Below are 40618 nucleotides of genomic sequence, written 5' to 3'. Positions count from 1 at the left end.
CTTATTTAAATGATTAAAACTATTTTTAACAGCTTCTTTGAAATCAGGGACTTTTGCACCAAAATCGGAAAGTTTATATTGTATGCTTTTAATATTACTAATGTCGATAGTATTTGTTGTTTTCATAATATAAATATCTATCGACACTTCTATTTAACTTTTACTATTTAATTTTCGCTTAAAATCTCTGAAGTATGATTTCAAGTGCATAATACCTTAAAGGGCTATTTCAAGTGTAAAAAAGTCTCAGGAGGCAAAATAGTAATATAAAATTATAATGTTGTATTACTAAAAATCTCAGGAGGCAACTATTTTACAGAGCCGAGATTTTTTTAATTTGCAAGGTTTTTGTCTTTTTTTATTGGTTTTTTTGTCTTTTTTTAGTTAAATTTTCATAGCTATCGCTAATGGGTGGTATTTTGTTTTTTTATGGTGTGTAATTGTTGTAGGTTGTAAGAAAAACATGAGAACATATTTTTTACAGCTATTCTGGGTTGTGTTGTGACTTTTAAGTGTGCATTGTGGAATATGTTTTTGATTACGGCATATGGTCTTTCTCCTGGTGATCTTTTACGGGCTATTCTTTTGTTTCTTAGTTTTTGGCGGATGGATAGGGGGTTGTTTCTAGTTGCTTTGTCCATGGTGGCATCATAGCCTTTAGATTTTATTCCAAAGTATCCTTTATCTTTGTATCCTACTTCTCCTTTTTCTATTAAGTCTATTTGTGAGTCGTGGACATTTGCAGCTGTTGTTTCAATTTTTCGGATAAGTTGGTGTTCAATATCTATTTTTGTGTGTAGTTTAAATCCAAAAAATGATTTTTCACCTTTTTTTGTCCATTCACCATCTTTGCTTCTACGAGTTTTAGCTTGTTCTCCTCGTGGTTCATCTGCTTTTTGATGTCCAGGATCGGCTGTAATGAATGTTGCATCTTGAATTGTGCTTTTTTTGACTTTAAATCCTTTTTCGTCTAATTGTCTTTACAATTCTTCCCATATGGCATCGTCAATTTGATTTTCAATCATTTTTTCTCGAAATAGCCAAATTGTTGATTGATCAGGAACCTTGTCTGGAAATCCTAAAAACTTTAAAAAAGAAATTCTGTCATTTGCTTGCTTTTGGGCTTCAAAATCAGATAAACCATACGAAGTTTGTAAAACTAACATTTTTAACATAACAATTTCATCATTGTTAGGTCTACCACCTTTTTCAGACTGATTATCATACATACTTTTAATAATAGGTCTAAAAACTTCCCAATCAATAAGTGGATCAATGTCAGCCAAACGATCACCTAATTCTTCAACTTTTGCATACTGTTTATTTATAAAATAATTATTCAAATCATACATACTATTAAATATGTATAATATCATATATAAACCTTTTTATGCCAATTTAAAGAGCACACAAATAAAATAAATTTGCAAAAAAATACAAACAACTAAAAAAAATATTTATATTGGAGTTTATAGAAAATCTCAAAAGATAAAAAAAAGGATAAAAAAAGGATAAAAAAAATAAAAAAATATACAATAGATAAAAAAAAAGTAATAAAGAAAAAGTAAAAAAAATAGAAAATTATGGCATTGTCAAAATTATTAATTTTTAGAATACTGTGTATCATAAGCTGCTTTAACAAATGATACAAACAATGGATGAGGTCTGTCAGGTCTAGATTTAAATTCTGGGTGGAATTGACAGCCTAAAAACCATGGATGATCATCTAACTCAACAATCTCAATTAAAAAATCATCAGGTGAAGTTCCAGATAGCTTTAATCCGTGACTTGTAAGTTTTTCTTTATAATCATTGTTGAACTCATATCTATGCCTATGTCTCTCATAAACAGTGTCTTCTTTATAAGCTGCTTTAGCTAATGAATCTGGACTGATTTTACATTCATAGGCACCTAAACGCATGGTTCCACCCATATTCTTGATTTTCTTTTGCTCTTCCATCATATCAATAACTGGAGATTTAAGTTTTTCGCCAAATTCACTACTGTTGGCTTTTTCTAAGCCATTACGTCTTGCAAATTGAATAACCATCATATGCATTCCAAGACATATGCCAAAAATAGGAATATTGTTGACAATTGCATATTCAACTGCTTCAAGTTTTCCTTCAATTCCTCTCTCACCAAAACCACCAGGAATAAGAATACCATTAAGTTTAGAAAGTTTTTTTTCATCTAAACTATCAACATCAGAATTAATAAACTCTACATTGACTTTAATCCCATTTGCAGCAGCACCATGAATAAGTGCCTCTTTTATAGAAATATATGAATCTTCAAGTTCAATGTACTTACCAATAACTCCAATGGTAACTTCAGGAGAGTCTTTTTTAATTGATTCAACAGTTTTTTTCCAGTTATCTAAATTAGATGGATTTATAGTAAGGTTTAAGTTTAATCTTTTGTTCACATATTCTCCTACATTCTCTTTTTCCATTATTAGAGGCACTTCATAAATAGTTGTAGCATTAGGAGTATTTATTACTGCAAATTCAGGTACATCACAGAAATTAGCTATTTTTTCTTTTAAAGATTTAGTAATTGGTTTTTCACTTCTACAAACAATCATATCTGGAATAATACCAGTACTTCTAAGTTCTTTTGTTGAATGTTGTGTTGGTTTTGTTTTAAATTCTCCTGCAGCACCCAAATAAGGCACAAATGTTACATGAACAAACATTAGATTTTCATGACCTTCTTCGTTTCTTAGCTGCCTTAAAGCTTCTAAAAATGGCTGACTTTCAATATCACCAACTGTTCCACCTAATTCAACAAGAACAACATCGTAATCATCACTTTCAGGAATTTTTCTAATCATTTCCTTAATTTCATCAGTAATGTGAGGAATAATTTGAACACATGCCCCTAAAAAATCCCCTTTTCTCTCTTTATCTATAACCGATTGATAAACTTTTCCTGTGGTAATATTACTCATTCCAGGAAGTTCAACATCTAAGAAACGTTCATAATGCCCTAAATCAAGGTCTGTTTCCATACCATCATATGTTACAAATACCTCACCATGTTGATATGGGTTTAAAGTTCCTGAATCCCAATTTAAATAGGGATCAATTTTAATAGCCCCTACTTTCAATCCATAGGTTCTTAAAATTCTTCCAATAGATGCAGAGGTAATTCCTTTTCCTATAGAGCTTACCACTCCACCAGTAATGATTATATACTTTGTCATATTATCCTTGAATAAACTCAATTAAAATAAAAAAAACTAATTTATAAAAAAATCAATCCATAAAAAACCATTTCACCAATATATTTTATATAAATATGTTTTTAATAATATTTAAGTTTTATGAAAAAACACATTCGAAAATAAGATGACACTCCTTTTATTTAATGATATTTATATGATAGAAAATGCATAAATAATACAAATATAATTAGTTTTGTTTTTGGTGATTATTTATAGGTAAAAGAGACCCTAAATCTAAATTTAAAGAAGTTTTCTTGTCCAAATGAAAAATGCAGTGATTATGGAATATAAATAATCAAAATATTGTTGGAAATGAAACTTATATGAGAAAAAAATGGTAACATTCAACAACAAGTGTAAAAAAACTTACAATAAAAGTTTTATTTCTAATTTTAATACTATTTTTTATGATTTAAGAGCCTATAATAGCATTGTATTTTTAGTTTTAAAAATAATTCTCAAAGAAATGAGTTTAAGAGGAACTGCAGAAGCTTTAGAAGTTAAATTAGACACTACTGTGATAGTTGAAAATTGCAACAGAACATAGTGAAAAAGTTAACAAAGTTCTAATGAAAGATTTAAAATGTGGATAAAGTAGAGCTTGATGAATTATGGATTTTGTCAAAAAAAAAATGGTTAATTGTTATATAAAAAATTTAATTACTTTTTCTGATTCTTGAGGCAAATATTAGTAAAATTAATAAGATTATTAAAAGAACAACAGGGATACCAGTATGTTTCATACCTGCTTTTCCATCGTTATCATTATTATTATCTTTACCTTTAACAATTAGTAATCCAATAACCTTACAATGTTTAAAACCAGTTCTTCCTTGGAATTCCGCAGTTATAGTAAATTTACCACTACTAACTGGAATATAAGTAATAAATGCAAGACCTTTTACATTAGTATAGCTAGTACCAATATATTTGCCATTAATATAAAATTTAATAGGCATGCCTGCAATAGGTTTACCCTTATCATCAGTTAATGTAGCAGTTAAATTAAGTGGAACACCTACTTTATCAGTTTTATTGTCTACAACAACAATAGTTGTAGTATTAATATCTAATGGAGTTGGAACCTTGCTAGCATTTATAATAACTGTCCTATTAGTTGCATTAGACACATAAGAAGAATTTCTAATATTATCATCAGAACTTACATTAGCTACATTTATAATACGTCCTGGGGAAATAACTTTAGCAACAATAACTAAAGTAGCAGAAGCACCCATAGATAAATCACCAACAAACCAAATACCTGTAACAGGGTCATAATTAGAACTTGTCGCATAAACAAATGATAATTTAGATTCTAAGCGGTCATATACAGCTACATTATGAGCAACATCTGGGCCATGATTTACAACAACTAATGTGTATTTAACAAATCGACCAACAAAAGTCTTTGTAACATTAGCAGTTTTTTTAAGTTCCAAATCAACAGAAGAAAGAGCAGTAGTATTATTACTGTTAGTAGTATTATTACCAGCATTATTTTGATCAGGAGTAGACACAGTCACATTATTACCAATAACACCAGTACCATTAATCCTCACAACAAGAGTAAGAGTAACACTTTGACCTACAGTAATGGTTCCTATATTCCATACACTACCATCATAACTACCAGCACTAGTAATATTAGACACCAAAACAAGCCTAGAATCCAAAACCTCACTAACAGCAACATTAGTTGCATTATCCGGACCATTATTAGTCACAATAATAGTGTAAGTTAATAAACCACCATTTAAAGCAGAAGTTGCATTAACAGCCTTAACAACAGATAAATTAACACTAGGAAGAACAGTAGTACTATTACTACCAGTAGTATTATTACCCGCATTATTTTGATCAGGAGTAGACACAGTCACATTATTACCAGTAACACCAGTACCATTAATCCTCACAACAAGAGTAAGAGTAACACTTTGACCAACATTAATAGTTCCTACACTCCACACACTACCATCATAACTACCAGCACTAGTAATATTAGACACCAAAACAAGCCTAGAATCCAAAACCTCACTAACAGCAACATTAGTTGCATTATCCGGACCATTATTAGTCACAGTAATAATGTAAGTTAACAAATCCCCATTTAAAGCAGAAGTTGCATTAACAGTCTTAACAACAGTTAAATTAATAGCTGGAAGGACATTGATTGTTTCTATGTTACTTATATTATCTCCAATATTAGAAATATTTGTGTTGTTGATTGTTACGTTGTTTTCAATGTATCCAGTTCCAATGGCTTTTACTATTAAAGAAATAATATATGATTCTCCTGGAGCTAAATTAGTGATTGTCCAGCTAATAGCTTGAGAATTATTGGTGTAAGTTCCATTTGTCTGGTCAAATATTAGTTTGGAGTCTAGAGTGTCTGTAATGTTAATGTCTGTAGCATTGTTTCCATGGTTTGTGACATTTATTGTGTAATTTACATATTTGCCATTTAAAAGAGTTGTAATGTTAGCTGTTTTGCTGATAGAAATATTTGCAGAAGGTAGAACATTGATGCTTACTTCTGAGTAGTTGTTGCCAGAGTTGTTTTGGCTTGTATTTAGAGTAACATTATTGGTAATGGTTCCTGTTCCATTTACTAAAACGGTTATAATTAAGCTTGCAAATTGACCAATTGGAATCTCATCAATATGCCAAATACCTGTAACAGGATCAAATGTACTTTGAGGAGACTCTGTGTGTGATTGATAAATTAGCTGACTAGGTAAGGTTTCATTAACATAGACACCTACGGCATCATCAGTACCTGTGTTATTAACTATTATGGTGTAATTAATGGTTAATCCGTTAATAACATCTCCAGTAACATTAGCTGTTTTAGTTATGGTTAGATTAACATTTTCAAAGGAGGTAATTTCTATAAATGAGCTATTATCTCCAGTATTAATTTGGTCTATGGTTGTTAGACTAACTGTGTTATTAATTGTTATATTTGAGCCATTGACTTTAACTGTAATGTTTAAGACAACTGTGTATCCATTTGTAATATTATTTATAATCCAAACACCTGTATTGTTGTCATAGCTTGTTCCTGGAGTTGAAGAGTAATTTAAATAAATTAAATTATTTGGTAGGATATCTGTTAAGTTTACTCCTGTAGCATTGTCAGGACCATTATTGGTAACGGTTATAATATACTTTAAAACCTCACCATTAAATATGACCTGAGAAGCATTAACTGTTTTTGTAATAGTTAAGTTAACAGCTGGAAGGACATTGATTGTTTCTATGTTGCTTATATTATCTCCAATATTAGAAATATTTGTATTATTGACTGTTACATTGTTTTCAATGTATCCAGTTCCAATGGCTTTTACTATTAAAGAAATAATATATGATTCTCCTGGAGCTAAATTAATGATTGTCCAGCTAATAACTTGAGAATCATTGGTGTAAGTTCCATTAGTTTGATCAAATATTAGTTTGGAGTTTAGAATGTCTGTAATATTAATGTCTGTAGCATTATTTCCATGGTTTGTAACATTTATTATGTAGTTTACATATTGACCATTTAAAAGAGTTGTAATGTTAGCTGTTTTACTGATAGAAATATTTGCAGAGGGTGAAACATTGATGCTTACTTCTGAGTAGTTGTTGCCAGAGTTGTTTTGGCTTGTGTTTAGAGTAACATTATTGGTAATGGTTCCTGTTCCATTTACTAGAACAGTTATAATCAAGCTTGCAAATTGACCAATTGGAATCTCATCAATATGCCAAATACCTGTAACAGGATCAAATGTACTTTGAGGAGATTCTGTATGTGATTGATAAATTAGCTGACTAGGTAAGGTTTCATTAACATAGACACCTACGGCATCATCAGTACCTGTGTTATTAACTATTATGGTGTAATTAATGGTTAATCCGTTAATAACATCTCCAGTAACATTAGCTGTTTTAGTTATGGTTAGATTAACATTTTCAAAGGAGGTAAATTCTATAAATGAGCTATTATCTCCAGTATTAATTTGGTCTATGGTTGTTAGACTAACTGTGTTATTAATTGTTATATTTGAGCCATTGACTTTAACTGTAATGTTTAAGACAACTGTGTATCCATTTGTAATATTATTTATAATCCAAACACCTGTATTGTTGTCATAGCTTGTTCCTGGAGTTGAAGAGTAATTTAAATAAATTAAATTATTTGGTAGGATATCTGTTAAGTTTACTCCTGTAGCATTGTCAAGACCATTATTGGTAACGGTTATAATATACTTTAAAACCTCACCATTAAACATAACTTGAGAAGCATTAACCCTTTTTGTAATATTTAAATTAACAGCAGGCAATATAGTGATGTTTGCTTGTGATGAATTGTCACCTGTGTTGTTGTCAAGGGTTGTTACATTAGCATTGTTAATGACAAATCCTGAGCTATTTGCTCTAACTACAAGAGTTAAAAGGGCAGATTCACCAGCTGTAAGGTTTAGCTCCCAAACACCAGTAAGATTGTTGTATGTTCCGCTTGTAGCAATAGCTTCCAATAGTTCTAAATGGCTGTAATTAAGTAAATCTGTGATATTTAAATCATATGCACCTACAAAGCCATTGTTTGTTACATTTATGGTGTAGTTGAAAGTTTGATTGTTTAAAACAGTTCCATTTTTTGTGTTTAGTCCATTAATGTTTGCTGTTTTGTTTACAGTTAAATTGAATTCACTGTAGGCATTAAGGAAGTAGATAAGGTCTTCATTGTCTACACTAGATTTAATATATGCAGTGTAATTTAAATGAGTTAAAATAACATTAAATGAAACATTGCTAATTTTTGCATCACCATAGTATCCTTGCTCTTCTGTTCCATTAGGATGAGAAAAGGTAACATTAGCCACAAAGTAAGGTAAAAGTAAAGGATCATTACTTACATTTGAATCATTTAAAGTGAAGTTGTAAGATAAAATAGCAGTAGTGTAATATGGATAGCTCTGAGTAACATTGTAAATACTACCATTAACACCATTTAAATAATTCCTCATTACATAATAATTGCCTATTGTAACCCCTGAGTATAAACCACTTATATTATTCTGACCCCACCAATTCAAATTAACATCAACATAATTAGAACCCACAGCATCAAGAGAGTATAAAGAATTATTTACAAATCTATTGTAGTTAATAACCATATTTGAGACATTAGTTGCTTTAATACCATAAGTATTATTAATAAAAGTAGAACCACTTACACTAAAACCATCATCACCAGAACTAGCTATAGCACTATTATTATTACCAATAAAAAAAGAACCACTTACACTTGAACCAACACTATTCTGAGTATAAATAGCACCACCAGTAGCACTGGCAGAATTGTTCGTGAAATTTGAAGAATGGATAGTTAAAACTTTATTAGCAGATAAATAAATTACTCCACCAGAATTTGTTGCAGAATTATTAATAAAATTTGAAGAAGTAATATTTAAAGCACCATTACTATATATAGCTCCTCCACGAAGTCCAGTGTTGTTTATAAATTCTGAATTGATTATGTTAACTGTTGCCGACGAATCACTTCTTATTGCACCACCTTCTCGACCTCCATTATTGTAGAACTTACAATTTTCAACTGTTAAAGTTCCTCCTTGGTTGTTTATAGCTCCACCGAAATTAAAGTTTGTCCCATTTCCATTTATAAAAATTATATTTATAAAAGAAACAGTATATCCTGATTGAACATTAAATAACCAATCATTACGATTTCCCTGAATTTTAGTATTGCCTGATCCAATGAAAGTAACACTCTTGTTAAGTTGAATATTAAAATGTCTTTGCCATTGAGAATAAGTTCCATTAGCTAAATAAATAGTGTTGTTTGCAGAATAACCAGGATCTAAAACCTGTTCAACCTGAAATTTTAAATCAGTAGTTGTGTTCGCATAAATTACAGTAGCATTAACAGAAGATAAAGAAATAAAAAATAATACTGCAAATAAACTCACAATAAGGACTAATTTTCCACTTGTTGAAAATCTTTTTTCAGTATCCATTTTTATATATATATATATTATAGTATATAAATATTGTCCCTATATATTAAACTATACAGAGATGATACTCCTTTTATTTAATGATATATTTATATATAAAAATACATAAACAATAATGCAAATATAATTATTTTATGTTTTTAGTGATTATTTAAAGGTAAAAGAGACTCTAAACCTAAATTTGTAGATGTTCCTTGTCCAAATGAAGAATATGATGATTAGGGTAAGACAAATAATGAAAATATTATTGGAAATGGAACATACATGACAAAAAAATGGCAAAGTTCAACAATAAAGTGTAAAACTTGCAATAAAAGTTTTATTTCTAATTCTAATATTATTTTATATGATTTAAGAACCGATGATAACATTGTGTTTTTAGCTTCAAAAATGATTCTCAAAGGAATGAGCTTAAAAGGAACTGCAGAAACTTTAGAAATTAAATTAGATACTATTCGCCGATAGTTGAAAATTGTAGCAGAACATAGCAAAAAAGTTAACAAAGTTCTAATGAAAGATTTAAAGGTGAATAAAGTAGAACTTGATGAATTATGGACTTTTGTTAAAAAAAACTTTTTTTAAAAAAAATACACACAAGCAAAGAAAAACTAAAAGTTAAAACTAAAATTAGAATTGAGAATTAATATCCTCTTCATTTAATATACGGTCACAATAATGGCATCTTATAAGTACGGGGTCTTTTTTTAATAGATAAAATCTAGATTCCAATGGTTCATTAGTATTAGTAATACATTTAGGATTTGTACAATCAATAATAGATATTAATTCCTTAGGAAAAACTATTTTTTCTTTTAATACTAAATTATAACCTCTTATAATATTTATTGAAGCATTGGGAGCGATTAAAGCAACTTGATCCAATTCTTCGCTTTTAAGTTCTCGATTTTCTATCTTAAGAATATCTTTTCTCCCCATGACCTTTGAAGATACATTCATAGCTATTGTAACTGTAGCATCTTTATCTGGAAGATTTAAAACATTTAAAACATGAAGTGATTTGTTTGCAGTTATATGATCGATAACTGTTCCATTTTTAATTGGTTCAACTTTTAGTTCAGACTTCATACAATAATATTATACAAATAAATTATTTATATTTTTCCATGACCAAAATAGAAATAAAAATAAAAATAAAATATAAAAATAAAATATAAGATAAATTTATTTAAAGTTATATAAAATTAGATTAAATTAATATTAAAACTTAAAAAAATAAAAAAATATAATTAATATTTAATTTTGTATTTTATTTTTTATAACTATTGGTTCTTTTACCTATTTTTAATATTTCTACTACTTTTTCATCTTCAAGTATTGTAAATATTATTCTATACTTTACTTTCCTAATTTTATGTTCTTTATCCTGAATATTTTTTAAAATATCTGAGTTATGTGTATTAGTAGCTAATTCCTCAATCTCTTTTAAAATTAAATCCCCATCTGTTTTATTTTTTTAGGTAATTTAAGAAGATATTTTTTTTAAGGAGAAAAATAAACAGTCCAAAACTTAAGTGATTATTTTAAAAATATTTCTATAAATTTAGCGTATACTGGTCTAGTGATTAAAACACCTACTAATATCCCTAAAATAGTGGTAAATGCAAAGCCAGATAAAACACCTATACCACTTGCACCTCTTGAAAATCCGACATAAGTTAAAGGTAACATAGCAGCTATTAAAGTACCTGCAGAAGCAAAAATAATAAATAATGCGTTTTTAACACTTAAACGTGTACGTGTTAATCTTCTACGAAGTCTTGATTGTTTAGTTCCTTCTTCATCTTCAGTTTTGCTTAAAACCTCATCAGTAATAATAATCTGATCGTCAACACCAGTACCGATAGAAGCAATTAAACCAACAATAGCTGCAAGGTCAATATTCCAATGAATAATTGATGCTATGCCCATAACAATAATAATCTCAGATATGCTAGTTAAAATAATTGGTCCAACTAAAATAGCTTTTTTATACCTAATAAAAATTATTAAAGCAATTACTAAAATAGCTAAAAAACCAGCTATTAAAGTACCATTTAAAAATTGTTGACCTAATTCTGGAGAAATTGTAGAAGAACCTGCAACATGTAACTTTACTGGAAGTGAACCAGTTTTTAAAACCGTGTATACTTCATTAGCCTTTGTTTGAGCAGCTTCTCTTGTATCCTCTCCACCAGTAACTTCAAGTTCGCTTACAGCTACTCCATTGGCAAGTTCAGATGAAAGCTTAGGTGGTTCTTCATCAATTAACTTTCCATCTAAAAACATTCCAACATCTTCACCTTCCTTACCTTTAGCAAGTTCAGCAAATTTTTTAGCAGCACTAGGAGTTATATGGAAAGGAACATGCCAGGATGTGTCTTCCAAAGTGAACATTTCTACACTTTCAATATCTGATCCTGATAAAACAGTCACATTTCCAATTTTTGCCTCAAAACTTCCAGGGGATCCAATGAGGCGGGCAATTTCATCTGGCGTCACATCTGCCATTTCAACTATCACAAGTTGTTCTCCGCTTGATCTAACCTTTACATCTTTAACTCCATATAAATTAAGACGTTTATCAATAACAGTAGTTACAACATCCATAGTTGCCTTATCTACTGGTTGGTCTAATTGTAATTGGAGAAGAGAACCTCCTTTTAAATCTAAACCTTGACTTATTCCAAAAACAGATATACATAAAATTGATGCTAAAACTAAAGCAAATAACAAAATAACCTGTTTATCTTTAATAAATTTACTAAAATCTCTACTTACCATTGTTTATCCCCCCAAGTACCATCTTAATATTCCAAGATTCATAAACCAAGTCGCTATTATGTCGGCTAAAAGACCAATTATTAAAACTGCAGCTATTTCAGTCAAAGTACTGGCTTCAGGCATATAAATTAAAGTTACAACATATAAAACAGCCATTGAAGCAATAGCTGCAAAAGACATGGTTAAACCTGTTTTCATAGCATCTTCAGCCCTTTTTTCAATTGTTCCTTCTTTTCTTCTAAAAAGCCTTGTAGTAAGTAAGATATCCGTATCTACACTATAACCAATTAACATCAGAATTCCACCAACAGAAGCTATTGATAAAGGAATATTAAAAATACACATACCACCAACAGCCATTACAATATCACAAAAAGCAGCTAAAATAACAGCAATTGAAGGAACAGGTTCTCTAAAAACTATAAAAACAGAGATTGCCATAAATAAAAATGCAAAACCAACCGCCAATAAAACTTGATTCATTGCCTCTGATGATAAAATAGGACTAACTTCATTGTAGCTAGTAACATTTCCCAAATCTTTAACATCCGATGAAAATTTAGCAGAGTTAATTCCTGCAGCAAATTGAATATTTAAATCATTGCCATTGTTGTTTAAAATTCTAATCTCTTTAACACCTAACTTAGATATTTTTTCAGTAATTATTTGTGAACTTGTAGGTTCATTTAATTTAATTGTAGCTATTGTTCCTCCTTGAAGTTCGATTCCTTGATCCAATCCAATGGTAGAAAAAGCCACCAATGATAATATTGTCACTATTAAAGGAATAGCTATTAATAGCTTATAGTTATCCATCATCTTTTTAATCATTAAAACACCAATCAATAATAAAATATTAAATAAAGCAATAAATAAAATAAAATTAAATAATAATAAATAAACAGTTTGAATAATAAATTATAGACAAAAATAATAAAATTATAGATAAAAATAATAAAAATAATAAAACAAAAAAATTTAAATAATAAAAATGATTATTAAGGAGCTAAACCATAATGAGAAATTGATTCATCTTCTTTAAATCCAAACATGATGTTCATGTTGTGAATAGCTTGACCAGAAGCACCTTTAACTAGATTATCAATGGCTGAAATAATCACTAGCCTTCCAGTTTCATCTACTTCAAATCCACCAATATGTGCAAAGTTAGAACCTCTAACACTACTTAATTTAGGAATTTCACCAATGTCTAAGACTTTTACAAATATCTCATCTTTAAATTGTTTTTTATATTCTTCATGAATATCCTCAACATTAAAGTCAGTTACATCATTGGATTTATTTATATTATTAGAAAATCCATGACAGGTTGTAAGAATTCCACGAATAACTGGAACTAAATGAGGAGTAAATGAAACTAAAACATTGGAAAACTCCTTTAGCTCCTCTTGAATTTCAGGTCCATGCCTATGTCCAACAATGTTGTAAGGATTTACATTATCATAGACATTAGGAAAATGAAATGCTTCATTTGGAGAAATACCTCCACCACTAACCCCAGTTTTAGAATCAAAAACTAACCTATCTACTATGCCCATTTTAGACAAAACAAACGATGATAAAATTGCTCCTGTAGGAAAACATCCTGGATTAGCAACTAAAGTAGCTTTTTTTATATCTGATCTATAAATTTCAGGAAGACCATAAACAGCATCTAAAGGGTTTGTATGCTTTAAACCATAGTACTTCTCATAAACAGAAAAATCTCTAAATCTATAATCTCCACTTAAATCTATAACCTTTATCCCAGATTCAACTAACTCTGGAACAATTTTCATTGAATATCCATGAGGAGTAGCAGTAAATACTAAGTCTGCATCAATGTCTTCAGGTTTTAAATTTTTAAAAACTAAATCAGACCCTCTTAAATTTTGATGAACTTTATAAACTGCTTCTCCATCATATTTACGTGAACTAACTCCAGTAATTCTAACTTTTTCATGTTTTTCTAACAAGCGAATTAACTCTCCACCTGTATATCCACTTGCTCCAATAATAGTTACATCTATCATAAAAATACCATTATAAAATAAATTAAATGAAAATATTGAATTTAAATAAATATTAAATTTAAGTAAATATTAAGTTTAAATAAATATTGAATTTAAATGAAATTTAATAACTAACTAATGTTTTATATTAAAAATTATATTAAAAATTTTAATATTTAAATTAAATTAGTATTTAATATTAATTTAAATTGTAGTTAATAATTCTATTTGACTTATTACTATTTTTTTTATAGTATATTAATTCTTTCTAAAAAAAGTATTTGACACTGCCAAAGACTTTAATGCTAAAAACTAATTCCATTCTTTTCGCCCCAAATTATTATTTTAAGTTCAATACGACTTATTGCTCCGTTAATTGTTTTCATGATCTTTTTAATATGCTATGGAAAAATTTTTGGGAAGAAATTTTCAATTTTATTCTATGTATAATCAATATTTTCGCCTTTTAAGAAAACAAAAAAGCATTAAACTAATACATGGCAAATTCTAAGGATATTTTATTAATTACATTATAAAATCCATTCTATTTTAATTAATAATATATTAAAATTATTTTTAGAGATTTATAAGATTTTAATTGGAATAAATTGAATAATTCTAATTTTTAATAGATTATTTCTTTTTGTTCTTCTTCTAATAGTTTATTTTCGCTAATATATTTTGTAACTAGTTTATTTATATTTTTAGAATTTTCTTTAGAGAAACTTTCATCAGTAATCGCTACATTGTATTTAAGACCCAATAAAGAAAAATGGTAATTCTAATCACAGTTGATTTTAATTCATTGGACATCAAAAAGATAATATCTAAAATAACAACTAATTTTATCTTTATTATAATTTTTAAAGATTAATATTCAATTTTCCACAGCTTAATGAGAGATATCTATATTTGTGTCGTTTTTAACTTTAAGAAGTATATTACGAAGAGAACCATTAAAAATAGCAACTAATTCTAATGTTTTCATGATAAATTCATGATTATGATTGTTATTTTTATTAACTATTCCATATACATATGTATAAAAAATTTTACCATATTTTTTACATTTATATTCTTGAATTTCAGTTTTAACTTCCCAATTATAATAAAAATAAATATTTCTAAAATATTTATTGTTTTTCTTTATTTTTTTAAGATAACAGTGAGGTTAAAGTAAATTTATATCTTCAATATGCAAAATATCTTTTTTAAACCATTATTTTAATTTAAACAAGTATTTTTAAAACAATAAAAAAAAAATAGATGAAAATAAAAACACTAAGATTTTTGACACTGTCAATTATTTTATTGTTGATATTTTAAAAAAAAAATTAATAAAAATAGAAAAAAATAAAAAATAAAATAAAATATAAAAATAAAATATAAAAATAAAATAAAAAATATAAATTTACAATTTTCAATACATTATAAAAAAAGTTTAAATAATATAAAGACATATTATTTTTAAAAAAAAATATATAAAAAAATTTATAAAAATATACAAATAAACAGTAGAGTATTATAATATTAAATATTGTAATATTAAACTATTGATAATATTAAAGTATGCTATAAAACAAAATATTAAAAATAGGATTTAAATGAAAAAAAGTATTCACACAACAATAAAAAAATATTCAAAAAAAGATATATTTTTGATTTCTTTAAGATTATTTTATGTTATATCTGGAATATTAATTATTTTAACTGGCTTTCTTGATCCAAACACTTTTTATCACACAGATATGGGTATAAGATTAATTATATTAGTAACATTATTCACATACCAATCAAATTTAATTGCTATTGTTTCAATGGGAAATAGTTTAAAAAACTCAATAAAACATGAAAAAAGAACAAATAACATTTTTAGACTCTTTGCTCTAAGTTATTTGACTTTAACATTTATAATTTACAATTTATTCCTTACTGGATCAATTACTAATCCATATTCATTTGCTTCTTTGTTTCTACATGTAATTTTGCCAATTTTATTAATCTTGGATTTCATAATTGATACACCAAAAATAGCTGTTTCATTTAAAAAAAGTATATACATAATAGTTTATCCTATTATATATTTTATTTGGGTTTTAATAGTTGGATATTTTTCAAAATGGTATCCTTATCACTTTATAAATCCAAATATGAATTCTAAAATAGGGCTTTTTTTCAATGTAATACTTTTATTAATTTTAACATTGTTAATTGGAAACATTTATAATTTAATTCCAAAATTAAAAAATAAACTCAAAACAAGACATAATCTCCATTATTAAAAAAAAAGATAAAAAAAAGATAAAAAATAAAAAGATAAAACAAGATAAAAATAGATAAAACAAAGATTAAAAATAGATAAAATAAGATAAAATAAGATAAAAATAGATAAAATAAGATAAAATAAAATAAGATAAAATTATTAAAAAAAATAAAAATTTAAAATAATTAAATAAAAAAATCAAAATTATAGTTTGATTTTAATATCTAAAGCACTAGAACCATTTTCATAAACAAAAATCGGGTTAATATCAAGTTCTGTGATTTCTGGGAAATCTAGAGTTAATTTGGCTACTCTTTTAATGGCTTCTTTAACATCTTTAATATCCTTTGCAGGTTCTCCTCTAAACCCTTTAAGTAATGTAGAGACCTTTGTGGATTCAAATTGTTCATCTATTTCATCAGAAGTTAATCCATTAGCTAATTTAAAAGCAACATCTTCAATAAGGTTAACGTATATCCCACCCATACCAAATGCAATCATAGGACCAAACTGTTTGTCTCGAACCATACCAACAAGAACCTCATCTCCAGAATCCATCATTTTTTGAACTTCAACACCATCAGGAGCAATATCTGGATGTGCCTTTTTTGCACTAGCAATAATCTCATCAAAGACTTTTTCTGCCTCAGTTTTACTTGATATGCCCACTTTAACACCACCAATATCAGACTTGTGTAAAATCTTATCTGAAGCTATTTTTAAAACAACAGGAAAACCTATTTCTTCAGCAATTTTACCTGCTTCATCATTGCTAGTTGATAAAACTATTGGTGCTGCAGAAATACCATATGCTTTTGCAACAGCATAGGCCTCACTTCCAAGTAAAGTGTCTCTACCATCAGTTTTAACCTTAGCAAAAATATCAGAAACTGTTTTTGTGTCCACATCTTTAATTTCAGCTATTGGATCATCATAAACTCTTTCTTGAACAGCTTCAAAACGAGCAAGATAGTCAACAACTTTAACTGCTGTTTCTGGGAAAACATAGGTAGGAATACCATTTTCACGTAGTAGTTTATCAGCATTAATAAATGTTGGACCACCCATATTTACAACGATTACAGGTTTATCAAAGTCTTTTGCACCATCAATAATAGCATCAGCTATTCCATCTGCATCTGCACTTGCTGTTGGACAAACCATTACAATTAAACTATCCACTGCCTCATTATCTAAAACAATTCCTAAAGTTTCTTGATAACGGCTAACTGGAGCATCACCTAAAACATCAATAGGATTTTTAACACTACCTTCATCTGGAACTGCTTCTTTTAATTTGACCGTAGTTTTATCATCAAATTCAACAAGATTTAATCCAAATCTCTCCATAGCATCAACAGATACAACTCCTCCACCACCAGCATTGGTAATAATTGCTAAATTTCGCCCTGTAGGAATTGGGCATTTACTAAATGCTAAAGCAACATCAAATAGCTCGTCCATAGTTGTAACTCTAAAAATTCCTGCTTGTTTAAATGCAGTGTCAAATGCTAAATCACTTCCTGCTAAAGCACCTGTATGGGATGAAGCTGCTTCTGCTCCAGCTGCACTTGAGCCTGATTTTAAAATAATAACAGGTTTTTTAGCTGATACCTTCCTTAAAGTATTCACAAAGTTTTCATCTTCAGATATTGACTCAAGGTAAGCTATTACAACTGCTGTATCTTTATCTTCAGCTAAATACTCCAATAACTCAATTTCAGTACTACCTGCTTTATTTCCAAGACTTATTACTTTTGAAAAGCCAATTCCCGCAGTTACACTCCAATCAATAATTGCTACCATCATTGCCCCACTTTGAGAGACAAATGCAATGTTGCCTTTTGGTGGCATTGCCTGTGAAAAAGAGGTATTTAAAGGTGTGTGAGTGTCAATTGTTCCTAAGCTGTTAGGTCCAATAAGGTTTATATTGTATTTTTTAATGATAGAAATCATTTCTTCTTCTAATTTAATGCCTTCTCCACCGACTTCTTTAAAACCTGCAGTAATAACAACAATATTTTTCACTCCAAATTCACCACAGTCATTTAAAGTTTCATTGACAAAAGGTGAAGGAATAGAGATTACAACTAATTCTGGGACTTCTGGCAAGTCTTTAACATTTTTATATGCTTTGATACCTTGAATTTCATCGCTTTTAGGATTTATTGGATAAACTTTTCCACCATATCCCCCATTGACTATATTATCAACTAAAATATAACCAACTTTTCCAACAGAATTTGAAGCTCCCACAACAGCTACAGAACTTGGATTAAACATTTCATTAATACCTATCATAATTTAGCTCCTCAAAATGAAGTTATATTAATTTAAGGTTAATATACTTGAAGTTTTATTTGTATTTAAAAATTTATTTAATATTTGAAAATTATTTGTGTATTTAAAACTTTAGTAAAAAACTATTTATACATTTAAAAATTTATTAAAAAATTATTGTATATTAAAGACTGTAATATTAAAATTTATTCAAAATATAAGAGATATACTATATTTAAATAATAATCTATTTGCAATAAATAATATCTCTCTAAATTTATTTAAAAATTATATCAAATTAATGATTTAAAAATAAAAATTGTAAATTTAAAACAAATAATTTATAATGATAAATCATGATAAATTATTTAAATATTTTTATATTTCTCATATATAAATGTATCTAAGACAAATTATCAAATACTGGTTAAAAGATAAAAAATAAAAATACAAATCAAATCAAATTTCATTTTTAAGTAATTTTTGAATTTTAATAATATTCTCTTGACCATTTCCACCAATGAAAATTTTTTGATTTCCTTTTAAGGTTTTAATAAAATTAATGAGAGTTTCATTTTTTTCAGCTATTATTAGTTTTCCAATAAAGTTCAAATCATTTAATCTCTCTTTAACTAAATCAAAATTGTCACTTAAGCCATTAAAAATTATTAAATTTTGATATTTTCTGTTGTAATTATAATTTAGAATTATTTCATCCAATATATCTAAGCGAAAAGTCTCATTATCTCTTGGAGTACCAATAGCTATAACATCAAACTTTTTTTCATTTAAAATAGCTTTAACTGCATGAGAATTATCAGTTTTTCCAATTGTAATTTCTTTATTTTTAATTTTAAATTCATTTAGTCTTCCTTCAACTCCAGAAAAATTATTTAAAACATTAATGATAATGTCTTCATCAATTTTTAACTCTTTAGCTATTGAATAAGCAAAACCTGCATTATATTTATTAAATTTTCCAATCATATTTAAATCATAAGGATATAAGTTGCAGTAATTAATTTTTGAATCAATATATTTTGAATTAGTACCTTTTGAATCAACGTCTTTTGAACTAATATCTTTTAAATCAATATCCCCATATTCATTAATATTACCATTTTTAAAGTATTCATTGACTTTAGTTGTATACTTTAAAGTAAATGGATCATCTTTATTTAAAAATATTTTTTTATCTTTAAATGCATTAATAACCGTGTTTTCATAGTTTTCAATTGAGCCATGTACATTTAAATGATCATTTCCAATATTTGTAAGTCCAACTAAATCAAAGTCAAATAAATTATTTGCAAAATCAATGGTCATGTCGCATACTTCTACAAGTATAAACTCATAATCATCTTTTAAAGATTCTAATACTAAATCAATGTAGCCATTAAATCCTCCACCACCATTTCCACCAGTTAAAACTTTTTTTCCTGAAGCTTTAAGTATATCTTTTAGCATTGAAATTGTGGTTGTTTTACCATTAGTTCCTGTAATAGCTATTGTAAAAATTGATTTATGCTTATTTAAAGCATTTGAAAAATAATTTGGATAATCAAGATATTTTTGAAATTTTTTTAATTTAAATAATCCTGGAGATAATACAATTAGATTAGATTTCTTAACTGATTCCTCATTAAATTGACCTAAATCAATCTTTAAATTATCCGATTTTAAACTAATTCTTTTTTCTGACTTTTGAATCCTAATTTCAGTTGTTTGATTTTTTTTATGGTTTTCTCCATTATTATTTCTATGACTGTTTTTGATAATTTCTTTAAAATAATTTAAATCAATATCCATTGATAAGTCTATTCCATATACATCATAACCATTATTAAGTAAAGATTTAATAGCTTTTTTTCCTTCTACACCTAAACCAAAAATACTTGCAATCATAAATGCTTATTCTCCATTAGATATTTAGTTAACATTAGTATTACTTTTTAAAAGCATTATTTTTTAAAAGTATTTTTATATAAAAATTAAATTTTTAAGAAATATTAATAAGAATTTGGAAAAATTTTATAAAATAATAAACAAAAATCTTAAAAATTTTTTTAAAAAATCGTAAAAAGAAATTTTATTACTAAATATTCCGTGTTTTTGTTATTATTATTATTATTATTATTATTATTATTATTATTATTACTATTATTACTATTATTATTATTGATTAGTATTATTATTATTACTATTATTACTATTATTATTATTGATTAGTATTATTATTATTATTACTATTATTACTATTATTATTATTGATTAGTATTATTATTATTGATTAGTATTACTATTATTATTGATTAGTATTATTACTATTATTATAATGTGCAAAAATCACCTTCACTTTCACAAACCAAGTCTTTTATTGTGTTAACTATACAGTTTCCATTCCATCCTACAATACTTGTAGCTACATTTTCAATTGATTCTGGAACTATTTCACTTCCATATGGTCTAACAAGTAAAATTGGAACATTATGAGACTGTGCAGCAGCTATAATTTCCTTAATAGTTGCTTTATTATTTGTATACAAACCAGAAAGAATTACAATTACATCAATTTTATTGAAAAATTCTTCAGAAACAGAAGAAATTGAATTGGTAAATGATTCTTTCCATAAAAAATCTGTTTTTTCAAAAATAGCATCTAAAAATCTATTATATTCATCATTTTCATCATTTCCTTTACTAATTAGTAAATTATATATTTTATTATCTTTTTCTTCTTCAAACATTTGAATCCCATTAAATTTAATGATTAAAAAATATTGTCTTGAATTTTTACTTTACTGATTCCCTGGGTTTTTTCAACCTTAAATATAACATCAGCTGCAGTTTCAAGCTCTTCATCATGAGTAACAATTATAATTTGAGGAATTTTATTCATTCCCCTTAAAATTTCTATTAATTCTTTTCTTCTATATTGATCAAGATGTATTGTAGGTTCATCAAGTAAAATTGTCTCCATATTATTTGAAGACAAGCTTTCAGTAATAGCTAATCTTAAAGCAAGGGCAATAGCTATTTTCTCTCCACCACTAACCATTGAAAGATTAGTTTCTCCATTTGAACCAATTACAGAAATATCAAAGTCATCATCTAATTTTAAAGAGGAATAAGGAAAATTAAAATCTTCAAAAAAAGAGTTAGTGTTTTTTTCAATTATTGGTTTAGATCTATTCCTTAAGTCTTTTTGAACACCATCTTTTGAAAATAAAGTGCGAATATCCTTTAAAATCACTAAAAACTCATTGGTATATGAAAATTCATTTTTATTTTCTTCAAATTCTCCTAACTGTTGGCTTAAATCTTCAATATTTTCAATGGTAACTGTTTTTTTACCAATCAATTCTTTTAAATTGCCATTTAATTGATTTAATCTTTCTCTAGTATTTTCATAGCTTAATTTATTTTTTTCAAACTCTTCTTCATTAAATCCATTTTCTTTTAAATTCTCATTTAATTGATTAATATATGTTTCTTTTTTAAATATTTCTTTCTCTTTATCTTCTAATTGTTTTATTAGAGATTTTTTAGACTCAATGGCACCTAATAATTTATTATAATATTCTTTTGAATTTTTATATAAGTTAATTTTTTCTAGTAAAAGCTCTTCCTTAACATTCAATTTAAGGAAACTATCATTTAGATTTTCTTCTTTTAAATAGCTTACCTCTTTATCAATTTGTCTTTTAAACTGTTTTTCTTGATTTTTTAAAACATTTAATTTAGGTAAAGCTTCAAGAGCACCTTTAGACTTTGCATAATTTTCATATGGCTTTTTAATTTCTTGAAATCTTTTTTCTTTTTTGTCAATTTTTGTTATTAACTCTAATTGTTTTCTATTTTTAATATCAAGTAAAGAGATTTCTGCTTCAAATTTTTTTGATTTAATAATACTCTCTTTAATTTTTTCCTTTAAACTAGAGTATATAGGAATTTGAGGTTTAATTGATTCTAAGTCAGAAATTTTATCTTCTACTTCTTTCATTTGAAGTTTTAATGAAGCAATATACTTATTATCACTCTTTAAAAGTTGATTATTTTTTTTAATTACCTCATTATATGAATTTATTAAGTTTTCTTTTTTTTCATCAGTGATACTACTAAGACAAAGAGGACATTCATTATCAAAAGTATTTAAGTCTTCTATTCCTTCATTAGAGTTTTTTATTTTCTCATTGTATGATGCAACTCTTCCTTGAATTGTTTCAATGGTCTTTTGGAATTCGTTCTTTTCCATGTTTAATTCTTGAGTTTTACTAACAAAAAAGCGACTTAACTTTTCAAAATCTTCTGTTTCATTATCATAAAGACTAAAAACTTTCTCTTTTAATATTTTAAAGAAGTTTATAATTTTCTCACTATCATTTTTAATCTCTTTACCTAATTCTTCTTTTTGGGAGTGAATTTCAGATAAAACTTTTAAATCTCCTTCAATTTCATTTTTTTCATTAATTAAAGATTTTAGTTCATTTTCTAAAAGAGTGTATTCTTTAAATATTTGTTTATTTTCATCCACAATACTTTGATATTTTTCTACAGCATTTTTTTCACTAATAAGATTATTTTTTTCAAAAAACAATTTTTCAACTTTCTGTTGGGATTCTAAAAATGACTCATAAATAGGTAATTTTTCAACATTAGTTTTTAAATCTTTTATTTTTTTTTCATTTTCTTCAATTTGATTTAATTGTTTTTTTAATATTTCTTTATCCTTTAAAATAGATTTTAAGTTTTTAATTTCATTTTCTTCTTTTATTCTCAATTCATTAAATGTTTTCTTTTTATTTTCTAATACTTCTATTTTTTCAGTTTTTTCTTTAAATAACATATCTACTTTTTTAATTTCATCTGAAATGTCACTTTCTTCAATGTTTAAAGCTTTTAAACTTAAATTTAAATCTTTTAACCTTTTATCTAATTTAGAACCTGTTTCAACTAATGCCTTTAATCTTTCCTTTTTAGATTCATATACATTTAATAAATGATTACTATTTTTCCAAGCATTTTCTAATGATTCAATCCCCAATAGCTTAGCTATTAATTTTTTCTTCTCTGCAGGAGTTTTAGTAATTAAATCAGCTATTTCTCCTTGCTTAATATATATTGCATTTAAAAATAGCTCTGCATCCATTGTTAAAATTCTTTCAATTTCACTGTTTACTTCCTTTTCTCCACTTACAAGTTTTGTCTTATTTTCATTTTTTTGAGAAGCATTTTCTTTATAATTATCATTAAAATTATCCTTAGATATTTCTTTAAAATTATCCTTAGAAATTTCTTTAAAAGTATTTTTAGAATTTATTTTAGTCTCATATACATTTTCAACAAAAAATAATTCAGAATTGGATTTTGTTTCTGTTCTTTTTCTAATGACTCTGTAGTTGTTACCATTAACATTAAAATCCAATGAAACACTCATAGAATTATTAGATGAATTATGCTTATTAGAAATATTTGAGTTAATTAAATTGTTAATTTTACCATCATGTTGTTTAAAAAGAGCAAAACTAATGGCTTCAAAAATACTACTTTTTCCAGCTCCATTTTCTCCAAGAATAATGTTGATTCCATTAGAAAAATCAATAACACTTGATTTATGAGATTTAAAATTTTTAAGTTCAAGTCTTGTGAAAATCATATACTCACATTTTTGCTGTTTTAAAAAAAGATATGCAATACTAATATATTAAATGAAAATTATAAATTAAATGAAAAAATATCATATTAAGTGTAAAAATTATTAAATTCAAATGAAAAATTATCATATTAAATTAATATATTAAAATATATTGTATTTATAATATTTATAATTTTAACAATCTTTTATAATTTTAATAATATTTTATAGTTTTAATAATCTTAATAATTTTTTTTAAAAAAAAAAGTAAAAAAAATAGTATAAAATATTAAAGTAATAATAAAATATTATAAACCATACTTGAAAAATTAAATTTTAATTTTAATAGATATTGGACAATGGTCAGAACCTAAAATATCTGAAAGGATATATGAATCTAAAACATTGTGTTTAAATTCTTCATTTACAAAAAAGTAATCTAATCTCCATCCTACATTTCTATCTCTTGCTTTGGTTCTATAACTCCACCAAGTGTAGTTGTCTGGATTTGGGTTAAACTCTCTAAAAGTATCAACATAGCCATTACTCTCAAAAATATCCATCCATTCACGTTCAATCGGTAAAAAGCCAGAGATATCTTCATTTTGTTTAGGACGGGCTAAATCAATTTCTTTATGGGCAGTGTTAAAATCTCCACAGATAATAATATTTTTACCTTGATCTTTTAAAAGGTTAGCATATTGTAAAAAAGCATCATAAAATTCTAACTTAAATCTCAATCTTTCATCATTCATACCACCGTTAGGATAATAAATATTTAAAAGTGAGAAATTTTCATAGTCCAATTGCAGAACCCTACCTTCACTATCAAATTTTTCAATATGAAAACCTTTAGAAACAGAAATTGGTTCTACATCACTATAAGTTGCAACTCCACTATATCCTTTACGTTCTGCAGATGAAAAATAGCTTTTATAGTTTGGAATATTTATGATTTCATCATTTAAATCTTTTTTGTGGGCTTTTGTTTCTTGAATTGAAACAATGTTTGCTGGGTTTCCTTTCATCCAATCTAAAAAACCTTTTTTTGAAATTGCACGTATGCCATTGACATTCCATGAAATTAAAGTTAATTCTTTTATTTTATTACCCCCAATTAATTTAAAACATTTACAAAAATGTTATTTGACAAGTTTTTTGGTAACTTGATTTTTGAATCATTTACTTCAACATTTAAATCATTTTCATCAATTGATTCTGAAAGCATAATTTTCGTTCCAATAGCTATCCCTTTTGAAATTAAACCCTTTAATATGTCATCATTTCCACGTATGAATGATACTTCAGCTGTTTCATTTAAATGAAGTTGACCTAAAGATATTAGATTGTTAGTTCTCATTCCAATTTCATTTATATCTGATGATTCATTGGTAATACATTCTTGGCAAGTTTTAAAATCAAAGTCACAAACAGGAATTATTTTTTCATCTGGACATATGGTAGGTTGTTCTAAGATATGGCACATTGCCCTTTCTGCTTCATCAGAAAGTGAGTGTTCCATGTCACAAGCTTGTTGATGTATATTTTCATCTTTAATATTTAAAACATCTCTTAAAAATCTTTCAAGAATTCTATGTTTGCGAGTGATTTTTTTAGCTATTTTAAATCCATCGTTAGATAACATTGCTCCTTTATACGGTGCATAGTGAATATAACCTTCTTTTTCAAGTTTTTTTAGCATCTGTGTTACACTACCTGGAGCTATTTTCAATGATTTAGAAATTTTAGTTGTAGATACATAGGTGTCAATGTCCCCATATTTGTATAAAACTTCTAAATATTCCTCTATATTTTCACTTAACTCTTTAGACATAAAAATCACTAAGAAATGATACTATTACTAATAACACTTATCTGATTGAAATATATTAATTAAATACAAAATATATTAGATTTTATTAAACTATATTAGATTTTATTAAAACATATTAATATAATATAGAAATATATTAATTTGATTTAAATGTATTAATTAATTAAAAAATCAAATGTATATTAATTAAAAAATCAAATGTATATTAATTAAAAATATCAAATGTAATTAATTAATTAAAAAGATTTTATAAAAAAATTAATAAATATCTATGATAAATATCAAATGATTTATTATAAATACATTGTATCTCTAATTATATAAATATTTTGGTTAACCTAAAAAAAAGTTAATTAATCTGAACATTGTATATTTTAGCTATTCCAACAATATTAGATAAATGTGTCCATTTTCTAACACCAACAAAAGTAGTTAAAACCCCATTTTCCATTCGAGTTTCTTTAACATTATCAGATATTAAAAAAACATTATTTCCTTTAATCTCTCCAACTCTTTTTATTAAAAGACCAAATTCATCATCTTTGGCAACAACAACATCTCCAACATTAATATCTTTTGTTTTTAACACAATTATTTTCTCCCCATCATGAATCTTTGGAAGCATCGACCTTCCAACTACAGAAGTCATCATTGGTAATTGATTTTCACCAAATTGAGATTCAATTTTAACCGTCACATCCTTATATCCATAACTATGAGCAATTTCTGTTATATTTGATCTAATCGTGTCAACATTAGAATTAACATCATTTACATCAACTTTTATGAATTGAAAAATTTCTTGATTCATAGCTGAATTATTATTAAAGACATTTATGGAAAAAGACTTAACTAGAGTATCCGTTCCATTAACATAAATAGAAACATAACTATCATCAGATAATAAAAAAACACCTATACCTAAGAATATAAGTACAATTAATCCAATAGCTAAATACTTATCTCTTGAGCTCATAATATCTCCTTTATTTTACTAAAATTTTCATGACAAATAATGTAAGGATAATTTAAATACAATTGTATGATATTAAATATAATCGCATTGTTTATGTTTTTTCAATCTAATAATTCATCACAGTCAATAAAATCCAAATTCAATAGCTGTTTCATGGTTTCAAAGTCTATTTGACCTGGTGCAGTAACATCATCACTTGCAGCAAAAGTAATAGGAGAATTAAACTTAGAGGCAATAACTCGAGTATAGCTACCCATGTCTCCCATAGAAATAGCTATTGTGTTGTCACATCGTGATAAAATAGCTAAAACATTGATTGTATCTTCTAATTTTTGAGGCATAACAGCTATTTTTGCAATATCTCCTATTTCAGATTCTTTTTTAACAATATTTAGCATATCATCAACAGGAGGAGTCTTTAAAAAGTCATGGAAAGAAATAATAGTTTTACAACCAGTTTCAACTATTGAATCTATTAATTTTTCATCAGTTTTAAGTTCAACATCGACATATTCTGCTACATCGCTACATTCTCTTAAAATAGCTATTCTTTCTTCTTCAGTTCCATTAAAATAACCACCTTCACTTTTTATTCTATTGGTAGCTATTGTAGGAAAGTTAATTTCAGATATTATATATTTTATTTCGTTAGGTTGAGGATTTAAAATTGCATCTACCCTTAACTCAAGAATATCCACACCTTTATCTATGTATTCTTCTGCAGTTTGTAGAATATCTTCTTTTTTTTCTTTAAAAATTGGAATAGCTATTTTAGTATCATGCATATGAATCCTTCATTAAATTCTTAAAAAATATAATAATATCTATTTGCTAAAAATAATTATTTTTTTTGTTATTCTTTAAAATATTTTAATTTTTGTTATTATTTAAAATATTTTAATTTAAATTTAACTAGTTAATATAAGTTATTTGCTAATTAGGAGAACCTTTAAAACAAACTTTTAAAAAAAGTTTGATCAAATAAGTTTTCTCAAAAATAAAGAAAACCGATTTAAATAAAAGTTTTTTAATAATTATAATTATTTTTAAATATTTATTTTTTATAAAAACATATATTAATCTTTTACAATGTTTTAAACATTTTAATTAAATATCTGTTTTTACAAAAAAATAATCATTGCACAGCCTCTTAAAAAATAAAAAAATATAAAATATAAAATAAAAAAAAAATGAAAAAATATAAAATAATAAAATATAATCTATAAAATCAAAAAAACACTAAAAAATTAGTTAAATTAAATATCATTTATTGTGGCGACCAATAAATCAATAGTTTCTTTTATATCATTAAAATTGGCAACACTAACTGTAGTATGAATATATCTTGTAGGAACAGATACAACACCAGTAGGAATACCTGCTCTAGTCAAATGAATAGCTGTTCCATCAGTAGTTCCACCTTCACCAACTTCTAACTGATAGTTGACTCCAGCTTTTTTTGCTCCATTAATTAAAAGTTTTTTAACCTTTTGAGGAGTGATTAAACCACGACCACTTGCATCCACTAAAATAATAGCTGGACCTTTAGCTATTTTAGCTGGTGCTTCATCTTCTTTGATTCCAGGGTGATCTCCAGCAATTGTAACATCTAAAGCCAATGCAAAATCAGGATTTATTTTAAATGCTGATGTTTTTGCTCCTTTTAAACCAACTTCTTCTTGAACTGTGCCAACACCATAAACTGTAGCTTTTGAATCAACTTTTTTTAAGACTTCAGCCATTACATAACAGCCAATTCTATTGTCCAATGCTTTTCCCATGATTAAATCATTAGGAAACTTTTCAAAGTTAGGTTTAAAGCTTATAGGGTCTCCAATTTCAATCATTTTCTCTGCATCTTCTTTATCAACAGCTCCAATATCAATAAACATGTTTTCATGATCAATGATTTTTTTTCTTTCTGCTTCTTTCATTCTGTGAGGTGGTTTTGCTCCAATAACTCCAGAAATTTCACCATCTTTTGTGTTTACTGTAACCATTTGATTCATTAACATTTGATCATTAATGCCACCAATTTTAGAAAATAAAATATAGCCATCTTTATCAATGTGTCTTACAATAAGCCCTATTTCATCCATATGTGATGCTAACATTACTTTTAAGCCATTATCTGCTTTTTTAGGTTTTTTAATAGCTATTAAATTTCCCATGATATCTTCTTCAATATCATCCACATGATTACTAAGTTCTTTTTTTAAGATTTCAGCAATTTCTCCTTCAAATCCACTGATTCCTGAAGCATTAACTAATTTTTCTAATAATTCCATTATTTAACCTCATATTTAAATATTTTAATAATAAATTATTTAATAAATTATTTAATAATTTTTAAAAGAATTAATATAATTAAAAGCTATTTCTAATCTTAGTTTTAAATATCTTTATTATAATATCTATAATTTGTTTATTCTATATTTATATTTGTTCTATCTTCTATTAATATTTTTCCAAAAAACCAAAATCAAAATCAAAAAAACATCTTTTGTGCTTTCTTTTTTTAAATATCTCATAATATTTTATTAATAATTATACATCTATTTTTATATCTTTTGTTTGTTCTTTAATTTCATTATTAAGTTTTTTAACTATAAATAACTATTATACACCATTCATTCTTTATTTTCTAATATATTTTAGTAGATATTTTGTTTGTGCTGTTTCTTTATTTAAAGCTATTATTTTTATATTCTTCATTGCCTTTATTTAAATTTAAAGTAGTTTTTACTGTTTCAACCAAAATAAATCGACTCTATTATTTTTTTTATATTTTATGTATTGTTTTCTGCTTAATTAAGATAAAATATTTAATGGTTCCACATGGGATTTAACTTCACGGTCTCCAAATGCAACACCAAGGATTATAACATTGTAATCTGTGTATGGTAAGTAGTATTTTTTATCCATAATTTGTGAGATTGCTTTATCAACCATCTTATCTAAAGACTCAGTTAAGCTATATTTGACTTCAACAAGAACTACAAGGTCTTCTTTTTTAAAAACTGCATCAAGTCTACCTGTGGAAGTTAAAATTTCACCCTGAATAAAAAATCCCATTAATTTAAACCATGAAAATAGCATACCATGATAGAAAGACTCAATTAAACCATTTTTTTTAATATTACCACATAATAGAGATGGAATACTGCTAATTAGACTATCAAATGAATTTTGTAAGCCATTGTTATCTATTTTAATAATTTCATCTAGAATTTTACGAGCTAAAAAAACAACATCCCCAGTATTTTCATTAGTATATTCTGTGATTATTGAAGTAAACAAAGAATCATTAACTTCTTTATTTGGAATATCAAGAGTGTAAGATGGAAGCTCACCTACAACAATATCTACATCTTTAATAGTTAAATAGCCCGTTTGTAGCAATAATGTAGTGAAATCTAGATTTTTTAATTGAAAATTAGGAAATTCACCATGAATAGTCTTATTTGGATTAAATAAAACATTTAAATTATTGTTATTATTATTAGAATTATTACTGATAAAATCTATTAAAAAAGAAGGTGTTCCACTTTCAAACCAATAATTGTTAAACTGACCCTTGAAAAATAGTGACAATATAGAATAAGGATTATATACTCTATTTTCACCATCCCAAGAATAGCCATTATACCATTCTTTAATTAAAGATAGTAAACTAGAGTTAGAAATATCATTATCCTCACTAAATTTATTTATATATTCTTTAAAATAGTATTCTAATTCTTCTTGAGTGTAGCCACAAATACAAGGATAAGCAAGAGTAATATCAGTTATATTGTTAAGACCCGAGAATATAGATGTTTTAGAGGATTTAGTAACCCCTGTTAAAAAAATAAATTGAATAAATTCCTCACTAGACTTTAAAACACCATAAAAATTATTTAATACTTTACAGTTTCCATCAGCTATATTATAGTCATTTATATTATCTATAATTGGTTTATCATATTCATCAATAAGAATAACAAGTTTTTTACCAGTTTTATTATATATGTCTCGTATTAATTTAGCAAAGTTATCTTTTAACAAGTCTCCAGATATTTCTATTTTGTTTTCTGCTGCTGTTTCTTTAACAAAGTTATTAAGGGATAATTTTAGTTCGTCACTAGTATCATAGCTCCTTTTTCCTAGATCGAGCTTAATTATTGGATAGTTTTTTTCCCAGTCCCATTTATCCTGAATATATAATCCTTCAAAGAGTTTTTTATTTCCTTTAAATAATTCTTCTAAGGTACTAAGAAGTAAAGATTTACCAAATCTTCTAGGGCGTGATAGGAAAAACTTTTTTCCAGGTTTATACATTTCATGAATATATTTTGTTTTATCTACATATATGTAACCATTTTCAATTAAATTAGGAAATGTTCCAATATCCAAAGGTAATTCTTTCATAATAATCATTATCTTTTTTTATGGTTTATAATCTTGTTTAATTAAATTTAAATGCTTTAATAAATTTTAATAAATTTTAATAGAATACCATTATAATTTTAATAAATACTAATTATAGTAACAGGGTGTCTGATAATTGAAAAAAATTGAAGAGGTTTAGTATGTTGTTTAGTATGTTTAGAGTATATTACATTAGTATTTTATAAAAGTACAATTTATTTGGTCTTTAAAAACAATATTCTAAAAGTTAATCTTTTAATTTTAACAATGAAAAAAATCCACAATACTTATTATCACTAAAAAATTGACTTTATGGAAAATAGTTTAAATTAAAATATAATGATTTTATTAAGCTTTTTTAAAAATTAAAACTAATTTCATCTGTACTTTTAGAAAATCATAATATAATTGTCTCAAAACATCTTGAACAATTTATTAAACTCTTAATTTTTTCATATAAATCAGACACCCTGTCAAATAATGTTTATCATTTTTTATACACTCCATTTAATGATGTTGCTTCTGGAAGTATTGACCCCTCTGGAAATATGTATATTAATAAGGGTGATTCTTATTTTGTATTTTTTAATGGAACTAGAATTAAACTTAATTCTCCAAACAATTTACCTACAAATTCACCAGGTATTTTGATTAAAGCTGTTAATGATGTAATGACATTTACATACTATGATAATGTTAAATGGGATGTTAATCAGTTCAGTGTAATTTATAACAAAGCTATTTTAGATTATGAGAGAATTGATTTTATTTCAAATGGAGTAAATAAATCAACAATTTTCTTAAGCAATGCTCTTCCAGGTTTTGATGAATATGGTTTAAGGCAACAATTGTATCGTACTTATGGCATTTCTAATTGGCTAACTTGTAGTTATCAGTCTTTCACACCAAATTATTATAATATTTTAAGATATACTGATACTAAAGAAAAATTAGGTGTGAATAGTTATGGTACAAGAGTAGTTTATGGTGCTTCTCAGGAGAATATAACTACTTTGTTAAAGATAAATAATAATACAATAAATAAAAAAGAAAGAATTAGCTATGGTACAAGTCCATATTATAGTAGTTCTAATGGTTTTGAGATTGTTCAAAGTTTTGCAATAGTTAAAAATAAAATAACTAATGACATGGTCAAATATTGGGTGAAACAAAATACCAGTTATCCTGTTGGGGGCATGAAAGCAGCTTATGGGACATTTTTAACTGCATTATCAACAATATTGATAAGTGATTCTACAGCTACTGAATTAATGAGTAGGTTAAATGTAAGTGGATTTAGGAATCAAACAACAGTAGGAATGGCAGGAATCAATAATCTTGGAAAAGTATATGTACACATTCCTGATGTTAACATGGGGTGGAAAATAAGTGGTGGTGAAAAAAACATTTTAATGTTTAATACATTGAATTCATTGATGGTTTCTGAAGCTGAAAGGATGTCAATGGGATTTTCTGGGATTAAAGTAAATTCTAGTATTGAACTTCTTGTTAATGCTATTAATAACAATCAAGCATTTACAATTACATATGATGTGAATACAAATAGCATAATAATTATGCTAGAAAATTCCACTCGACTAAGTTTAGTTATAGATTTTAACACTGGCTTGATAAAATCAATATTACAAGATGAATCCTTTGAATATAAAGGTGCTACTTCTGCAAACTTAAATAATTATTGTTATCATAATGGTCTTACTAATAACTTGGATGTAAATCTTGAAAACCTTTTTAGATTTTTAGAAGATAATGCTGGAGGCATTTTAGTAGGTTTAGGTGTTGCAGCAATTATTGCTGGAGGTCCTGTAACTTTATCTGTTATAGCTGTTGTTATTGGGGTAGGATTAATATTAGATGCTTCAGGAGTAACCACTGATTGGTACAATCTTCGTAAATGGGGAGATGCATTATTGTCTATTGGAATATCTGTTATTCCTGGGGGTACCGCTGTCAAAAGTGCTAAAATTGTTACTAAAATGCCTTGGATTGTTCACACAGGAACAGGTAGTTGGTTAAAGGGTCCATTAGAACAAGGTTCTAAATATATTACACGGGCTGTGATAGGTGAAGATACTAAATCTGTTGTTCGAAATGCAATTAATGATAATGTCATAAATTATTATGCAAGTACTTGGTATAACAACATATTAAATACATTGGGAGTACCTCAATAGAGTTGGTGAGTTTATGGGACCTTTTTTTGTTTTATTTTTACTTATTGGTGGAATATTAGGCTTAATTGTTTATTATGTTGAAGATAATTTATTATTTAAATTAGAATCTTTATTTAATATTAAAATTAAAAGACAAAAATGTAAAAACATGAATTGTTATACATATTTAGGATTAAGTATTATAGGACTAATAGTTGTTTTAATAATATGGATATGTATGCTTTATCCTTTGGTGTATGTTTCTAAAAACTTCCCTGTATTTATAGGGTTTTTTTTCATATTTGTTTTTCCTTTAATTGTTACAATAGTTCGTAAAAATACTTTTCATGAAAATACTATTGTTGCTGAGAAAAATCCTCAAAATATGCTTGAAAAATGTACTGGATATAATCCAATATGGTATTTTTTAATGGCATTAATGGTTGGAGGCTCTTCAACTGTATGGGGATTTTCAATGTTAAATTTCTCTCATATTCCTTCAACAAGTGGATTAATTGTTGTAATATCTGGATTAATTTCTCAAATGATTATTTTATCTCCAGATTTAATAAATAAAATTGTTCCATTTGACCTGAGAACATTTAAAGGCTTAAAAATAATGTTTATCTTAGCCATTGCTCTTTCAATAATTTTAACGGTTATACGAGGGTTGGTTGCTTAATTATTGAAAAAATTATTTTTTAATCAAAAACAAAGATAATAAAAATTTTTGTAGAAAATACTAATAAAAAAATAATTAAAAAAAAATACAAATTTAATTTTAGAACATTGAAAAATACACAATGAAAATGTAAATATATTATGTTATCAAAAAATGCAAATTATAATTATTTTTTAATTATTATAAAAAATGATAAAAATACTTTTAATTGAATTTAAAGAGTTTTTAGGTGATATTTTTAAACATTAAAATTTACTGCCTTATTTTACAAAACTTTGATAACATATACAATACATTTAAAAAAATTAAATATTTTAACATTTAAATTTAATTGGGATTTTGTCATGAAAAAAACTTTAACAAAGTTCCAATAAAAATTTTAAGATCATGGAATATTTATTAAAATTCCTGGGATTTAAAATATTTTAAAATGCTTAAATTCTCGTAATTTAATCCATAAATTATTTGTTATGAAAATAGTCGTAGATATTGGTTGCTATTTTTTTATTCATTCCTTTAACTTTAGCTATTTCATTTATATCTGCATTTTTGATGTTTTCAATTGTTTTAAATTCTTTTAGTAAATTAATTTTCCTTATTTTTCCTACACCTTTTATATTATCTAAATCAGACTCTTCAATGGCTTTTTCTCTTAATTTTCTATGATGTGAAATACCAAATCTATGGGATTCATCACGAACTCTTTGAAGTAAATACAATCCTTCATTGTTCTTAGGAATAATAATTGGAAATGGAACATTTGGTAAAAATATTTCTTCAAATTCTTTAGCAATCCCAATAACAGGAATATCTCTAAAATTATATTTATTTAATACTTCAGTAGCAATTTTTAATTGTCCTTTTCCACCATCAATTAATATTAAATCTGGTTTAGGATAGTCTTCATCTTCTTGTAAATGATTAGATAATGATTTAAATCTACGGGATAGAAGTTCTCTCATCATTCCATAATCATCTGGTCCAGGTGTTTTTAATTTAAATATTCTATATTGGCTTTTATTAGGTTTTGAATCTAAAAATGAGACTTTTGAACCAACAGCCATTTTTCCAGATATGTTTGAAACATCATAACCTTCAATTACTCGTGGAAGCTTTTTAAGTTTTAAATGTTTTTTAATTTCAATCATTGCATTTTGCATTTTTCTTTTTTGATTTTTGATAATTTCAGCATTTTTAATAGCCATTCTAATTAACCTAAGCTCTCTACCATTTTCTCCAAGAACAATTTTGGCTTTATAATCAATGGCTTCATTATTAAATTCTTCTTTTTTCCTATTGTTTTTATCCATGTTTTTAGAATCAGTTTTATCAATTTTATCAATTTTATTATTTTTATTAGTTTTACCAATTTCGTCCTTTTTTTCAGAATTAAGTTTATCAAACTCTTTTTTTCTTAAGTCGGATAACCAATCTAATATTAAATCTTCATCAGCTATTTTTTCTTCTACAATGATTTCTTTAGGAACATGTCTATAATTACTGTAATATTGTTGGATAAAAGCAGAAATAATTTCATTTTTAGCTTTGTTTTCTCCTCCAGTCATTAAAAAATCATCTTTTCCTATTATTTTCCCATGTCTAATAGAAAAAACAATTACTATTGTATTGTCTTTGTTTTGTGTACTGGCAATTATGTCTTGATCTAAATCTCCAATAAAATCAACAAATTGCTTATCCATTACAGATTTAATAGAGTCTATTTGGTCTCTTAAAACTCCTGCTTTCTCATATTTTTGATTTAATGCTGCTTTTTCCATTTCTTTTTCTAAGTTTTCAATTATTTTGGAGTATTTTCCATCAAAGAAAAGATCAATTTTCTTGATAATTTTTTTGTACTCATTTTGACTTATTTGTCCATTGCATGGTCCATAACAAAGATCTATTTGATTATTTAAGCAGGGTCCATCCATATTATTACAGGTTCTTATTTTAAATAGTGATTTTAGAAACTTAACAGTTGCACGTACTGATCCAACATCTGTAAATGGACCATAGTAAACACCACCTTTTGTTATGTTTCTTGTTATAATTAGGCGTGGAAACTTTTCATTTGTTAATTTTACATAAGGGTATCTTTTATCGTCCTTTAATTGTATGTTGTACTTAGGTCTATATTTTTTTATTAAATTTGATTCAAGAATAAGTGCTTCTTTTTCAGAATCAGTTATAATGTATTCTAATGAGTTAAAACGGTTCATTAAAACCTGTGTTTTAACACTGTCATGTTTTTCTTTAAAATATGATTTTACACGCTTTTTCAAAGATTTTGATTTTCCAATATAAATTATTTTATCAAATTTATCTTTCATTATGTAAATCCCAGGATTTAATGGAAGATCATCTGGAGAATTAACTTTTGTTGACATAATGGTTTTATGTTGTTTTTTAAATGATTTATTTATTTCTATTTTTTAATGGATTAAAATTAATTTTAGTAAGTTGTTTTTTAATATTTAAGTTATTGTTTAAGTTATTATTTAAGTTGTTATCTTATATTGTTATTTAATATTATTATTTAATATTTTTATTTAATATTTTTATTTAATATTAATTTTTTTTTCTATCTTAATGTTTTTATTTTTTCCATAAAATTTTTTTTAATATTATTAAACTTATTATTCAAATCTCCTTGATATATATCAAAATGTCTTGAATTTTAAAATAACTTAAAATATATCTTCAATTTTGCAAATTAATATTTAAATTTGCTCCAATACATTTATATATGATAAAATTAAATTAATCAATATTCAATTAAACTTAAAATTTTTTTAAATTAACTTTATAAAATTTAAATATAATTGAAAAATAATCATCTTATAATAAAATTAAAATTATGCTTTAAATTTAAAGTTAAAATTAAGATTAAAATTTAAAAGTATGGTTAGCTTTAAACTTGAAACTAAAATTAAAAGTTGTAATTAGCTTTAAACTTAAAACTAAAATTAAAATTAAAAACTAGAAATAAGTGATATAAATGGTTAATAAAAAGATATTAATTGGGATAATAGCAATAATAGCAATTGTAGCAGTGATAGGTGGAGTATATTTTGTTACTCAGACTCAAAATCTTACTCAAAGTCAAAATAGTATACACATTGATGCAGGATATATTACAATGTCTGCAGGACATGCATTAATATTTATTGCAAAAGAAAAAGGGTATTTTGCTGATGAGGGATTAGATGTAAATGTTTTAGAGTTTACAACTGCAAATGATGAGTTAAATGCTTTGGCATCAGATAAAATCGATGTAGCAGTTGCTGGAATTGGAGAACCATTAATTCAAATGGACAATGGAAGAAATTATACATTTATAGGGGGAGTAGATAATGGAGACCATGCAATAATAGCTAAAAATGAATCTATAAGTGAAAATTTAAGGTCAAACCCTGAAAACTATAAAAAATATAAAATAGGAACCGTTAGTGGAATTCCAGCAGAAATTATTATATTGGGTTATTTAAAAGAAAATGCAAATATAGACAAGAATGATTTAGAAATTGTTGAATTTAAAACTGCTCCAGATGTGGTAAATGGAATTAAATCAGGAAAAGTTGATGTTGGATTGGTATATCCTGCTTTCCAATACTCTGCTGAAAAAGAAGGATTAAGTATTGTCAATTTTACAGACGAATTAATGCCTAGTCTTCCAGATTGTAGAATAGCTATTAATGCAAAAGATGTAAACAATCAAACAGAAAGACAATGGATAAATTATACTAAAGCCCTTATTAAAGCCTATGATTTCTATAAAACAAACCACAATGAAACATTAGATATTGTGAAAAAATATGTTCCAATTGAAGGGGATGAACTTGAAATATCTACCTACAACGATCACTTAGTTCTTAACACAGATCCTAATGAAAAAGGAACAATAAAATTCTATGATGTTTTAGAAGAAATTGGCTATGTTGATGGAAATGTAAATGTAGCTGATCATTTCAACTTAATTATATACAAAACTGCTTTAGATGAAATTTTAAAAGAAGAACCAAATAATCAAAACTATTTGTTTTTAAAAGGATTATTTGAAAACCAGAATCCACAAACTTCCTAATATTTAAGCAAATAAAAAATTTATTAAATATTTTTTAATTAAATTATTTAAGTTTAAATCTTTTTAAATTAAATAATTTAAGTTTAAATCTTTTTAAATTAGGTAATTTAGACTTAAATCTCTTTTAATTAGGTGTTTTAAGTTTAAATATCTTTTAATTAAATTATTTAAAATTAAATGTTATTTTAGTGTTAGCATGGCAGAAATAAAAATCAAAAACATCTCAAAAAAATATGAAACTAAAACTTCATCTTTTGAAGCTATAGCCAATTTTGATTTAGAAATAAAAAATGGAGAATTTGTTTCAATTATTGGTCCAAGTGGTTGTGGAAAAACAACTTTAGTGCGTATATTAACAGGTCTTGAAAAACCGAGTGATGGGGAAGTTTTAATAAATAATAAGACAATTGATTCTCCATCACCAGAAACTGGAGTTGTGTTTCAAGATTACTCTTTATTTTCTTGGATGAGCGTCTATGAAAATTTATATTTTGCTATAGAAAATAACAATAAAATAAACAAAAAAGGAAAAATGAGAAAATTATCAAAAGAAGAAATTGATAAAAGTGTAATAAATCATTTAAATCTTGTTGGTTTATTAAAATTTAGAGATAAATTCCCAAAAGATTTATCTGGTGGAATGAAACAAAGGTTAGCTATTTCACGGATGTTTGCATTAAATTCCAAAGTATTTCTTATGGATGAGCCATTTGGAGCTTTAGATGCTTTAAACAGAATATATATGCAAGATTTTTTGTTAGAGCTATGGAATAAAAAAAAACAGACAACAGTCTATATTAGTCATGATATTGAGGAAGCTATTTTACTTTCAGATAGAATAGTTGTAATGACACCATCTCCTGGAAGAATAAAAGAAATAATAGATATTCCATTTAAACGAGATAAAAATGGAAGAAGAAATAGACTATATTTAAATGAAAATATTGATGGTATCTATATAAAAAATCACATATTTTCACTTTTAGATGAAGAAATGAAAAATCATTTAAGTAAACAAGAAGAAGAGAAAAAAAGCTATTTGAGTAAACAGGAAGAAATTAGTTTGTCTGGGGGATTAAATGAAGATTAAATCACTTAATATTTCAATCTTAATAGAAATAATTGCAATACTACTTATTTTTCTATCATTGGCTGTTTTATCAATATTTTATTCTCCATTAACTAATATTTCAATAGGAAATGAAATATATGGTGGTATTTTAATAGTATTGACAATTTTATTTCTTATTTGGACATATTTTAGTAAAACTCCTCAAAAAATTATTGACATGTTTTTGATAATAGCTATTCTATTTTTAATTTGGGATATGATAACTAAATTCTCATTAATTGATACAATAATTCTACCACCACCAAGTAAAGTTTTTTTATTTTACATTAAAGATTATTTTGAAATTGGATATGGTGTTTTAAGTTCTCTTGTTGTTTTAGGAATAGGTTATATACTTGCTTTTATAATAGCTATTCCATTAGGTCTTTTATTGTCTTATAAAAAACGATTATATGATTTTGCATATCCTCTCTCAAAAGGACTCTCACCTATTCCTCCTATGGTTTATATTCCTTATGCAATTATTCTTCTTCCAAGTCTATTTTTATCTAGCATTTTTGTAATTTTTATAGGTGCATTTTGGCCACTTCTTTTAGGGGTAATTACTGGGGTTTTAAATATTGATAAAAATACACTTGATTCAGCAAAAATTTTAGGGCTTGACGATTATACAATGATTAGAAAAATTCTTCTTCCTGGAGCATTACCTCACATTTTCTCAGGAGCATTTATTGCACTTATAATTTCATTTATAACATTATTAATGGCTGAAGTAATAGGCTCAAATGCAGGAATAGGATGGTATCTTCAACATAATGCTCAATTTGGTGAATATGGTGCAATAATAGCTGGTATGATTGTAATTTCTATTCTGGTAATAATTATAACAACAATATTTGATAAAATCCAAAAATACTCTCTTAGATGGCAAGACATTTAAAAATTCTTTTTTTATTTAAATTAAAACATTAAACATCTATTAAAAATAATTTTAACATTTTTTATTTTATTAGATAAATTTTTAACACTTATATTATAGTAATTCGCATTTATTTCTACTTAAAATTTTAATAATTTTACAACAATATTTTTATATTAAAATTTAAATTTATTTATATAAAAATAATATTTTTGATATAAAAAATATAATATAATATAATAT

General features: G+C 25.8%; 26 protein-coding genes and 2 pseudogenes. 8 read left to right on the top strand and 20 right to left on the bottom strand.

Translation table 11 applies throughout. The features are described from left to right. Positions 1 to 404: 404 nt before the first annotated feature. Positions 405 to 1352 (bottom strand): annotated as a pseudogene (locus tag MBCUR_RS09965) (IS5 family transposase). A 249-nt stretch (positions 1353 to 1601) separates the two neighbouring features. Next, on the bottom strand, positions 1602 to 3209 hold the full coding sequence (locus MBCUR_RS09960) for a CTP synthase (RefSeq protein ID WP_067092858.1): 1608 nt from the start codon (positions 3207 to 3209) through the stop codon (positions 1602 to 1604). A 355-nt stretch (positions 3210 to 3564) separates the two neighbouring features. On the opposite strand from MBCUR_RS09960, the gene MBCUR_RS09955 reads away from it, so the two are divergent. Beyond that, positions 3565 to 3777 carry a hypothetical protein gene (locus MBCUR_RS09955; RefSeq protein WP_067092856.1) on the top strand — a complete coding sequence of 71 codons (213 nt, stop codon included), beginning with the start codon at positions 3565 to 3567 and terminating at the stop codon, positions 3775 to 3777. A gap of 109 nt (positions 3778 to 3886) precedes the next feature. On the opposite strand, the gene MBCUR_RS09950 is transcribed toward MBCUR_RS09955, so the two are convergent. Further along, positions 3887 to 9253 carry a beta strand repeat-containing protein gene (locus MBCUR_RS09950; RefSeq protein WP_067092855.1) on the bottom strand — a complete coding sequence of 1789 codons (5367 nt, stop codon included), beginning with the start codon at positions 9251 to 9253 and terminating at the stop codon, positions 3887 to 3889. Between the two features lie 264 nt (positions 9254 to 9517). Here MBCUR_RS09950 and MBCUR_RS09945 point away from each other — a divergent pair, with 264 nt between their 5' ends. Beyond that, the gene (locus MBCUR_RS09945; protein ID WP_067092853.1) at positions 9518 to 9718 is read left to right on the top strand and encodes a hypothetical protein; all 201 of its coding nucleotides are present in this window, start codon (positions 9518 to 9520) and stop codon (positions 9716 to 9718) included. Between the two features lie 162 nt (positions 9719 to 9880). Here the strand turns inward: MBCUR_RS09945 and pyrI are convergent, their stop codons facing one another. From pyrI to MBCUR_RS10510, 6 genes are all read right to left on the bottom strand, one after another. Continuing rightward, entirely contained in the window at positions 9881 to 10339 is a 459-nt protein-coding gene (gene pyrI, locus MBCUR_RS09940; RefSeq protein WP_067092851.1) for an aspartate carbamoyltransferase regulatory subunit, read from the bottom strand. Positions 10340 to 10520: 181 nt separating this feature from the next. Beyond that, positions 10521 to 10703, bottom strand: coding sequence for a type II toxin-antitoxin system RelE family toxin (locus MBCUR_RS11110; protein ID WP_157077746.1), 183 nt, complete (start codon positions 10701 to 10703; stop codon positions 10521 to 10523). Positions 10704 to 10789: 86 nt separating this feature from the next. After that, on the bottom strand, positions 10790 to 12034 hold the full coding sequence (locus MBCUR_RS09935; RefSeq protein WP_067092850.1) for a preprotein translocase subunit SecD: 1245 nt from the start codon (positions 12032 to 12034) through the stop codon (positions 10790 to 10792). 3 nt (positions 12035 to 12037) lie between these two features. Continuing rightward, positions 12038 to 12865, bottom strand: a complete 828-nt coding sequence (locus tag MBCUR_RS09930; protein WP_067092848.1) for a protein translocase subunit SecF — start codon at positions 12863 to 12865, stop codon at positions 12038 to 12040. A gap of 167 nt (positions 12866 to 13032) precedes the next feature. Beyond that, positions 13033 to 14067 carry an N-acetyl-gamma-glutamyl-phosphate reductase gene (gene argC, locus MBCUR_RS09925; protein WP_067092846.1) on the bottom strand — a complete coding sequence of 345 codons (1035 nt, stop codon included), beginning with the start codon at positions 14065 to 14067 and terminating at the stop codon, positions 13033 to 13035. Between the two features lie 604 nt (positions 14068 to 14671). After that, positions 14672 to 14809, bottom strand: coding sequence for a hypothetical protein (locus MBCUR_RS10510; RefSeq protein WP_157077744.1), 138 nt, complete (start codon positions 14807 to 14809; stop codon positions 14672 to 14674). An 841-nt stretch (positions 14810 to 15650) separates the two neighbouring features. On the opposite strand from MBCUR_RS10510, the gene MBCUR_RS09920 reads away from it, so the two are divergent. Next, on the top strand, positions 15651 to 16328 hold the full coding sequence (locus tag MBCUR_RS09920; protein WP_067092845.1) for a Pr6Pr family membrane protein: 678 nt from the start codon (positions 15651 to 15653) through the stop codon (positions 16326 to 16328). A 185-nt stretch (positions 16329 to 16513) separates the two neighbouring features. On the opposite strand, the gene MBCUR_RS09915 is transcribed toward MBCUR_RS09920, so the two are convergent. The 10 genes and pseudogenes from MBCUR_RS09915 to MBCUR_RS09870 all read right to left on the bottom strand — a co-directional run bounded on the left by MBCUR_RS09915 (position 16514) and on the right by MBCUR_RS09870 (position 31444). After that, positions 16514 to 18610 (bottom strand): acetate--CoA ligase family protein, encoded by a 2097-nt coding sequence (locus MBCUR_RS09915; RefSeq protein WP_067092843.1) that lies wholly within the window; start codon positions 18608 to 18610, stop codon positions 16514 to 16516. 984 nt (positions 18611 to 19594) lie between these two features. Next, a pseudogene (locus MBCUR_RS11140) lies at positions 19595 to 20494 on the bottom strand (Mur ligase family protein); the annotation flags it as partial. 425 nt (positions 20495 to 20919) lie between these two features. Beyond that, complete coding sequence (locus tag MBCUR_RS09905; RefSeq protein ID WP_067092839.1) at positions 20920 to 21336, bottom strand: TIR domain-containing protein; 417 nt, start codon at positions 21334 to 21336, stop codon at positions 20920 to 20922. A gap of 23 nt (positions 21337 to 21359) precedes the next feature. Beyond that, a complete protein-coding gene (locus MBCUR_RS09900) occupies positions 21360 to 24245 on the bottom strand; it encodes an AAA family ATPase (RefSeq protein WP_067092837.1) in 2886 nt (961 codons plus the stop codon). Positions 24246 to 24553: 308 nt separating this feature from the next. Continuing rightward, complete coding sequence (gene xth / locus MBCUR_RS09895) at positions 24554 to 25327, bottom strand: exodeoxyribonuclease III (protein WP_067092836.1); 774 nt, start codon at positions 25325 to 25327, stop codon at positions 24554 to 24556. 14 nt (positions 25328 to 25341) lie between these two features. After that, entirely contained in the window at positions 25342 to 26058 is a 717-nt protein-coding gene (locus MBCUR_RS09890; protein ID WP_067092834.1) for a metal-dependent transcriptional regulator, read from the bottom strand. A gap of 349 nt (positions 26059 to 26407) precedes the next feature. Further along, entirely contained in the window at positions 26408 to 27034 is a 627-nt protein-coding gene (locus MBCUR_RS09885; RefSeq protein WP_067092832.1) for a S24/S26 family peptidase, read from the bottom strand. 101 nt (positions 27035 to 27135) lie between these two features. After that, on the bottom strand, positions 27136 to 27819 hold the full coding sequence (gene aroD / locus MBCUR_RS09880; RefSeq protein WP_067092830.1) for a type I 3-dehydroquinate dehydratase: 684 nt from the start codon (positions 27817 to 27819) through the stop codon (positions 27136 to 27138). A gap of 471 nt (positions 27820 to 28290) precedes the next feature. Continuing rightward, positions 28291 to 29325: a M42 family metallopeptidase gene (locus MBCUR_RS09875; RefSeq protein WP_067092829.1), complete on the bottom strand. Its 1035-nt coding sequence runs from the start codon at positions 29323 to 29325 to the stop codon at positions 28291 to 28293. Between the two features lie 520 nt (positions 29326 to 29845). Continuing rightward, positions 29846 to 31444 (bottom strand): ATP-binding protein, encoded by a 1599-nt coding sequence (locus MBCUR_RS09870; RefSeq protein ID WP_067092827.1) that lies wholly within the window; start codon positions 31442 to 31444, stop codon positions 29846 to 29848. Between the two features lie 548 nt (positions 31445 to 31992). On the opposite strand from MBCUR_RS09870, the gene MBCUR_RS09865 reads away from it, so the two are divergent. Both MBCUR_RS09865 and MBCUR_RS09860 read left to right on the top strand, forming a co-directional pair. Further along, complete coding sequence (locus MBCUR_RS09865) at positions 31993 to 33639, top strand: hypothetical protein (RefSeq protein WP_067092825.1); 1647 nt, start codon at positions 31993 to 31995, stop codon at positions 33637 to 33639. 13 nt (positions 33640 to 33652) lie between these two features. After that, a complete protein-coding gene (locus tag MBCUR_RS09860; RefSeq protein ID WP_067092823.1) occupies positions 33653 to 34300 on the top strand; it encodes a hypothetical protein in 648 nt (215 codons plus the stop codon). Positions 34301 to 34761: 461 nt separating this feature from the next. Here MBCUR_RS09860 and uvrC read toward each other — a convergent pair whose 3' ends face one another. Next, entirely contained in the window at positions 34762 to 36687 is a 1926-nt protein-coding gene (gene uvrC / locus MBCUR_RS09855; RefSeq protein ID WP_067092822.1) for an excinuclease ABC subunit UvrC, read from the bottom strand. 611 nt (positions 36688 to 37298) lie between these two features. Between uvrC and MBCUR_RS09850 the strand changes: the two genes are divergently transcribed. From MBCUR_RS09850 to MBCUR_RS09840, 3 genes are all read left to right on the top strand, one after another. Next, complete coding sequence (locus MBCUR_RS09850) at positions 37299 to 38384, top strand: ABC transporter substrate-binding protein (protein WP_067092820.1); 1086 nt, start codon at positions 37299 to 37301, stop codon at positions 38382 to 38384. Between the two features lie 196 nt (positions 38385 to 38580). Beyond that, the gene (locus MBCUR_RS09845; protein ID WP_067092819.1) at positions 38581 to 39474 is read left to right on the top strand and encodes an ABC transporter ATP-binding protein; all 894 of its coding nucleotides are present in this window, start codon (positions 38581 to 38583) and stop codon (positions 39472 to 39474) included. Further along, the gene (locus MBCUR_RS09840) at positions 39464 to 40396 is read left to right on the top strand and encodes an ABC transporter permease (protein ID WP_067092817.1); all 933 of its coding nucleotides are present in this window, start codon (positions 39464 to 39466) and stop codon (positions 40394 to 40396) included. Before MBCUR_RS09845 ends, MBCUR_RS09840 begins: the two co-directional genes overlap by 11 nt. The last annotated feature ends 222 nt before the right edge of the window (positions 40397 to 40618 follow it).

Origin of the sequence: Methanobrevibacter curvatus (assembly GCF_001639295.1) — an archaeon.
GTDB lineage: Archaea > Methanobacteriota > Methanobacteria > Methanobacteriales > Methanobacteriaceae > Methanoflexus > Methanoflexus curvatus.
This window is presented reverse-complemented; position numbering and strand designations above follow the sequence as displayed.

What these genes read in the sequence shown, in the direction of transcription:
- MBCUR_RS09960 (WP_067092858.1), bottom strand. Translation starts at nt 3,209, where the DNA reads ATGACAAAGTATATAATCATTACTGGTGGAGTGGTAAGCTCTATAGGA.
- MBCUR_RS09955 (WP_067092856.1), top strand. Translation starts at nt 3,565, where the DNA reads ATGGTAACATTCAACAACAAGTGTAAAAAAACTTACAATAAAAGTTTT.
- MBCUR_RS09950 (WP_067092855.1), bottom strand. Translation starts at nt 9,253, where the DNA reads ATGGATACTGAAAAAAGATTTTCAACAAGTGGAAAATTAGTCCTTATT.
- MBCUR_RS09945 (WP_067092853.1), top strand. Translation starts at nt 9,518, where the DNA reads ATGACAAAAAAATGGCAAAGTTCAACAATAAAGTGTAAAACTTGCAAT.
- pyrI (WP_067092851.1), bottom strand. Translation starts at nt 10,339, where the DNA reads ATGAAGTCTGAACTAAAAGTTGAACCAATTAAAAATGGAACAGTTATC.
- MBCUR_RS09935 (WP_067092850.1), bottom strand. Translation starts at nt 12,034, where the DNA reads ATGGTAAGTAGAGATTTTAGTAAATTTATTAAAGATAAACAGGTTATT.
- MBCUR_RS09930 (WP_067092848.1), bottom strand. Translation starts at nt 12,865, where the DNA reads ATGATTAAAAAGATGATGGATAACTATAAGCTATTAATAGCTATTCCT.
- argC (WP_067092846.1), bottom strand. Translation starts at nt 14,067, where the DNA reads ATGATAGATGTAACTATTATTGGAGCAAGTGGATATACAGGTGGAGAG.
- MBCUR_RS09920 (WP_067092845.1), top strand. Translation starts at nt 15,651, where the DNA reads ATGAAAAAAAGTATTCACACAACAATAAAAAAATATTCAAAAAAAGAT.
- MBCUR_RS09915 (WP_067092843.1), bottom strand. Translation starts at nt 18,610, where the DNA reads ATGATAGGTATTAATGAAATGTTTAATCCAAGTTCTGTAGCTGTTGTG.
- MBCUR_RS09905 (WP_067092839.1), bottom strand. Translation starts at nt 21,336, where the DNA reads ATGTTTGAAGAAGAAAAAGATAATAAAATATATAATTTACTAATTAGT.
- MBCUR_RS09900 (WP_067092837.1), bottom strand. Translation starts at nt 24,245, where the DNA reads ATGATTTTCACAAGACTTGAACTTAAAAATTTTAAATCTCATAAATCA.
- MBCUR_RS09890 (WP_067092834.1), bottom strand. Translation starts at nt 26,058, where the DNA reads ATGTCTAAAGAGTTAAGTGAAAATATAGAGGAATATTTAGAAGTTTTA.
- MBCUR_RS09885 (WP_067092832.1), bottom strand. Translation starts at nt 27,034, where the DNA reads ATGAGCTCAAGAGATAAGTATTTAGCTATTGGATTAATTGTACTTATA.
- aroD (WP_067092830.1), bottom strand. Translation starts at nt 27,819, where the DNA reads ATGCATGATACTAAAATAGCTATTCCAATTTTTAAAGAAAAAAAAGAA.
- MBCUR_RS09870 (WP_067092827.1), bottom strand. Translation starts at nt 31,444, where the DNA reads ATGAAAGAATTACCTTTGGATATTGGAACATTTCCTAATTTAATTGAA.
- MBCUR_RS09865 (WP_067092825.1), top strand. Translation starts at nt 31,993, where the DNA reads ATGTATATTAATAAGGGTGATTCTTATTTTGTATTTTTTAATGGAACT.
- MBCUR_RS09860 (WP_067092823.1), top strand. Translation starts at nt 33,653, where the DNA reads ATGGGACCTTTTTTTGTTTTATTTTTACTTATTGGTGGAATATTAGGC.
- uvrC (WP_067092822.1), bottom strand. Translation starts at nt 36,687, where the DNA reads ATGTCAACAAAAGTTAATTCTCCAGATGATCTTCCATTAAATCCTGGG.
- MBCUR_RS09850 (WP_067092820.1), top strand. Translation starts at nt 37,299, where the DNA reads ATGGTTAATAAAAAGATATTAATTGGGATAATAGCAATAATAGCAATT.
- MBCUR_RS09845 (WP_067092819.1), top strand. Translation starts at nt 38,581, where the DNA reads ATGGCAGAAATAAAAATCAAAAACATCTCAAAAAAATATGAAACTAAA.
- MBCUR_RS09840 (WP_067092817.1), top strand. Translation starts at nt 39,464, where the DNA reads ATGAAGATTAAATCACTTAATATTTCAATCTTAATAGAAATAATTGCA.